This window comes from Hamadaea sp. (assembly GCF_013362815.1).
Taxonomy (GTDB): Bacteria; Actinomycetota; Actinomycetes; order Mycobacteriales; family Micromonosporaceae; genus Hamadaea.
Genome location: NZ_JABFVK010000038.1, coordinates 1 through 56,778, shown reverse-complemented (window position 1 = coordinate 56,778; position 56,778 = coordinate 1). Strand labels below are relative to the sequence as shown.

General features: G+C 69.2%; 51 protein-coding genes and 3 pseudogenes (1 of these 54 only partly in view). 27 read left to right on the top strand and 27 right to left on the bottom strand.

The window, feature by feature from the left end:
- Both HOV77_RS19255 and HOV77_RS19250 read right to left on the bottom strand, forming a co-directional pair.
- A protein-coding gene (locus tag HOV77_RS19255) for a hypothetical protein (protein ID WP_290863813.1) crosses the window boundary here: on the bottom strand, positions 1-582 show its 5' end (the start). It extends 741 nt beyond the left edge of the window; 582 of the gene's 1,323 nt are visible here — the first part of the coding sequence; the start codon lies at positions 580-582; the stop codon falls past the left edge of the window.
- 260 nt (positions 583-842) lie between these two features.
- The gene (locus HOV77_RS19250; protein WP_290863812.1) at positions 843-1,265 is read right to left on the bottom strand and encodes a hypothetical protein; all 423 of its coding nucleotides are present in this window, start codon (positions 1,263-1,265) and stop codon (positions 843-845) included.
- Positions 1,266-1,339: 74 nt separating this feature from the next.
- Here HOV77_RS19250 and HOV77_RS19245 point away from each other — a divergent pair, with 74 nt between their 5' ends.
- Positions 1,340-1,675, top strand: a complete 336-nt coding sequence (locus HOV77_RS19245) for a hypothetical protein (RefSeq protein ID WP_290863811.1) — start codon at positions 1,340-1,342, stop codon at positions 1,673-1,675.
- 203 nt (positions 1,676-1,878) lie between these two features.
- Here the strand turns inward: HOV77_RS19245 and HOV77_RS19240 are convergent, their stop codons facing one another.
- Positions 1,879-2,256, bottom strand: coding sequence for a hypothetical protein (locus tag HOV77_RS19240; protein WP_290863810.1), 378 nt, complete (start codon positions 2,254-2,256; stop codon positions 1,879-1,881).
- Positions 2,257-2,307: 51 nt separating this feature from the next.
- Here HOV77_RS19240 and HOV77_RS19235 point away from each other — a divergent pair, with 51 nt between their 5' ends.
- Positions 2,308-4,755: an FAD-dependent oxidoreductase gene (locus tag HOV77_RS19235; protein WP_290863809.1), complete on the top strand. Its 2,448-nt coding sequence runs from the start codon at positions 2,308-2,310 to the stop codon at positions 4,753-4,755.
- 84 nt (positions 4,756-4,839) lie between these two features.
- Here HOV77_RS19235 and HOV77_RS19230 read toward each other — a convergent pair whose 3' ends face one another.
- Entirely contained in the window at positions 4,840-6,087 is a 1,248-nt protein-coding gene (locus HOV77_RS19230; RefSeq protein ID WP_290863808.1) for a phospholipase D-like domain-containing protein, read from the bottom strand.
- Positions 6,088-6,201: 114 nt separating this feature from the next.
- On the opposite strand from HOV77_RS19230, the pseudogene HOV77_RS19225 reads away from it, so the two are divergent.
- Together HOV77_RS19225 and HOV77_RS34795 are read left to right on the top strand one after the other, a co-directional pair.
- Positions 6,202-7,035, top strand: a pseudogene (locus tag HOV77_RS19225) (NAD(P)H-binding protein); the annotation flags it as partial.
- 33 nt (positions 7,036-7,068) lie between these two features.
- A pseudogene (locus HOV77_RS34795) lies at positions 7,069-7,410 on the top strand (nuclear transport factor 2 family protein); the annotation flags it as partial.
- Between the two features lie 71 nt (positions 7,411-7,481).
- On the opposite strand, the gene HOV77_RS19220 reads toward HOV77_RS34795, so the two are convergent.
- On the bottom strand, positions 7,482-8,570 hold the full coding sequence (locus HOV77_RS19220) for a hypothetical protein (protein WP_290863806.1): 1,089 nt from the start codon (positions 8,568-8,570) through the stop codon (positions 7,482-7,484).
- Positions 8,571-8,718: 148 nt separating this feature from the next.
- Between HOV77_RS19220 and HOV77_RS19215 the strand changes: the two genes are divergently transcribed.
- Entirely contained in the window at positions 8,719-9,660 is a 942-nt protein-coding gene (locus HOV77_RS19215) for a helix-turn-helix domain-containing protein (RefSeq protein WP_290863805.1), read from the top strand.
- A gap of 279 nt (positions 9,661-9,939) precedes the next feature.
- On the opposite strand, the gene HOV77_RS19210 is transcribed toward HOV77_RS19215, so the two are convergent.
- Entirely contained in the window at positions 9,940-10,548 is a 609-nt protein-coding gene (locus HOV77_RS19210; protein ID WP_290863804.1) for a hypothetical protein, read from the bottom strand.
- Between the two features lie 39 nt (positions 10,549-10,587).
- Here HOV77_RS19210 and HOV77_RS19205 point away from each other — a divergent pair, with 39 nt between their 5' ends.
- The 6 genes from HOV77_RS19205 to HOV77_RS19180 all read left to right on the top strand — a co-directional run bounded on the left by HOV77_RS19205 (position 10,588) and on the right by HOV77_RS19180 (position 17,982).
- Positions 10,588-11,067, top strand: coding sequence for an emopamil-binding family protein (locus tag HOV77_RS19205; protein ID WP_290863803.1), 480 nt, complete (start codon positions 10,588-10,590; stop codon positions 11,065-11,067).
- Complete coding sequence (locus HOV77_RS19200) at positions 11,064-11,816, top strand: SDR family NAD(P)-dependent oxidoreductase (RefSeq protein WP_290863802.1); 753 nt, start codon at positions 11,064-11,066, stop codon at positions 11,814-11,816. Before HOV77_RS19205 ends, HOV77_RS19200 begins: the two co-directional genes overlap by 4 nt.
- A gap of 71 nt (positions 11,817-11,887) precedes the next feature.
- Complete coding sequence (locus HOV77_RS19195) at positions 11,888-13,456, top strand: beta-N-acetylhexosaminidase (RefSeq protein ID WP_290863801.1); 1,569 nt, start codon at positions 11,888-11,890, stop codon at positions 13,454-13,456.
- Between the two features lie 10 nt (positions 13,457-13,466).
- Complete coding sequence (locus HOV77_RS19190; protein ID WP_290863800.1) at positions 13,467-16,100, top strand: hypothetical protein; 2,634 nt, start codon at positions 13,467-13,469, stop codon at positions 16,098-16,100.
- A gap of 65 nt (positions 16,101-16,165) precedes the next feature.
- Positions 16,166-17,143 carry a hypothetical protein gene (locus HOV77_RS19185; protein ID WP_290863799.1) on the top strand — a complete coding sequence of 326 codons (978 nt, stop codon included), beginning with the start codon at positions 16,166-16,168 and terminating at the stop codon, positions 17,141-17,143.
- Positions 17,140-17,982: an alpha/beta fold hydrolase gene (locus HOV77_RS19180; RefSeq protein WP_290863798.1), complete on the top strand. Its 843-nt coding sequence runs from the start codon at positions 17,140-17,142 to the stop codon at positions 17,980-17,982. Before HOV77_RS19185 ends, HOV77_RS19180 begins: the two co-directional genes overlap by 4 nt.
- A gap of 87 nt (positions 17,983-18,069) precedes the next feature.
- Here HOV77_RS19180 and HOV77_RS19175 read toward each other — a convergent pair whose 3' ends face one another.
- The 4 genes from HOV77_RS19175 to HOV77_RS19160 all read right to left on the bottom strand — a co-directional run bounded on the left by HOV77_RS19175 (position 18,070) and on the right by HOV77_RS19160 (position 21,719).
- Entirely contained in the window at positions 18,070-18,921 is an 852-nt protein-coding gene (locus tag HOV77_RS19175) for a DMT family transporter (protein WP_290863797.1), read from the bottom strand.
- Entirely contained in the window at positions 18,921-19,715 is a 795-nt protein-coding gene (locus HOV77_RS19170) for an alkaline phosphatase family protein (RefSeq protein ID WP_290863796.1), read from the bottom strand. The genes HOV77_RS19175 and HOV77_RS19170 overlap by 1 nt, the downstream gene beginning before the upstream one ends.
- 140 nt (positions 19,716-19,855) lie before the next feature.
- Positions 19,856-20,635 carry an SDR family NAD(P)-dependent oxidoreductase gene (locus tag HOV77_RS19165; RefSeq protein WP_290863795.1) on the bottom strand — a complete coding sequence of 260 codons (780 nt, stop codon included), beginning with the start codon at positions 20,633-20,635 and terminating at the stop codon, positions 19,856-19,858.
- Positions 20,636-20,642: 7 nt separating this feature from the next.
- Positions 20,643-21,719 carry a hypothetical protein gene (locus HOV77_RS19160; protein ID WP_290863794.1) on the bottom strand — a complete coding sequence of 359 codons (1,077 nt, stop codon included), beginning with the start codon at positions 21,717-21,719 and terminating at the stop codon, positions 20,643-20,645.
- A gap of 212 nt (positions 21,720-21,931) precedes the next feature.
- Between HOV77_RS19160 and HOV77_RS19155 the strand changes: the two genes are divergently transcribed.
- A complete protein-coding gene (locus HOV77_RS19155; RefSeq protein WP_290863793.1) occupies positions 21,932-22,909 on the top strand; it encodes an aldo/keto reductase in 978 nt (325 codons plus the stop codon).
- 85 nt (positions 22,910-22,994) lie between these two features.
- Here the strand turns inward: HOV77_RS19155 and lpdA are convergent, their stop codons facing one another.
- The 5 genes from lpdA to HOV77_RS19130 form a co-directional block, all read right to left on the bottom strand.
- Entirely contained in the window at positions 22,995-24,380 is a 1,386-nt protein-coding gene (gene lpdA / locus HOV77_RS19150) for a dihydrolipoyl dehydrogenase (protein WP_290863792.1), read from the bottom strand.
- 40 nt (positions 24,381-24,420) lie between these two features.
- Positions 24,421-25,002, bottom strand: a complete 582-nt coding sequence (locus HOV77_RS19145) for an ATP/GTP-binding protein (RefSeq protein WP_290863791.1) — start codon at positions 25,000-25,002, stop codon at positions 24,421-24,423.
- Positions 25,003-25,258: 256 nt separating this feature from the next.
- Positions 25,259-25,960, bottom strand: coding sequence for a Type 1 glutamine amidotransferase-like domain-containing protein (locus HOV77_RS19140; protein ID WP_290863790.1), 702 nt, complete (start codon positions 25,958-25,960; stop codon positions 25,259-25,261).
- Positions 25,961-26,071: 111 nt separating this feature from the next.
- Positions 26,072-27,715 (bottom strand): HAMP domain-containing sensor histidine kinase, encoded by a 1,644-nt coding sequence (locus tag HOV77_RS19135; protein ID WP_290863789.1) that lies wholly within the window; start codon positions 27,713-27,715, stop codon positions 26,072-26,074.
- Complete coding sequence (locus HOV77_RS19130; RefSeq protein ID WP_290863788.1) at positions 27,712-28,464, bottom strand: response regulator transcription factor; 753 nt, start codon at positions 28,462-28,464, stop codon at positions 27,712-27,714. The genes HOV77_RS19135 and HOV77_RS19130 overlap by 4 nt, the downstream gene beginning before the upstream one ends.
- A gap of 137 nt (positions 28,465-28,601) precedes the next feature.
- Between HOV77_RS19130 and HOV77_RS19125 the strand changes: the two genes are divergently transcribed.
- The 9 genes and pseudogenes from HOV77_RS19125 (at position 28,602) to HOV77_RS19085 (ending at position 38,377) form a co-directional block, all read left to right on the top strand.
- The gene (locus HOV77_RS19125; protein ID WP_290863787.1) at positions 28,602-29,150 is read left to right on the top strand and encodes a hypothetical protein; all 549 of its coding nucleotides are present in this window, start codon (positions 28,602-28,604) and stop codon (positions 29,148-29,150) included.
- The gene (locus tag HOV77_RS19120) at positions 29,147-30,175 is read left to right on the top strand and encodes a peptidoglycan-binding domain-containing protein (protein WP_290863786.1); all 1,029 of its coding nucleotides are present in this window, start codon (positions 29,147-29,149) and stop codon (positions 30,173-30,175) included. Before HOV77_RS19125 ends, HOV77_RS19120 begins: the two co-directional genes overlap by 4 nt.
- On the top strand, positions 30,172-30,879 hold the full coding sequence (locus HOV77_RS19115) for an ABC transporter ATP-binding protein (RefSeq protein ID WP_290863785.1): 708 nt from the start codon (positions 30,172-30,174) through the stop codon (positions 30,877-30,879). Before HOV77_RS19120 ends, HOV77_RS19115 begins: the two co-directional genes overlap by 4 nt.
- Entirely contained in the window at positions 30,876-32,051 is a 1,176-nt protein-coding gene (locus HOV77_RS19110) for an ABC transporter permease (protein WP_290863784.1), read from the top strand. The genes HOV77_RS19115 and HOV77_RS19110 overlap by 4 nt, the downstream gene beginning before the upstream one ends.
- A 234-nt stretch (positions 32,052-32,285) precedes the next feature.
- Positions 32,286-32,486, top strand: a pseudogene (locus HOV77_RS19105) (DUF6158 family protein); the annotation flags it as partial.
- Positions 32,487-32,556: 70 nt separating this feature from the next.
- Entirely contained in the window at positions 32,557-33,942 is a 1,386-nt protein-coding gene (locus HOV77_RS19100; RefSeq protein WP_290863782.1) for an FAD-binding oxidoreductase, read from the top strand.
- A gap of 10 nt (positions 33,943-33,952) precedes the next feature.
- The gene (locus HOV77_RS19095; RefSeq protein WP_290863781.1) at positions 33,953-35,191 is read left to right on the top strand and encodes a cyclopropane-fatty-acyl-phospholipid synthase family protein; all 1,239 of its coding nucleotides are present in this window, start codon (positions 33,953-33,955) and stop codon (positions 35,189-35,191) included.
- 79 nt (positions 35,192-35,270) lie between these two features.
- Complete coding sequence (locus HOV77_RS19090; RefSeq protein WP_290863780.1) at positions 35,271-36,782, top strand: glycosyltransferase family 2 protein; 1,512 nt, start codon at positions 35,271-35,273, stop codon at positions 36,780-36,782.
- Entirely contained in the window at positions 36,770-38,377 is a 1,608-nt protein-coding gene (locus HOV77_RS19085; protein ID WP_290863779.1) for a hypothetical protein, read from the top strand. Before HOV77_RS19090 ends, HOV77_RS19085 begins: the two co-directional genes overlap by 13 nt.
- A 4-nt stretch (positions 38,378-38,381) precedes the next feature.
- On the opposite strand, the gene HOV77_RS19080 is transcribed toward HOV77_RS19085, so the two are convergent.
- From HOV77_RS19080 to HOV77_RS19070, 3 genes are read right to left on the bottom strand one after another with little or no spacing between them, the layout of a single operon-like run.
- Positions 38,382-38,687, bottom strand: coding sequence for a DivIVA domain-containing protein (locus HOV77_RS19080; RefSeq protein ID WP_290863778.1), 306 nt, complete (start codon positions 38,685-38,687; stop codon positions 38,382-38,384).
- Positions 38,688-38,717: 30 nt separating this feature from the next.
- The gene (locus HOV77_RS19075) at positions 38,718-39,116 is read right to left on the bottom strand and encodes a VOC family protein (protein WP_290863777.1); all 399 of its coding nucleotides are present in this window, start codon (positions 39,114-39,116) and stop codon (positions 38,718-38,720) included.
- A gap of 8 nt (positions 39,117-39,124) precedes the next feature.
- Positions 39,125-39,769: an endonuclease V gene (locus tag HOV77_RS19070; RefSeq protein WP_290863776.1), complete on the bottom strand. Its 645-nt coding sequence runs from the start codon at positions 39,767-39,769 to the stop codon at positions 39,125-39,127.
- Positions 39,770-39,912: 143 nt separating this feature from the next.
- On the opposite strand from HOV77_RS19070, the gene HOV77_RS19065 reads away from it, so the two are divergent.
- Entirely contained in the window at positions 39,913-40,464 is a 552-nt protein-coding gene (locus tag HOV77_RS19065) for an RNA 2'-phosphotransferase (RefSeq protein WP_290863775.1), read from the top strand.
- Between the two features lie 22 nt (positions 40,465-40,486).
- On the opposite strand, the gene HOV77_RS19060 is transcribed toward HOV77_RS19065, so the two are convergent.
- The 5 genes from HOV77_RS19060 to HOV77_RS19040 all read right to left on the bottom strand — a co-directional run bounded on the left by HOV77_RS19060 (position 40,487) and on the right by HOV77_RS19040 (position 43,359).
- Entirely contained in the window at positions 40,487-41,392 is a 906-nt protein-coding gene (locus tag HOV77_RS19060) for an ADP-ribosylglycohydrolase family protein (protein ID WP_290863774.1), read from the bottom strand.
- 46 nt (positions 41,393-41,438) lie between these two features.
- On the bottom strand, positions 41,439-41,636 hold the full coding sequence (locus HOV77_RS19055) for a DUF397 domain-containing protein (RefSeq protein WP_290863773.1): 198 nt from the start codon (positions 41,634-41,636) through the stop codon (positions 41,439-41,441).
- A gap of 151 nt (positions 41,637-41,787) precedes the next feature.
- Positions 41,788-41,982: a DUF397 domain-containing protein gene (locus tag HOV77_RS19050; protein ID WP_290863840.1), complete on the bottom strand. Its 195-nt coding sequence runs from the start codon at positions 41,980-41,982 to the stop codon at positions 41,788-41,790.
- 91 nt (positions 41,983-42,073) lie between these two features.
- Positions 42,074-42,976 carry a helix-turn-helix transcriptional regulator gene (locus tag HOV77_RS19045; RefSeq protein WP_290863772.1) on the bottom strand — a complete coding sequence of 301 codons (903 nt, stop codon included), beginning with the start codon at positions 42,974-42,976 and terminating at the stop codon, positions 42,074-42,076.
- Between the two features lie 125 nt (positions 42,977-43,101).
- A complete protein-coding gene (locus HOV77_RS19040; RefSeq protein WP_290863771.1) occupies positions 43,102-43,359 on the bottom strand; it encodes a DUF6232 family protein in 258 nt (85 codons plus the stop codon).
- 442 nt (positions 43,360-43,801) lie between these two features.
- On the opposite strand from HOV77_RS19040, the gene argS reads away from it, so the two are divergent.
- The 5 genes from argS to HOV77_RS19015 all read left to right on the top strand — a co-directional run bounded on the left by argS (position 43,802) and on the right by HOV77_RS19015 (position 51,733).
- Positions 43,802-45,493, top strand: coding sequence for an arginine--tRNA ligase (argS, locus tag HOV77_RS19035; RefSeq protein ID WP_290863770.1), 1,692 nt, complete (start codon positions 43,802-43,804; stop codon positions 45,491-45,493).
- A gap of 138 nt (positions 45,494-45,631) precedes the next feature.
- Positions 45,632-47,131, top strand: a complete 1,500-nt coding sequence (locus tag HOV77_RS19030) for an aldehyde dehydrogenase family protein (protein WP_290863769.1) — start codon at positions 45,632-45,634, stop codon at positions 47,129-47,131.
- Between the two features lie 65 nt (positions 47,132-47,196).
- On the top strand, positions 47,197-50,268 hold the full coding sequence (locus HOV77_RS19025) for an FtsX-like permease family protein (RefSeq protein WP_290863768.1): 3,072 nt from the start codon (positions 47,197-47,199) through the stop codon (positions 50,266-50,268).
- Positions 50,265-51,113 (top strand): ATP-binding cassette domain-containing protein, encoded by an 849-nt coding sequence (locus HOV77_RS19020; RefSeq protein ID WP_290863767.1) that lies wholly within the window; start codon positions 50,265-50,267, stop codon positions 51,111-51,113. The genes HOV77_RS19025 and HOV77_RS19020 overlap by 4 nt, the downstream gene beginning before the upstream one ends.
- Positions 51,110-51,733 carry an ATP-binding cassette domain-containing protein gene (locus HOV77_RS19015; protein ID WP_290863766.1) on the top strand — a complete coding sequence of 208 codons (624 nt, stop codon included), beginning with the start codon at positions 51,110-51,112 and terminating at the stop codon, positions 51,731-51,733. Before HOV77_RS19020 ends, HOV77_RS19015 begins: the two co-directional genes overlap by 4 nt.
- On the opposite strand, the gene HOV77_RS19010 is transcribed toward HOV77_RS19015, so the two are convergent.
- The 4 genes from HOV77_RS19010 to HOV77_RS18995 all read right to left on the bottom strand — a co-directional run bounded on the left by HOV77_RS19010 (position 51,730) and on the right by HOV77_RS18995 (position 56,584).
- Complete coding sequence (locus HOV77_RS19010) at positions 51,730-52,383, bottom strand: response regulator transcription factor (RefSeq protein ID WP_290863765.1); 654 nt, start codon at positions 52,381-52,383, stop codon at positions 51,730-51,732. The genes HOV77_RS19015 and HOV77_RS19010 overlap by 4 nt on opposite strands.
- On the bottom strand, positions 52,380-53,480 hold the full coding sequence (locus tag HOV77_RS19005; protein ID WP_290863764.1) for a DUF5931 domain-containing protein: 1,101 nt from the start codon (positions 53,478-53,480) through the stop codon (positions 52,380-52,382). Before HOV77_RS19005 ends, HOV77_RS19010 begins: the two co-directional genes overlap by 4 nt.
- 127 nt (positions 53,481-53,607) lie before the next feature.
- On the bottom strand, positions 53,608-56,037 hold the full coding sequence (locus HOV77_RS19000; protein ID WP_290863763.1) for a Tex family protein: 2,430 nt from the start codon (positions 56,035-56,037) through the stop codon (positions 53,608-53,610).
- Between the two features lie 70 nt (positions 56,038-56,107).
- The gene (locus tag HOV77_RS18995; protein ID WP_290863762.1) at positions 56,108-56,584 is read right to left on the bottom strand and encodes a hypothetical protein; all 477 of its coding nucleotides are present in this window, start codon (positions 56,582-56,584) and stop codon (positions 56,108-56,110) included.
- Positions 56,585-56,778 lie beyond the last annotated feature (194 nt).

Below are 56,778 nucleotides of genomic sequence, written 5' to 3'. Positions count from 1 at the left end.
CGGCAGCCTGGCCAGGGCTTCGTCCCAGGAGGGGCTGTTGTCCAGTCCGGACTCCCACGGGTGCACGATGCTGACCAGGCCGGCTCCGCCCGCGTCGCGCTGCTTGAGCAGGTACTCCTGCTGGGCCACCAGCCGTGGGTAGAGCCACCGGAGTTCCTCCACGTCCGGGGCGACCCGGTGGATCATGCGCGCGGCCAGCGCATGTACGGGCGGCTGCACGATTCCGGTGGTCCGGATGTGGCTCGGCCCGCCCGGCAGCGGCGGCACGTCCCAGAAGGCGGGGCCGGGAAAGTAGTCCTTCTCGCTCACGCCCGGGTCGAAGACGATGTGCGGCACGCGACCGTCGGGCCACTGGGCGGTGAAGAGACTGCGCAGGTCGCGCCAGGCACGGTCGGGGGCGACGTGGGCTAGTCCGATGCTGATGAAGGCGGCGTCCCAGCTCCATTGGTGGGGATAGAGGGTCCGGGAGGGGACCATGTGGTCGCCGGACCAGTTGCCGCGCAGAACCGATTCAGCAGTACGCCGAAGCCGGTCGAGGTCGATGGGTTGATGATCGTGATCTTCTGTGCTGGCTTGCTCCACCCCTCTCATCGTTGTGCAGCTCAGAGGGGTCCGCCAGTGGACTCGCCGTCGATCACGCTGCCGATGCGTACCCTTTTGTCCGCCGAACCGGTGAAGCACGGTCGGGTGCCCGTCGCCGGTCCATCGAGATATGGGCCATCACCTGCCGCTGCGCGGGCGTCGCGGCCGACCGCCCCGGCTCCCTGGAGATAGGCGTTCGTCTCATCGGGACAGTTAGCGTGATTCGCATCACGAGCTGCTCCGGCGCTCATCGGGCGCGCTCAGTCGGCGCGCTCGAAGAAGCAGATCTCGCCGTTGTCGGTGTCGCCGTAGAGGAAGACGATCTCGTCGTCCGCCGCCCGCCAGCTCTCTATCGCCTCGTCGTAGGGCGCGTACTTGAGGGTTAGGTCCTGATAGGGATCGAGTCGGTGCGGCCCGTCCAGCGTCCACGTCCCGGTCCCGCCGTCCGAATCCACGCCGAGGGAGTCCGGCCGTTCACACGCCTCGAGGTTCTCGGTCTTGAACGTCATGTCCGCGTTCAAGGTGAGCCGGGCCCCTTCGTCGCTCGCCCAGACCCCGACGATGTCGGCGGGCTCGATGTCGGGCGAAGGGCCGATCGGCGGCCAGTTCCCGCAGCAGCAGGCGCATCCACCGAGGAAGGTCAGCAGCGCCGCCCAGCGCGCGATCGAGGCCGTCATTCGCATGGTCGACACTGTAGGGCTCTGCCATATCCGCCGCTTGCCGTGCGCGTACCGCATCAAAGTGGGACAGTATTGGCATGTCGCTAGGTCAGGGCGTCCTGCGGATGACGTTCACCCGGCCCTCCTGGGCGGTCGCACGCTCCTACAAGGACACGGTTCCGATCCTCGCCGTCGACGGCGTACGCCACTCCGTCGCGAGCTGGGGACCCGAGGCGGTCGCCGTCCCGGCCGGTCCGCACCGGTTGCGGGTGGCCGTCGTCCCCCGGGTGGGCTCCGGCAAGGAGTACGCCCCCGCTGAAGCCGCCGTCACGGTCGGCGTCGGTACGCAGCTGTTCGTCGAGTACCGCGCGCCCCGGTTGCCCGGTCAGGACGGCAAGCTGCGCATCGTCTCCGCGAAGGCGTTCGGCGACTGACTCGCGCTGTGTTGATCACCCGCTGGGGGAGTCGATCACCTGGTTAGCCGGACGGCTTCCTGCGAAAACGCTGTCGATCACCCCGATTAGTTCATGATCGCGCGGAAACCCCGCGCGGGCGGGGCGGTCGCGCGGGCGGGGCGGGCGCGCGGAGAGGGCGGGGGCCGCGGGGAAAGGGGGCCGCGGGGAAGGGGTGCGGCGGGTCAGTTGCCGCGGAAGCCGTCGCGGAAGCGGCGGAAGAAGCCGCCCTCCATGGGCAGGGGCTTCGCCGGCGGCGGAGCCTCGGCCCGCTGCCGAGCGACCGGCTGGTCGTAGTCGGTGCGGGCGATGGCGTCGATGACCTGCTCTTCGGTGAAGTCCTCGGAGCCGGAGATATGCGGGACGAACCCGACCAGCATTCCGTCCCGGAGTACTTGCGCCTCCAGTCCGGCGGTGCCGTCGGTGTCCCAGAGCGCCTCGCGGCCGTCCGGCAGGGCGACGCGTACGCCGACCTTGCGGAAGCCGCCGCCGAGGGACAGGTGTGCGGGGACGCCTCGATCGCGGAGCGCGTCGACGACGCGCCGGGCCCGGTTCTCGTCCATGTCGATGAAGGTATCTCACCTGCCTGTGTGCGCGCTGTACACTCCTCCACCATGTCGCGCATTCCGGACAGAGCACAGGTCGTCGTCGTGGGTGGCGGCGTCGTCGGCACCAGTATCGCGTACCACTTGGCCAAACTCGGCTGGACCGACGTGGTGCTGGTGGAGCGCGACAAGCTGACGTCCGGGACGACCTGGCACGCCGCGGGCCTGATGGTGACGTTCGGGTCGATGTCGGAGACGTCGACCCGCTGGCGGCAGTACAGTCGCGACCTCTATCGCGATCTGGAGGCGGAGACCGGGCTGGCCACGGGCCTGAAGCAGGTCGGGTTCATCGAGGTTGCGGCCGATCCCGGGCGGCTCGAGGAGTACCGGCGCGTCTCCGCGTTCAACCGGCTGATGGGCGTCGACGTACAGGAGATCTCGCCGCGCGAGGTCAAGGAGCTCTTCCCGCTCGCGCAGACCGACGACCTGCTCGCGGGCTTCTATGTCGCCGACGACGGCCGGGTCAATCCGGTCGATGTCACCATGTCTCTCGCCAAAGGCGCGCGCCAACGCGGGGTCAAGATCATCGAGGGCCTTCCGGTCACGGGCTTTCTCACGGCTCGTGGTCGAGTCCAAGGGGTACGCACAGCGGAAGGTGACATCGAAGCCGAGTACGTGGTGAACGCGGCCGGCATGTGGGCCCGCCAACTGGGCGAACTGGCCGGGGTGAACATCCCGTTGCAGGCGGCCGAGCACTACTACCTCATCACCGAGCCGATCGCGGAGGTGCACGGCGACCTGCCGGTGCTGGAGGACCCGTCGTCCTACGGCTACTACCGCGAGGAAGGCGCCGGCCTGATGGTCGGGTTGTTCGAGACCGAATGCGCGCCGTGGAACGTCGGGCGGATCCCGGAAGGCTTCTCCTTCGGCGAACTGCCCCCGGACTGGGAGCGGATGGGGCCGTACCTGGAGAAGGCGATGCGGCGCATACCGATCACGCTCGACCGGGGCGTCAAGAAGTTCTTCTGCGGTCCCGAATCGTTCACGCCCGACCTCGCGCCCATCATCGGCGAGGCACCGGAGCTGCGGAACTACTTCGTGGCGGCCGGGCTCAACTCGATCGGCATCCTCACCGGCGGCGGCCTCGGCCGGGCGGTCGCGCAGTGGATCGTCGACGGCCGCCCCGACTGGGACGTCACCGGCGTCAACATCGACCGGCTGCACCCGTACCAGCGGAACCCGGAATACCGGGCGACGCGTACGGTCGAATCGCTGGGCATGGTGTATCAGACGCACTACCCGGGCCGGTCCATGCAGACCGCCCGGGGAGCGAAGCTGTCGCCGCTGCATTCGCGGCTGGTCGAGCGGGGTGCGTACTTCAAGGACGTGAGCGGCTGGGAGAGCCCCGACTGGTACGCCCCACCGGGGGTGGAGCCGCGGATCGAAGAGCTCTCGTGGGAACGCCAGAACTGGTTCCCCTATTGGGAAGCCGAGCACACCGCCGCCCGCGAGGGCGTGATCCTCATGGACATGAGCTTCATGGCCAAGTTCCTAGTGCAGGGCAACGATGCCGAAGCGGTGCTGGAGGAACTGTCGGCCAACCGGGTCTCCACATCGGATGGACTGCTTACCTATACGCAGTGGCTCAACGAAGGGGCGACTCTCGAAGCCGACCTCACGGTGACCCGGCTCGCCGAGGACTCGTTCTGGGTGGTGGCGAGCGACACCGCGCATCGGCACGTGCTCACGAGGTTGCAGCGGTTCTGCGCCGACCGGCATGCCTTCGTCACCGACGTGACCGGGGCGTACGCCCAGATCAACATCCAAGGTCCCCTGTCCCGGGCGCTGCTGGCCGACGTGACGACGGCCGACATGTCGAACGAGGCGTTCCCCTATCGGGCCGCCCGGGAGATCGACCTCGGCTTCGCGCGCGTGCTCTGCGTACGCATCACCTATCTCGGCGAACTCGGCTACGAGCTCTACATTCCGGCCGAGCAGGCGGTGCACGTCTACGACCGCCTGGTGGCGGCGGGGGAGCGGCACGGGCTGGTGCACGCCGGGCTGAAGGCGCTGTCCAGCCTGCGGATGGAGAAGGCGTACCGGGACTACGGGCACGACATCGACAACACCGACAACGTGTTCGAGGCCGGACTCGGTTTCGCCGTCGCCCTCGACAAGCCGTCGTTCGTCGGCCTCGCCGCGGCCCGCGCATTGAAAGAGGCCGGTACGCCGAAGCGCCGGCTGGTGCAGGTGCTCGTCGCCGACCCCAAACCGCTGCTGTTCCACGGCGAGGTGCTGCGGCGTGACGGCGTACCGGTCGGGTATGTGCGGGCGGCGTCCTACGGGTTCACCCTCGGCGGGGCGGTCGGCCTCGCGATGGTGGAGGCCGACCAGCCGGTCACGTCCGCGTACCTCGACAGTGCCGAGTGGACGATCGAGATCGCGGGCTCGGTGCACCCCGCCCGCGTCTCCCTCCGCCCCCTCTACGACCCGACCAACCTCCGCATCCGCGCCTGACCCCGACTTCGGGCCGTTGATCATGAACCCAGGGTCCCCCGTGACGGCGTGTCGCGACCCCAAACCTCATGATCAACGCGCGCGTCAGCAGCTCGCCGTGCCGCCGTTGGCGACGCTGCGAATGGTCGAGCTGTCCCGGATGGCGCGGAAGTTCGCCGTGTACGCGTCGAACACCGTGCTGTCCTCCAGCTGAAGGACGGCCTCGTCGGCCTGCCGCAGTGAGTTGGTGCTCCAGTTGTGGCTGCCGGTCCAGACGATCTTGCGGTCGGGCTTGGCGTAGTAGACCCCTTCGACCTCGAAGTACTTCGAGTGGATCCAGATCGAGTCGGTGTCGCAGTAGTACTTGACCGCCGGCCCGCGATAACTCCCGGCCGCCGCGAGCAGCTTCTTCATCGCGCTGACTTCCAGGTCGGAGCCGGGGTGGTAGGTCTCGACGACCTCCACGTAGCAACCGGCCGCGTCCAGGTCCCAGAGCTTCTTGGCGAGGTAGTCGCGGCTGAAGATCGACATCGCGACGCGGATGATCGTCCGGTGGGTGCCGTCTTGTGTACCCACGACGGAGTTCCCGAAGCAGTCCACGTTGGACAGGATCGTGTAGATCGTGTCCTCGGCCGGGTTCTGATAGGGGCTGGTCCCCGACTGCTCCTGGCGCGGGTAGAAGAAGATCTTCGAGTTGCCCGCCTGGAGCGGCGTACGCGTGTCGTAGTAGTTGTTGTTGACGACCCGCCCCTTCAGATCGTCGAAGTAGCCGCTGTAGTAGTCGTAGGCGGCGGTGTTGCCGACGAGGATCAGGGCGTTGTTCCAGCCGCCGAGGCCGTCGCGCCCGTTGTGCAGGTTGGCCGACGACTGCACGACGACGTTCGCCGCACCGCCGGTGCTGGAGAACAGGAAGAACTTGTTGTGGTTGATGGAGGCGACGCTGCCCAGGACGCGGCTGCCGATGCAGCCCCGGCCGCTCGGGCAGGCCAGCGCCCAGCTCGCCGCCGACAGCGAGGTGCCGAGTTCGGCGGTCAGCGACGGCCACAACGTCTCGGCGGTCTCCCGGCCGTCGAAGATGACCTGGACGTTCACGCCGCGCTGGTGTGCTGCGATCAGCGCATTCGGGATCGTCGCATCGTCGGCGTAGTACATCGCCATCCGGATTCGCGACCCGGCCGGTGCGGTGCCGATCAGTTCGACGATCTTGTTCTGGAGCAGCGCCTTGTCTGCGGCGGTACCGGTCGGATCGTTGAAGACGGCGCTCGTCACCGGGGCGGCCAGCGCCGCCTGCGGTCCGGCCAGCGTGGCCGCGGCGAGGCCCGCCACGACGATGAGACTTCTCCATTTATGCATGCCAGTCAGTAGACTGCGCCGTCCGCGTTAACGGCAATCACGTGAATATTCCCGCGTACGCCGACAGGCGAAAAAGTGGATCTGAACCTTGGTTGAGGTTTCAGGATGAAACGCATGACGACACTGATCATCGGCGCGACGGGCAACGTCGGCCGCCACGTGACCGCTTCCCTGGCCCGCACCGATCTGCCGGTCCGCGCCCTCACCCGCAACCCCGCCTCGGCCGGACTGCCGGACGGCGTCCAGGCGTACGCCGGAGACTTGACCGATGCGGAGTCGCTTCGGGACGCGCTCGACGGCGTCGACTCCGTGTTCCTGCTCTGGCCGTTCCGGTCGGCTGAAGGGGCCGCTCCGGTGATCGAGACGATCGCCAAAAACGCCCGCAAGGTGGTGTACCTGTCGGCGTTCTCCGTCCGCGACGACGTGAGCCCGGCGGAGAACGGCGTCTGGGGCGAGATCGAGGATCTGATCCGCCGGTCCGGGGTGGAATGGACGTTCCTGCGGGCCGGTGGGTTCGCCACGAACACTCTGAGCTGGGCGAGCCAGATCCGTACGGGCGACGTCGTCCGAGCCCCGTATGCCGGAGCGCAGCGGTCGCTGATCCACGAGGCCGATCTCGCGGCGGTCGCCGTCGTGGCGCTCACCGAAGCCGGCCACACCGGGCAGAGCTACATCCTGACCGGCCCCGCCACGGTGAGCCAGGCTGACCAGGTACGCATCATCGGCGAGACGATCGGCCGCCCGCTGCGCTTCGAGGAGCAGTCGGCGGAGGAGGCGCGGGCCCAGATGCTGGCGATGTGGGGCAACGCGGAGTTCGTCGACCGGGCGCTCGCCCACTGGGCGTCCATCGTCACCGAACCGGAGCCGGTGGTGGACACGGTCGAGCAGCTCACCGGCCATCCGGCGCGTACCTTCGCGGACTGGGCGGCCGACCACGCCGCCGACTTCCGCTCGACCGGCGACGTCGCGGAGGCGTACGTCGGCGCGCTGCGGCGGGGCGCGCTCGCCGAGACGATGCCGCTGCTCGCGCCGGACATGATCCGCGTCGCACCCCTGGAAGGTGTCGCCGAGGTCGCCGGCCTCGAGGAGATCATGAAGAACGCCCAGCGGCTCACCGCCGACTACGAGATCCACGAGGTGACCGCGGACGGGCCCTTCCTCGGTGACGGGGCGGGCGAGCAGTTCGCCGTCAAGTTCACCTTCGACCAGACGCACAAGCCCAGCGGCGTACGCCGAAGCGCCCGCAAGCTGACGCTCTACACCGTCCAGGGTGGCCGGATCGTCCGCGAGGAGGTCGCGTACGTCGATGCGCCGTCCGCCTGACGCGAACAGGGCCCGGCGCCTATCGGACAAGGCGCCGGGCCCCAAGGAGGCCGCCGGGTTCTGGCGGAAGCTCAGCGGACCTCGACTAGGCCCAGGTAGAGCACCTGGGGGAACGCGGGGTTGAAGGTGATGGCGTTGATGCCGTCCTGGCCGCTGTGCCCGGTCGACAGCCGCCCGGTGCCCGCGTCGTAGGCGTACAGGTCGGTGCCGTAGTTGGCGAACCAGGTGCCGTACTCGAAGTACACGACGTCGGGGTCGGTCGGATGCGGAGCCAGCGGTACGCCGTTGGTCAGCGTCACCGTGGCGGGGTCGTGGTCGACCGCGACCGTGAAGGTCCGGCCGCCGTCGGTCGACCGCCAGAGGTGGCGGCCCTGCGCGCGAGTGTTGCCCGCGTCCAGCTCGGTGGTGTCGAGCCCTTCGGCCCAGACCACGTTCTCGTCGGCGGGCGAGACCGCGACGCTGAAGACGTTGATCCGGTGCTTCGGCTCGGCCGACAGCCTGGACGAAGTCCAGGTGAACCCGCCGTCGAAGGTCGTGTACACACCGTCGCTGCTGGTGCCGAGCACGATGTGGTCGAGGTTCCGGCCGATCGAGCCCTCGTAACCCCAGATCCACCAGCCGAGCACCGGCTGCGGAGTCACACCCCGACGCTGGAACGACTGCCCGCCGTCCACCGAGTCGAGCACAACGCCGGTGGAGGTCACCGCCCGCAGGTGCTTGCCGTCGACGGCGAGGGCGAGCAGGTTGCCGACCTCGGCCGACGGAATCCGGGGCAGCTCGGTCACCTTGGTGCCGTCGACGCGGTAGAGCAGCTCGTCGTTCGCCCGCGACCACACGTACGCGCTCGCCCCGCCCGCGGCGGTGATGGCGTACGGGGGCTGACCGCCCAGCGTCGCGATCTGCGTCCAGCTGCAGCCCGCGTCCCGGCTCTGCGAGAGCTTGCCGAAGTCGTCCACGGCCAGCAGGGTGTTCGGCGCGGCGAGCGCCTCGATGTCGGAGACCACCGTGATCGGCCGCAGCTCGGTGGCGGTGCGGGTCAGATAATGCCCGTCGCTCCAGGTGAAGGTCAGGCCGCCGGCGCCGCCGGTCACCTGCCCGCACGCCGGGACGGACCAGGTGGGCGCGGCCTGCGCCGGAACACCGCCGACGACGGTGCTCATCAGGATGAGGGCGCTTGCCGCGCCCGCGAGGATTGCGTGCTTTCTGCGTACCACATGATCTTGATATCGGTTCTGGGCCTGGCCCGTAAAGGCGAACCGGTGGCAAGATCCTGCCGTGGCCTTAATAGGCCACAGTGGGAGGTACGCGATGCTCCAGGCCCTGGGGGTTGGCGAAGAGGACGAGGCGCTCTATCGGATGCTGCTTCGGGAACGAGGTCTCACTCCGGCCGAGCTGACCGAGCGGTCGGGACGCGGTGCGCGAGCGGTCCGGCAATCGCTGCACCGCCTCGCGGAATGCGGACTGGTGAGCCGGTTGGCCGGGCGGCCCACCCGCTATGTGGCGGCGCGGCCCGACACGGCTGTCGAGGCGCTGATCGCGCGGCGTCAGCAGGAGCTGGCCGCGACCCGTCAAGCCGCCCAGCTGCTCCTGGCCGACCTGCCCGCCGATCGCCGGCACCGGCCCGAAGAGGAGTTGGAGATCGTCTTCGGGCGGGAGGCGGTGGCCACCCGATTCCAGCAGCTGCAACAGTCGACCCGGCAAGAGTTGCTGGTGCTCGACCGGCCCCCGTACGCGCAGAACCCGAGTGAGCCGAACCCAGGCGAGAACGACCTGCTGAACCGGGGCGTACGCCTCCGCGGCATCTACGCGCCGGAGGCGTTGGAGCTGCCCGGCGCGCTCCGGCTGATCCGGGCGGCGGTCGACGCCGGCGAGGAAGCACGGGTCTGCGACGTCCCGCTCAAACTCGCGATCTCCGATCGCTCGGCGGCGATCCTGCCGTTCACCGCCGACCGGGACGCGATGGTGGACAGCGCCCTCGTCGTGTACGCGTCCACATTGCTCGACGCGCTCATCCGGCTCTTCGACCTGCTCTGGAACGTCGCCGTGCCCGTCTTCGCCACTCCGTCGGCGGCTCCCGACTCCGAATTGGTGACGCTCTTGGCCGCCGGGTTGAAGGACGAAGCCATCGCTCGGCAGCTCGGCATCAGTGTGCGTACCGTTCATCGGCGCACTAGCGAGTTGATGGAGCGGCTTGGCGCTCGTACGCGGTTTCAGGCTGGGCTCGCTGCCGCTCGCCAGGGGCTCCTCTAGCGCTGCGGCTCCGTTCGACGCCAAGTCGAAAATCGCACCGAAGAGGGTGGGGGTGCGGCTTCGCTGCTTGCCGCCATGATCAACGGAGTTTTGGTGGGGCTATGGCACCGCGAAACTTCCGCTGATCATGGCAACGCAAGATCAGGTCAATTCTGCGTCGCTATCACAGCCCAGAACTGGCCATGATCATGGAAGTCGGACAAATCGCCAACGTACGCAGCCCCCGCCCCACCCGCTTCGTCGCCGAAAACCCGGACAACGGCGAAGTCGCACCAAAGGTCAGGTACGAAGCGTAAGCGAAAAGAACTCGCCAACCCGAGAGAACCCCAGCCGGGTGAAGTACGCAGAAAGAGCAGGCCGAGCAGGAACAACGACAGTGTGGAACCCCCGGTCGGTGAACATGTGGCTCTGCCGGTACACGAACTCCCCGGGAGTGAAGTCGCGGTACTTGGGAGTCACGTAGTCGAGGTCCACCACTGCGACGCCGTTGCCGCCGTCATGCAAGGCCACCACGCCGACGGTCTCGTCTCCGCGTACCACTAGAAAGGCGGTGCCCCGAAGCTCGAAGCCTGGGTTGAAGCGGGCGATGTCCTGGCCGTGGACGGCCAGGACGTGCGCGAGGTAGTCGTCGTCGGCAGCGACCTGGACCACCGAGTAAGCGGCGGGGGAGTGCCGGGTACGCAGCAGCTTGACCAGGAAGTAGATGTTGATGACGGCGAGGGCGGTGTTGAGGCCGACCATGGGCCAGACGCCGAGCGCCCAGTTGAAGCCGATCAGGACTACGCAGCCGACCAGGTTGATGGCGCGCAACCGGAGGATGCGGGTTTGCAGCAGGGACCAGACCAGCAGCGCCGAGCCGATCCAGCCGACGGCGTCGAGCCAGTTCACAGGGCTGAGCGTAACCGTCCGGAGGCCTAGAGTGTCGGCATGCCCCTCCGACGGCGCCCGATAGACCTCATCTTCGTGGTCTTCTTCGGAATCAACCTGTGCTTCGTGACGTACATCGTGGACATCGAGCAGCTCATCATCGCCGATCCCGCGCACTTCGCGCAGCCGCTGTGGCCACCGGCTCCGCTGGTCGACCTCGTCCACTGGTACGGCAACACCTACGATCCGCTGCTGATGGCGCGTCCGCCCTGGTGGAAGGCGACGATCTGGATCGACGTGCTGCTGTTCGGGCCGTTCTACCTCGCCGCGATCTACGCCTTCGTCCGCCGCCGGAACTGGATTCGCGTACCGGCGCTGGTGTGGTCGGGGATGATGCTGTCGAACGTGCTGATCATCCTGTTCGAGGAGTTCTCCGGGCCGCATGCGACGCCCAACGTCGGGTTCGTGCTCATGGTGAACCTGCCCTGGTTGCTCATGCCGTTCGCGATGATGTTGCGGATGCGGAAGGAGCCGTGGTGACGTTCCTCGATCGCTATGGACCGTGGGCGCTGGTGGCGGGCGCGTCGCAGGGCATCGGGGCGGCGTTCGCCCGGGAACTGTCCGCGCGCGGGCTCGGCGTCGTGCTCGTCGCGCGGCATCCGGCGCTCGACCTGCCCGGGCCCAAGATCGAGGTCGCCGCCGACCTGGCCACTGTCGCGGGGGTCGAGACGGTGCTGGCCGCGACGGTCGGCCTCGAGATCGGGCTCCTCGTCGCCAACGCCGCGCTGTCGCCGATCGGCCCGTTCGCCACGAGCGACCCCGCCGAGCTCGGCCGCGCGATCGACCTCAACGTCCGCGCGCCCATGCTGCTCGCGCGCCACTTCCTGCCCGCGATGCAAGAGCGCGGCCACGGCGGGTTCGTCGTCATGTCCTCGCTCGCAGGGGCGCAGGGTTCGCCCAATCTCAGCTTGTACGCCGGAACCAAAGCGTTCGGCGCAGTATTCGCCGAGGGTCTGTGGGCCGAGTTGCGTCCGTCCGGAGTGGATGTCATTGCGTGCGTCGCCGGTGCGGTCAGCACTCCGGGACTGGCCGCCTCGACGGCGAAGCCTGCGCCGGGAACGGTGACGCCGCAGGCAGTGGTGGCGGCCGCCCTGGGTGCGTTGGGCCGCAAGCCTCGGGTGGTACCGGGCGGGCTGATGAAGGCGTCGGCTGCCTTCTTGAGCCGGCTGCCTCGGCGTACGGCGATCTCCATCATGGGTCGCGCTTCCAAGGATGTCCTCGGCTCGTGACAGCGGTTCCACCCTTCGGTGGGGCATCGACGTCTTGCGTTGAATCTATCTGTTAGATAGGTTACCTATCTATGACCAGGTTTGGCGCTGTGCTCGCAATCGTGCTGGCCGTACCCCTGTCGCCGGTTACCCCGACGGCTACCGCTGTCTCTTTCGCCAACGTGGTGCCCGCCCCGGTGAGTGCGACTCCCGCGGCCGGTGTCACCTACCAGATCACCTCGTCGACCACTGTGTACGCCGAAGCCGGATCTACCGCCGCGCAAGCGGTGGCCACCTTCCTGGCGACGCAGTTACGCCGGTCGACCGGGTACGCCCTCCCGGTCGCCGACGCGCCCGCGAGCCCCTCGGACGGCATCTCGTTGCTGCTGTCGGGTGCGCCGGCGAGCGTCGGCCCCGAGGGCTATCAGCTCACCGTCGCGGCGAACGCCGTCACGATCCGGGCTCTTCAACCGGCCGGGCTCTTCCGGGGCCTTCAAACTCTTCGGCAGCTGCTGCCGCCCGAGGCGGATGCCGCGACCGTCCAGGCCGGACCTTGGCCGATCCCGGGCGGCACGATCGTCGACTATCCGCGGTTCGCGTACCGGGGAATGATGCTCGACGTCGCACGGCACTTCTTCCCCGTGGCCACCGTCGAGCGGCTGATCGACCAGATCGCGCTCTACAAGATCAATACGCTGCATCTACACCTGTCCGACGATCAGGGCTGGCGGATCGTCATCGACTCCTGGCCGAACCTGGCGGCGTACGGCGGGAGCACGGCGGTCGGCGGTGATCCCGGTGGCTACTACACCAAGGCTGACTACCAGGCGATCGTCGCGTACGCCGCCGCCCGGTACATCACCGTGGTGCCCGAGATCGACATGCCCGGGCACACCAATGCCGCCCTCGCCTCGTATGCCCAGCTCAACTGCAACGGCGTCGCCCCGAACCTCTACACGGGCACCAACGTCGGGTTCAGCTCGTTGTGCGTACCGCTGGCGCTGACCTACACCTTCCTCGACGACGTGATCCGGGAACTCTCGGCGATCACTCCCGGCCCGTACGCCCACATCGGCGGGGACGAGGCGTCTTCGACGACCGCCGCCGACTACACGTACTTCATGAACCGGGCGCAGAACATCGTCGCCGCGCACGGCAAGACCGCGATCGGCTGGCACGACATCGTGAAGTCCGACGAGCTGCCCTCGACCGTGGCGCAGTTCTGGGGCACGACCAGCACCGACAGCAACGTCGCCGCCGCTGCGGCCAACGGGACCAAGGTGCTCATGTCACCGGCGAATTTGGCGTACTTGGACATGAAGTACGTCCGCAAGACCAAGCTCGGTCAGACCTGGGCCGGGCTGATCGAGGTCGACAAGGCGTACAGCTGGAATCCCGGGGCATATCTCACCGGAGTGGGCGAGGCGTCGGTGCTCGGCGTCGAAGGTCCCCTGTGGACCGAGACGATTCGCACGAGTGCCGACATCGACTACATGGTCTTCCCCCGCCTGCCGGCGCTGGCCGAGCTGGGCTGGTCACCCTGGAGTACGCACAACTGGACGGCGTTCGCCACCCGCCTCGGCGCGCAGGGACCGCGCTGGAAGGTCATGGGCGTGAACTACTACCACTCGCCGAAGATCACCTGGCCTACGGGATCGTGAGGGGAACCTTATGCGGAAGTTCCTGCGTGTCTTCGCGGTGGCGGTGTTGCTCGTCGCCCTGGTTCCGGTCGGCCCGATGGCGGCTGACGGAGCGACGGTCGGCTCGACGGAGCTGAAGTCCGGCTGGGCGCTGCGCTCGGCCACCGGCCTGGCCGACACCGGCTCGACGATCTCCCAGGTCGGCTACTCGACCTCGGGGTGGAACCCGGTCACGCTGCCCTCGACCGTGCTGGCCGGGCTCGTGGCGAACAACGTCTACCAGAACATCTACTTCGGCCAGAACCTGAAGAACGTGCCGGACCTGACCGGTCAGGACTGGTGGTTCCGGGGCGAGTTCACCGCCGCCGCGGCCGCTGCCGACCAGGCGTACTGGCTGCGCTTCGGGGGCATCACCTATCGGGCGCAGATCTGGCTCAACGGCGTGCAGCTCGACGCGAACGCGGTCGGTTCGCTCGCCGCGCACGAGTACAACGTGACCTCGGCGATCCGGCCCGGTCAGGCGAACGCGCTGGCCATCCGGGTCACCCCGGCCAAACCGGGCTGCGCCGACCTGTCGTTCTGCACGGTCGACTGGAATCCCGAGGTGCCCGACATGAACGCCGGGCTCTGGGGCAAGACGCGGCTGGAGACCACCGGACCGGTGGCGTTGCGGGATCCCTATGTGAAGACTGTGCTGCCGTTGCCCGCGACGAACGCGGCCGACCTGACCGTGTACGCCGACGCCGTCAACGCGACGGCGGCGCCGGTCACGACGACCGTCACGGGCACGATCACCAAGCCCGGGCAGCCGACCGTGACGGTCAGCCAGACGGTGACCCTGGCGGCCGGGGAGCGCCGGGAGATCGCGTTCGACCCGGCGGCGTACCCGCAATTGCACCTGGTCAACCCGGTGCTGTGGTGGCCGTACCAGTTCGGCTCACCTGAGCAGTATCAGCTCAGTCTGACTGCTGCAGTCGGCGGGGCCACCTCCGACACGAAGAGCACGGCCTTCGGCGTACGCCAGATCACGGACTATCGGACGACGGTCAACGGCACCTCCTTCGCCGGCTACCGGATCAACGGGCAGAACATCCTGTTCCGCGGCGGTGGCTACATGTGGGACATGCTCCAGCGCTGGGACACGAAGACCAACGCCGCCCATGTCCGCTACGTCAAGGAGATGGGGCTCAACACGATCCGGCTCGAAGGCACCCTCGGCAACGAGGAGCTCTACGACCTCGCCGACGCCGCCGGCGTACTGGTCATGCCGGGGTTCACCTGCTGCAGCGCCTGGGAGAACGACTCCGGCTGGACCGCCGAGCAGACCCAGGTCGCGCAGGCTTCCCTCGAGACGCAGTTGCGGTCGCTCCGCGCTCACCCCAGTGTTTTCGTCTGGGCGTACGGGAGCGATCAACCGCCGACCGCGGCGCATCTGACGGCGTACAAGTCGATCGCCACCCGCCTGCACTGGCAGAACCCGACCCTGGACAACGTCGCGACCTGGTCGAACTCGAACGCGGGCATGAAGATGGACGGCCCGTACAAGTGGGCCCCGCCGGTGCTCTGGTGGGACACGACCAAGGCGGGGAGTGCCTTCGGGACGACCGGCGAGGAGGGCACCGAATCGCCGCCGCCGCTGGAGAGCCTCCAGAAGTTCATCCCGGCCGGCGAGCTGTGGCCGATCGGGACCACCTGGAACTATCACGCGGGCAAGCCCGGCAGCGTGTTCGACAACATCGGCCTCTACACCAACGGCCTCAACCGCCGGTACGGCACGGCGACGAGCGCGGCCGACTACGCGCTCAAGGCCGAGCTGATGAACTACGAGAACACCCGGAGCTTCTTCGAGGCCTGGAACTCCCACGAATACAGCCAGTCCTTCGGCACCATCTTCTGGATGCTCAACAGCGCCTGGCCGTCGGTGCACTGGAACCTCTACGACTACTACTTCAAGCCGGGCGGCGGCTTCTTCGGCGCGAAGAAGGCCGACGAACCCGTGCACATCGCGTACGACTACGCCACGAAGAAGGTGTTCGTGGTCAACTCGACGCTCGCCGCCCGCAGCGGGCTCACCGCGACGGCGACCCTCCACACCATCCCGAACCTGACGACGGTGTCGACGACGACCGCACCGGTCACGGCGGCGGCGAACTCGTCGACACAGGCCCTGACGGTCCCCACCCCGAACGGGCTGAGCTCGACTTACTTCCTCCGCCTCCAGCTCAAGGACAGCGCCGGCGCGGTCGTCAGCAACAACCTCTACTGGTACTCCACCACGCCGGACGCGCTGGGGAACAAGAGCAACTGGTACTCGACGACGACGAAGACGTTCGCGAACCTGACCGGCCTGAGCAGCCTGCCGGCCAATCCGTCCGTCACGACCGCCGTGTCCCGGTCGGTCGCCGGCGGCCAGGAGAACGTCACCATCACGCTGACCAACACCAGCGCAACGAACCTCGCCTTCTTCCTACGTCCCGAAGTCACCGCGGGCAACGGCGGAACCGAGGTCCTACCGGTCACCTACACCGAGAACTACGTCTCGCTGTGGCCCGGTGAGTCGACCACCATCACCGCCGCGTACGCCACCGGCGACCTCGGTGGCCAAGCGCCCTACCTGCGGCTACGCGGATTCAATGTCCCGACGGCGACAACGCCGATCCCGTAGTCCTTTCGGGGAAAGGGGACACCGGGCGGGCTGCGGCGCGGCAGCCCGCCCGGTACCCTGCCGCGGTGGACGACAACTGGCTCGACGTGCTGCGGTACCTCGCGCTCATCGGCGTTTACATGTTCGGGGCGACGATCCTCGCCAACCTCGTGCTCCGCGTACGCCGTTGGGCGCCCACGCGGCGTCGGCTGGCTCGCATCCCCGAGTACGCCCCCGGCTGGAAAGCTCTCTCCCGAGGCGAGTACGCCACCGGCCTGGATCTTTCGTGGCGGGCGTACGAGCGGTGCCGGGAGGTGGCCCGGGGCCGTCGCAGCAACGCCCTGGCCTGCTGCGAAGCGCTGCTCGGCACCGCCCTGCACGAAGTCGGGCGGCACGAGGAGGCGCTCGTCTATCTGCGTCCCGCCGAAGCGACGCTGGCGAAGGCCCGTGAATTCGACGGCGGTCTGGTGCGTTCGGCGTACGGGACCACGCTGCTCGCTTCAGCCGAAGCGCTGTCCGATTTGGACGATCGAGCCGAGGCGCTGACCGCGACCGAGCAGGCGCTCCGCTGGCACGTACGCCACGGCCACCGCCGCCGTTCGATGGCGTCCTACCATGCCGCCCTCTACCTGCGGGGCCGGGCGCTGACGAAGGCCGACCGGTTGGGGGAGGCCGCGGGCGTCGTCCGGCAAGCGCTGGAGGCACGGCGGGCCACCACGTCCGACCCCGACGTCCTCGTCGCCGCGGGCCTCATCCTTACCGCCGAGATCGCCGTCGACAACGCCCGCCCCGAACTCGGCCTGCCCGTCGTCGAGGAAGCCGTGGCGCACAGCCGCATGCTGTCGGCCGCCCCACCTGCTCACCGGGCCGCGCTCGCGGAGGCGCTCGCGGTCCGGGCCGGCATCCTCGGTACGCTCGACCGCCGAGCCGAGGCGCTGACCGCGATCACCGAATCCGTCGAGCTCACCCGCAAGCTGGCCGAGGAACTCCCGGATCGCTACCGACACGCCCTCGCCGCCCGCGAAGCGACCCTGGTCGAACTGTCTGGCAGAGTGAGCTCATGAACGCGTACGACGACGTGGTGGCGCAGTGGCCCGTGGAAGTCGAGACGCTCGATCTGGAGTCGCGGTTCGGGACGACTCGGGTGCTCGCCGCCGGTCCGGCCGTCGGAGATCCGCTCATCTTGATCCATGGTGGTGGTGCGACTTCGGCGGTGTGGTTCGCCGACGTCGAGTCGCTGGCGCGGGAGCGCCGGGTGTACGCCGTCGACCTCATCTGCGACCGGGGACGTAGCCGTCCTCGTCCGGGCGCTGTGCGTACCAGATCAGACGTCGCGGCCTGGTTCGCCACGGTGCTGGACGCTTTGGGCGTGGAGCGAGCCGATGTGGCCGCGCATTCCTACGGAGCTTGGGTCGCGTTGGTTTCGGCGCTGGAGACGCGGCGCGTGCGGCGGCTCGCGTTGCTGGACCCGACGACATGCTTCGGGCCGATGGCGCGCGGCTATGTGCTGCGCAGCCTGCCCGCGGTGGTGCTGGGCGGGGAGAAGCGCTGGCGGCGGTTCTTCGAGTGGGAGACCGGCGGCCGACGGCTCGATCCTGCGTGGCTGCAGCTCGTCGCGAGCGGCGCGCAGGGCCGGAACGGCGCGAAAGTGGTGCTGCCGAAGCGACCGTCCGATGAGGCGCTTCGCGGACTGGAGGCACCGGTCCTGCTGGTGCTGGGCGGGCAGAGCCGGGTGCACGACGTGACGGCCGTACGCGAGCACGCGGAGCGGCTGTTGCGCGAGGTCAGCGTGCTGATGCTGCCGGACGCGACGCACCATACGCTGCCGCAGCAGCACGCCATCGAACTCGACCCGTTCCTGCTCGACTTCTTCGCCAAGCAGGATGCCGTCGGCGTCTCGTGACGGTCCGCCCACCGGATCACGGATATCGGCCGTAAAAAGGCCAAGATTCGACCCACATCCCTGATCTGGTGCCAAAAAGGCGGGCAGTCAGGAGCGGCTGAGCAGCGTCCCGGCCGCGCCGAGCACCACCCCGAAGGCGCAGACCAGCCGCCGCCACATGTCGCGTTCACCGAGCAGCCTCGCGCCGAGGAAGACCACGAGCACCACGCTGACCTCGCGCAACGGGGCGATGACGGTGACCGGCGCGAGCGTGAGCGCGGTCAGGATGAGCATGTACGAGGCGGGGGAGAAGATCGCCGTGCCGACGGCGCTCTTCCAGTGCTCGCGCCAGAGTTGCCGAATCTGGTCGCGGCGACGGATGAGCAGCGGGGTGAAGGCGACTGCGCGGAGGGTGTCGGTGCCCCAGTTCACGAGAACAGGCGGGATGGCCGCGGCGGTCACCGCCTGCTTGTCGAGCAGCGTGTAAGCCGCGATGAACACCCCGACGAGCAGCCCGTAGCCGATGCCGCTGCTCGATTTGCGGAGGCCGAGGAGCGCGACGCTCACTGACAACGCCAAGATGCCGGCCCAGCCGAGGAGCCCCGGCTGCTCCTGCCAGAGCAGAACGGCGGCGGTGCTCGCCAGCAGCGGTCCGGTGCCCCGGGCGACGGGGTAGACGACAGACAGGTCGCCGATGCGGTATCCGCGTTGCAAAGTGAGGTAGTAGCCGGTGTGGAGCACCAGCGCCGTTCCGACGAACAACGGCGTACGCCAGTCGAGGGTGTCCCATGCGGTCCACAGTGTCCAGACGCCCAACGGGGCCCAGAGGAGCGCGGCCACCGCCGACCACAGCCCGACGAAGATCGGCCCGCTCGCGCCGCCGGCCCGCTTGGCGAGCAGGTTCCAGGTGGCGTGACACAGTACTGAGGCGGCGACCAGCGCCAACGCGACGGGCGGCATCAGCGCCGGCCGAACGGCACGCCGGCCATCGTGCTCACGTCGAGGCCGAAAACCGCGAGCACGTGAGGCGCGACGTCCGCGTGGCACACCTCGGTCGCGGTGGTCGGGACGCCGGGCCCGCTCGCCGCGATCCACGCCTGCTTCTCCCAGGTGGTACGCCCACCGTGGCCGCCTTCGTCGCGATGCCCGTGATCGGTGACCACGATGACGGTCAGGTCTTCCAGCTGCGCGGCGGCGTCGAGGACCTGGCCGATCTGGATGTCCGCCCGTTCGATCGCCGCGAGATATTCGGGGCCGGTGCCGACGGCGTGCGCCACTTCGTCCGGTGCTCCGATGTAGACGAACGCGGCGTCGTACGCGCCTTCGGCCAGCGCGCGGGCGGCGTCGTCCACCACGAGCTGGTCGGCTTCGGCGTGGCCCAGCGCTTCACCGTCGGCATAGGACAGACGGGTCGGGTCGGTGAACAACGGCCCGCCGTAGGAGCCAGTGGCCAGCGGCGCCCAGGTGAGGGCGGCGTACGTGCGGAGTCCCCGGCGCTTGGCCAACGTCAGGAAGTCCGGAAAGACCGCCAGCCGATGGCCGGTGAACGTGTTCCCGAAGACCCCGTGCGCTTCCGGCCACATGCCGGTGGCGACCGTCGTCCAGCACGGCCCGGACAGCGTCGGGGCGGACGCGCTGACCTCGAAGGAGCTGAAGAAGCCCGTGTCGGTGATCTTGTCGATGTTCGGGGTGTGCGCTGCGGCGAGGGTGTCGAGGCGTACGCCGTCCACCCCGAAGACGATCACGTGCGGCACTTCGGCTCCCTCGGTCTTTCTTGTGCGCGCTGGATCAGGGATCCGTGTCGAATCTTGCGGAAAATACGACCCAGATCCCTGATCCAGCGCGGATCGGGAGCCGATAGTAACCGGTTACTGTGAGGCGATCAAGGGGTTCGTCAGGGATGCAGTCGCTGGTACAGCTTCCGCATCCCGCCGATCCACCGATCGGGGTCGCTGACTCGGTTGAGCGAGTACTGGGCGACCTCGGGATGCGGCAGGATCAGGAACCGCCCCTCGTCGATGGCTTCGACCACACAGTCGGCGACCTGCGAGGGTTCGAGCAGGGGAGCGGCGGCGAGCGTCGCGGAGTCCGCGGGCGCGCCGTCCAGCAACGGCGTACGCACGCCCTGCGGGCACAGGCAGGAGAAGGTGACCCCGGTGCCGCCGTAGCGAATGGCCAGCCATTCGGCGAGCGCCACCGCGCCGTGCTTGCTGACGGCGTACGGGGCGACGTCGAGTTCGGTGAGCAACCCGGCGGCGGAGGCGGTGACGAGGAAGTGCCCCCGGCCCCGCTCGACCATCCGCGGCAGGACCGTACGCGCGGCGTACAGGTGGGCGAGGACGTGCACGCCCCAGGCCAGCTCCCAGTCGGCGTCGGTGCCGAGGCCGGGTGGCGTCGCCACGCCCGCGTTCGAGCACCACATGCCGATCGGGCCGAGTTCGTTCTCGATGCGGTCCACCGCGCGGGCCACGGCTTCCTCGTCGGTGACGTCGAGCCCGATCCCGCCGTGCCCCTCACCCAGGGCGTACGCCGCCCGAGCGGCGCGCGCGCCGTCCAGGTCGGCCAGCACGACTCTGGCCCCGTCCGCGGCGAACCGCTGGGCCAGGGCCAGGCCGATGCCACTCGCTCCGCCAGTGACCACGATGATGCCGTCGGTGGGCTTGTATAGCGCCATCGGGACATCATTCCAGGTCCAGCACGACTCCTCCGGCGAAGGCTCCGTCGTGCAGCTCCAGCCGCTGCGGCTGCGCGCCGGTCGGGACGGTGAACCGCAGCGCCATCAGGCGTTCGGTGCCCGGCACTACGGCGGCCGCGAAGGGATCGCCACCGTTGGCGGCGACGAGGGCGGCCGGGTCCGGCTCCACCCAAGTAGTGTCCGATGTGTACACCCGCTGCATGCTCCGGAAGAGCTGGACGGTCTTGTCGCCCGCCGCGACTGACGCGGTCACGTCGCACGTCGTGGTCTTGCCGTTCGAGCAGGTCACGGAGTAGATGGTGAAGTGCGCGGTGCCGTCCGACGCCTGTTCGCCCAGCTCGGCGTCGGCTTGCGGCCCGTTCCAGGCGTGCGCGCGTACGCCTTGCGCGTTCTCGACCGCTTCCGCCATCTTCGGCGCGAAGATCACCAACGCCGCCGCGCTCACCGCGATCACTGCGGCCGCGGCCACGCTGACCGGCACCCACCAGGCCACTTCCCGCCGGGGCCGCCGGGGTTCCGGTTCGCGGGCGGGTCGCGCCTGCCGTCGTTGGCAGGCTCGCACACCCAACCAGATGAGTACGCCGAGAGCAGCAGCCAGGGCTGCGTACGGCAGCCAACGGCGCCACCAGGGCGCTTCCGGAGCCGCCACGGCTGCGACGTCGGTGGCGAAGCAGTCGAGCAGGCGTCCCGAGGCGGCGTCCGAGACGCAGGCGGTCACCGGCTCGGCGGCATGCGGCACCGGCAGCGCACCAGAGCTTTGGAGGGTCACGTCGGCCTTCGGTGCGACCTTCGCCGACCAGCTCACCCGGTCGCCGTCGATCGCCGCGCCGTCGGCGACGAGGCTGGTCGTGCCGTCCGGCATCCGCTGCACGACCGTCGTCGTGACCGGTAGCGCGGAAGTGTTGGTCAGCACCAGGTGGTAGACCGTGTTCGCGCCGGAGGACTGGGTCTGCACCGCGATCTGGACCGGGGAGTCCGGCAGGGCGGCAGCGGGCTGGGGAGCGGGGGCCGTCACCGGCAGGAACGCCTGAACAGCGGCCACCCCGAGAGTCAGGATCGTCATAACGTCGATGACGCTAGTCAAGATCCGTACGCGGAATCCCGCGTTTGTCCAATCCCGCCCCCTGTTTACCCAATCCCACCACCTACCGCCTAGTCACCACTAAGCTGTTCGCGTTGATCATGAACCTATGGTCCCACCTGTCGGTGTGTCGCCGCCCCTACGTTCATGATCGAACCCGGATTCCCCGGTACGCCGACCGCTAAGGTGACCGCATGGACACCGCGATCCTCGGCCGCACCGGCCGCACCGTGAGCAAGGTCGGACTCGGCGCGTGGCAGCTGGGCGCGGACTGGGGCGAGGTCGCCGCCGACGACGCCGAAGCCGTGCTCCAGGCCGCCGTGGACGCCGGCGTCACCTTCATCGACACCGCCGACGTCTATGGCGACGGCCGCAGCGAACAGTTCGTCGGCGAGTTCCGCAAGGACCGCCCCGGGCTGACGATCGCCACCAAGATGGGCCGGCGGGTGCCACAGGAAGTGTCTGCGTACACATTGGACAACTTCCGGCGCTGGAACGACCGATCCCGGCAGAACCTGCAGATGGACACGCTCGACCTCGTCCAGTTGCACTGCCCGCCCACCCCCGTGTACTCCTCCGACGCTGTCTACGACGCGCTGGACACGATGGTCGCCGAGAAGCGGATCGCGGCGTACGGGGTGAGCGTCGAGACGTGCGACGAGGCGTTGACGGCGATCGCCCGGCCGAACGTGGCGAGCGTGCAGATCATCCTCAACGCGCTGCGGCTCAAGCCGCTGGAGCGCGTACTGCCCGCCGCACAGGCGGCCGGGGTCGGCATCATCGCCCGGGTGCCGCTGGCCAGCGGCCTGCTGTCGGGCCGGTACGACGAGCACACGACGTTCGCCGCCGACGATCACCGGAACTACAACCGGCACGGGGAGGCCTTCGACGTGGGCGAGACCTTCTCCGGCGTGCCCTTCGACGTCGGCCTCGAAGCCGTACGCCGACTGCGTCCGCTGGTGCCGCCGGGCGCGACGATGGCGCAGTTCGCCCTGCGCTGGATCATCGACCAGCCCGGGGTCAGCGTCGTCATCCCCGGCGCGCGCTCACCTCAGCAGGCGGAGGCCAACGCCTCGGCGGCCGGTCTAGCGCCGCTGAGCGAGGAGGCTATGCGTCAGGTCACCGAGGTCTACGACGAGCTGATCCGGCCGCTGGTGCACGACCGCTGGTGAGACCGGCGGGCTGACTGACCGGCGTTGATCATGAACCGGAGGGCGCGACACGCCGGACAGGCGGAACCGTAGGTTCATGATCAACTCACATGTTAATCATGTGGCCGGCCAAGCCGTGGATCGCCTCCTTGACGGCTTCACCGAGAGTCGGGTGCGCATGGACGTTGCGGGCGACCTCGTGCACGGTCAGGTCCCAGAGCTGGGCCAGGGTCAGCTCGGGCAGCAGCTCGGTCACCTCCGGGCCGATCAGGTGCGCGCCGAGGATCTCGCCGTACTTGGCATCGCTGATGACCTTGACGAAGCCGACCGTGTCGCCGAGCCCGTTGGACTTGCCGTTGGCGGTGAACGGGAACTTCGCGACCTTGACGTCGAACCCGCGATCACGGGCCTGCGCCTCGGTCCACCCGAAGCTGGCGATCTGCGGCTGGCAGTAGGTCGCCCGGGGGATCATGACGTAGTCCAGCTCCATCGTCTCCGCGTCGCCGATCGTCTCGGCCGCGATGACGCCCATCGCCTCGGCGGCGTGCGCCAGCATCAGCTTGGCCGTCACGTCCCCGATGGCGTAGATGTGGGGGACGCTCGTTCGGCACCTGCCGTCGACATCGATCGCGCCGCGCTGCGTCAGGCGTACCCCTGTCTTGTCGAGACCGTAACCCTCGACTCGCGGCGCGAAACCGATGGCCTGGAGCACCTTGGCGGCCTCTAGCACCTGCTGTCGGCCGTCCTTCGTGACCGTTACGCGGACCGTTGCGCCGTCGTCCTCGACGGCGTCGACCCGTGTGCTGGTGTGGATCTCGACGCCCATGCGCTTGTAGCGCTTGGCGAGCTCGGCCGAGACCTCCTCGTCCTCGAGCGGGACCAGCCGGTCGAGAAACTCGACGATGGTGACCTTGACACCGTAGTTGTGCAGGACGTACGCGAACTCGACGCCGATCGCGCCGGCCCCGGCGATGATGATGCTCTCGGGCAGCTGGTCGGTGAGGATCTGCTCCTCGTACGTCACGACGCGCTCGGAGAGCTGGGTACCGGGGATCAGCCGGGTGACCGAACCGGTGGCGATGATGCAGTTGGCGAAGGTGATCGTCTCGTCGCCGACCTGCAGAGTGTGGTCGTCGAGGAAGGTCCCGCGCGCGTTGTACTGCGTGATCGAGTTCTTCTTCATCAGGAAGTTGACGCCCTTGACCCGGCCGTCGGCGACCTTGCGACTGCGCTCGAACGCGGCCGTGTAGTCGAACTTCACCGTGCCGTCGACCTGGATGCCGAAGAGCTTCTGCTCGTCCCGGAAGATGTGCGCCAGCTCGGCGTTGCGCAGCAGCGCCTTCGACGGGATGCAGCCGATGTTGAGACAGACGCCGCCCCAGAAGCGCTCCTCGACGACGGCGACCTTCTTGCCGAGCTGGGCGGCGCGCACCGCCGCGGTGTACCCGCCGGGGCCTGCGCCCAGCACGACGACGTCGAAGTGCTCACTCATGATCGTGAGCCTACCCCTGGTTCCGGGGGGTTTCGCCCGGTTAGACGGCGGCCTGGGCCAGCGTGTGGGTGCGTACGTGCTCGATCAGGGTCACGAGCAGCTCGCGTCCGGCGCGCGGGTCGCGGACGTCACACTGGACGACCGGTACGCCCGGCCGCAGCGCCAGCGCCGCCCGCACGGTCTGCAGGTCGAACAGCTGGCGGCCGAAGAACGGGTTCACCGCGATCAGGAACGGCGTACCCCGTTGCTCGAAGTAGTCGATGGCGGCGAAGCACTCATGCAACCGATCGGTGTCGGCGAGCACGATGGCCCCGAGCGCGCCCAGTGCCACCTCGTCCCACAGCGGCCACAGGCCCTCCTGGCCCGGTGCGCTGAACAGGTAGAGGACGAGATCCTCGTCGAAGGTGAGCCAGCCGAAGTCCATCGTCACCGTGCTGGAGCGGCGTACGCCGGAGCGCGGATCCTTGGTGGTGTAGACCTCTTCGGTGTGCAGCGGCGTGATCTCGCTGACCGATCCGACCAAGGTGGACTTTCCGGCGCCGAGGCCGCCCGCGACGACGACCTTGAGGGAGGTCGGCACGGCGTACGCGGGGCTGCCGTCTTCGCGAAGTCCGGAGACCATGGATCACCACCGGGTATGGGTACGTGAGGACGCGGTGATATTACTCCCGCGGGACAGTCCCGCCGCGCGAAGGCGGTAGGTGTGTCCGCGATTCTCACAACGATTCGAGATACGTGAGTCTGTTGTGGACCGACCCTACCAGGCCGTCTGGCCGACGGCGAGATAGGTTGTCCGGTTTCTGCGCGGCGGTGTGTTCGGCGGTTCGCGCCGGCCCGCGTCTCACCGCGCGCGTCTCACTGGCGCGCAGCGGATGCGGTCAGAGCGTGACAGCAGTCCCCGACGGAATGCCCTGGCGATGTCCGCCGTCCAGCAGCCAGACCTGCGACCGCCCCCAGACGGTCCAGTCATGGCCGTCACCGACGAGCGCGGTGTCCTCGTCGATGCCGACGATCCGCATGCCTTCACGGGGACGCAGCAACGGGCGCAGCATCAGATCCGGCATCCGGCCGAGGAACTTGTCGAAGTGCGGCAGCACTCGCAGTCCTGGCACGAGGCCCAGACCGGGCGCGCCGGCCTTGGTGGGATGCCGGATGTCCGGTACCCAGCCGCCGAACGCCATCGCCCCGGCGCTGCACCCGGCCAGCGCGGTGCCGCTCTCCCACAGCTGGACGATCGCCGCCCACAGCTTGGTGTCGCGGAACGTCTCGGTGACGTAGAGCGGATTGCCGCCGGAGAAGTAGATCAGGCCGGGTGTCTCGGCCGTCAGCTGCTCGACGAACGCCGGATCTTCCGCGTCTTCGCGCGTACGCACGACGAGCGGAACCGGTTCGGCGTCGAGTTTCTCGGCGTGCTTGCGGCCCAAGGCGATCCAGCGATTGAGGCTGCCGTCGCCCTCCGGCGCGGCCGCCGTCGGGATCTGGACATATCGCCGGGGACGGTCGTCGAGCAGGTGCTTGTCGACGTCGAACATGGCGTCGGTGTACTCGCCGGAGCCGACCAGGGCGATGGGTCCTGCCATGCGCACCAGCGTACTTCGTCTTTCATCCTTGGCGCTGGATCAGGGTTCTCGGTCGAATCCTGCGCCAAGATTCGACCGAGAACCCTGATCCAGCGGGGAAGAAGGCGCGAGCTAGCGGGGGAGCGAGACGGTGAAGGCAGTCCCCACGCCGACGGTGCTGACGACGTCGATGCGGCCGCCGTGGTCGCTCACGATCTGCCGGGCGATGGCCAGCCCGAGCCCGGTGCCACCCCGTCCCCGGGCGGGGTCGCCCCGCCACAGCCGGTCGAAGACGTGCGTCAGATCGGCCGGTGCGATGCCGCGCCCGGTGTCGCGTACCTCCAGGTAGGCGGTCGCAGAGTCGGCGGAGATCGTCAGCGTGATCCGGCCACCCGAAGCGGTGGCGGCGATCGCGTTGCGGATCAGGTTGCCGAGGACCTGCCGGAGCCGATCCGAGTCGGCGTCGATCGTGACCTCGGCATGGTGCCGGAGATCGAGGGCGAGACCGGCGGCCTCCGCGACGGCCGAATGCGCCGTACGCACAGTCTCCGCCAGTTCTGCGAGATCCACCCGGCTCCGGTGGTATGCGAGCACGCCGGCTTCGGCCAGCGCCAAGTCCTGCAGGTCGTCGACGATGCGCTGCTGAAGCAGAGCCTCCTCGTGTAACGAGGCGAACAGTTCGGGACTCGGTCGCAGAACGCCGTCCGAGAGCGCCTCCAGATAACCGCGGAGGTTCGCCAACGGCGTACGCAGCTCGTGGGCGACGTCGGCGATCAGCCGTCGCTGCTGTTCCTCACTGGCCGCCAGGGATCCGGCCATCCGGTTGAACGCCCGGGCCAGCTCCGCCAGCTCGTCGTGGCCGGTGACCGGGACGGGGTCGGGCCGGCCTGCCGCGGCCAACTCGCGAAACGCACCCGCTGCGGCCAGCTCTCGGGAGGCCGCAGTGAGCGCGCCGATCGGTCGCAGGACCCGGCGGCTCAGCAGGACGGCGCATACCGCGGTGACCAGCACCACTGCGGTCGCCGCGAGCGCGATGGCGCGAGCGGGCACTCCCTCGGCGGGCACCTCGTCTAGAGCGCCCAGGTAAACCTGGACCGGATGCGGCAACAGCGTCACGAGGTCCTGGTTGAGCAGCTCGCTGAGGCAGGTGGTTGCGTCCTCGGTGTTCAGACACGACTTGCCGCGCTGGTCGACCAGGCCGGGCGGCCGGTGGGCCTCCTTCGACCGGCGGCTGCACGCGGTGCGGATCGTCTCGGTGCCGCCGACGATCTCGAAGATCTGCGGCTTGTACCTGGTCTCGACGACGCGTACGCCGAGCCCGGATTCGGCCGCGCAAGCCGCCAGGATTCTGCCCCGCCAGAAGGAATCCGCCACGGCGGCGGTGAACTGGAATCGGGAGTACGCAGTGCTGCCGGGCGGAAAGTTCAGCGTCGGCCGAGCGTCCACCAGCGACGGCGCACCGACGGTCGGACGGGCGGCCCGGCCGGCGAGCACGTCGGAGTCGGCGAGCACCGCACCAGTGTCGTCCACGACCCGAATCCGCTGGTTGAGCCGCCCGGCGAGGTCCCGAACCGGTTCGGCGACACCGGTCCAGGCTTGGTGCGTACGCCCATAGGCGGACAACGCCGCCACGGCGTCCTCGACGTCGCGATGGCTCGCCGCGACGTAGCTGGTCAAGGCGCGGTTGGCCTGCTGCAGGGTGAGCCAGGCGGTGGCTGCCGACGAGGTGGCCACCAGCACCAGCGTCAGCAGCAGGACCCGAAGCCGGAAACTCACGCCGTGGCCCCCGGCGAGCCCGCGTCCGAAGGCGAGCCCGCGTCCGAAGGCGAGCCCGCGCCCGACGATGAAGAGAGCCGGTAGCCCCGGCCGTAGACCGTCTGGACGTACCGAGGTGCGGCCGGGTCATCCTCGATCTTGCGGCGCAGGTTCATCACGTGCGCGTCGACCGTCCGCTCCTCGACGAAGTGGTCGAAGCCAAACGCCCGGTCGATGATCTGCGCCCGGGTGAAGACCCGGCCCGGCTCGGCCGCCAGCACCTGCAAGATTCCGAACTCCTTGGCGGTCAGCACTACCGGGCGGTCGCCGACGCGTACCTCGAACCGGCCGGGGTCGACGGTCAGCTCACCGACCGTCAGCACCTCCACCTCCGGCGAGGAGATCCGGCCCGACCGGCGCAGCAGCGCGCGTACGCGGGCGGTCAGCTCCCGGGGGCTGAACGGTTTGGTCATGTAGTCGTCGGCCCCGATGTCGAGGCCGAGCAGCAGGTCGTCTTCGGCGCTGCGGGCAGTGAGCAGCAGGATCGCGACGTCGGACTCGGCTCGCAGGATGCGGCAGACGTCGAGCCCGTCGACGACGGGCATCATCACGTCGAGCACCACCAGATCCGGCCGGTACGCACGGCTGCGGTCGAGCGCCGACCGCCCGTCGCCGACCACGAGCACGCTGTGCCCCTCCCGTTCGAGGTAGACCCGTAGCAGGTCGGCCTGCTTGCGGTCGTCCTCCGCCACCAGTACGCGCGCACCCATGGCGGCCACCTTATGCGCGCCCGGCGTGCGGCCGCCAGAGCCCGGAGTAGGCCCGCCAGCTGCGCTAACAGCGCTCCACGCCGCCCGCACAGGTTCTTCATCAGTTCTTCACGACCGCCGCCCTAGCGTCCGTCGCCGTGAAGATCACACGAATCGTCGCGGTGGCTCTGCTGGCTGCCGCACTGGCCGGGTGCGGCGCGAAGGAAGATCCGAAGGTGGCGAGTGCGGGCGGTACGCCGACCATCGCCCCCACCTCCGATGTCATCGGGGCATATGTGGAAGCCGTGCGCACCTACGTGACCTGCCTGCGGGGCGAGGGCCTCAAGGTCACCGATCCGGACGCCAAGGGTCATTTCACCTTCGAAGGCGACGCCCGGAAGCTCAAGGCGGATCCGAAGTTCCGGGCGGCGCAGCAGAAATGCGGCGGACTGCTCCCGCCGGTGCCGACCGAGCTGATCGAGAAGCCGGCCCTGACCGCCGAGGAGATCGAGAACGCGCGCAAGTACGCCAAGTGCATGCGGGACAACGGAGTGCCGGAGTTCCCCGACCCGGGTCCCGACGGGTACTACCCCGACAACAGTGGCTATCAGGCAACCGGATCCGAGGCCGACCTCCGCGCTCAGGTGATCTGCTCGCCGATCATCAACGGGGGAGTGCGGATCGACCCCAGCAAGGCCCAAGGATGAGGCGGCGCTCCATCGCCGTGGCCGTCGCCGTCGCCCTCGTGGCGGGGGCGGCCGCCTGGGCCTCGGTCGGCTTCGGCGGCGGTGCGCCCGACCCGGCGGCGAGCGTACCGGAGCGGGCCGAGACGGCGCAGATCAAGCGGGAGACCCTGGTCAACTGGGTGACGATGGACGGCGAACTGGGCTTCGGCGCGGCCGAACCGCTCGCCGCGACGGCAGCGGGGACGGTGACCTGGCTGGCCGCGCCGGGAACGAGGGTCGCCCGGGGCCAGACGTTGCTCCGGGTGGACGACAAGCCAGTCGTGCTGCTCTACGGCCAGCTGCCGATGTATCGGGACCTCCAAGCCGGTCTCAAGGGCGCCGACGTCGCCCAGTTCGAGGCCAACCTGAAAGCGCTCGGTTATTCCGGGTTCGCTGCCGACCCGGAGTTCTCGGCGTCCACCACGGTTGCGGTCAAGCGCTGGCAGGCCGAGCTGGGCCTGCCGGAGACCGGGGTCGTCGCGGCCGGTCAGATCGTCTACGCCCGGTCCGCCGTACGCGTGGCGCAGCAACTGGTGCGGTTGGGTGCGGCGAGTCCGGCCGACGTGTTGTCGGTGACCGGAACGACGAAGATGGTCTCGATCACCGCCCCGACCGCCGGCGCCGGTTGGGCCGTACGCGCGGCCAAGGTCACCATCGCCCTTCCCGATGGCACCACAGTGGACGGACAGGTCGACTCGGTGGGGGAGGCGACAACCGCCGAAGGCCAAGCCGGGCCCCAAGTACGCATTCTCATCAGCCTGGCGGCGCAGAAGGCGGCCGATCGGGGGACGGTGACCGTCCGGCACGCCGTGCAGGAGCGCGCCGACGTACTGACAGTCCCGATCGCAGCGCTGCTGGCCCTGGCGGAAGGCGGCTACGGTCTCGAAGTCGTGGACGGCGGAAAGTCCACTGTGGTCGCCGTGCAGGTGGGGCTGTTCGCGGGCGGCCGGGTCGAGGTGTCCGGCAGCGGCATAGCCGAAGGCCTGACCGTGCGGGTGCCCGCGTGACCGTCCCCAGGCCGGTCACCGGCAAGGTGAAAGCTGTGGAACTGCACAACGTGTCGAAGGTCTATCCGGGCGGGGTCACCGCGCTCGACGGCGTCGACCTGACCATCGGCCGAGGCGAGCTGGTGGGCATCGTCGGGCGTAGCGGCTCCGGCAAGTCCACCATGCTCAACCTGCTCGGCACTCTGGACCGGCCGTCCAGCGGCAGCGTCCGCATCGACGGGCGGGAGGTCGGCGTACTGCCCGACAAGGCGCTGTCCCGGCTCCGGGCCGACACCATCGGCTTCGTGTTCCAGCAGTTCCACTTGGCTTCCGGCGTACCAGTGCGGGACAACGTGGCCGACGGTCTGCTTTATGCCGGGGTCGGGCAGCGAGCTCGGCGGACCCGGGCCGAGGCGGCGCTGCACAGCGTGGGTCTGGGGCATCGGCTGGACCACCTGCCGCACCAACTCTCGGGCGGTGAGCGGCAGCGGGTCGCGATCGCGCGGGCCATCGTGGGCGAGCCGGTGCTGCTGCTGGCCGACGAGCCGACCGGCAACCTCGACAGCACGTCCGGCACGACCGTGCTCGGGCTGCTCACCGATCTGCACGCCGCGGGCACGACCGTCATCGTCATCACGCACGACCAGCAGATCGCCGAGCAGCTGCCCCGCCGGGTCGAGCTGCGCGACGGCCGGATCGTGCACGACTCAGGGAGCGCCTCATGAGCCGGCTGAGCCCCGCCGACGTCGCCCGGCTCGGTGCGAGCGGGCTGCGTTCGCGGCCGCTGCGCGTGTTCCTGTCCGCCTTGGGCATCGCGATCGGGATCGGCGCGATGCTCGCCGTCGTCGGCATCTCCTCGTCGAGCCGGGCCGACCTCGATCGCACGCTGAGCAGCCTCGGCACCAACCTGCTCACCGTCGCGCCGGGCAGCACGCTCGGCGGCGACAAGGCGAAACTCCCGGTCACGGCGACCTCTATGGTCGGCCGGATCGCGCCGGTCGAGGCGATCGCGGCCACCGGCCTCGTGGACGCTTCGGTTTACCGCAACGACCACATCCCGCCCGGGGAGACCGGCAGCATCGAGGTCCTCGCGGTCGATCGGGATCTGCCCGGCACGGTCCGCGCCACGCTGCGTACCGGCTCGTGGCTCACCGACGTCACCGCGCGCGTCCCGGCCGTCGTCCTCGGGGCGCGAGCGGCCGCGCGACTCGATCTGCGGTCGCCCGGCGCGCTGGTCTGGCTTTCCCATCAGTGGTACGCCGTAGTGGGCGTGCTGAATCCGGTACCTCTGGCGCCCGAACTGGACAGCGCCGCGTTGATCGGCTGGGCCTCGGCGCAGCAGTTCGCGGGGTTCGACGGCCACCCCACGAAGATCTACGTACGCGCGGTGGAGAGCCAGGTCGCGCAGGTCCGCTCGGTCCTCGCCCCGACGGCGAACCCGCAGGCCCCGAACGAGGTGTCGATCTCCCGCCCGTCCGACGCGCTCGCCGCCAAGCAGGCGACCGACTCGGCGCTGACCGGGCTGCTGCTCGGCTTGGGCGGCGTCGCCCTGCTCGTGGGCGGGGTCGGGGTGGCCAACACGATGGTCATCTCCGTCCTCGAACGGCGGTCCGAGATCGGCCTGCGCCGGGCACTCGGCGCGACCCGAGGCCAGGTACGCCTCCAGTTCCTCGCCGAGTCCTTGCTGCTCAGCCTGCTGGGCGGAGGCGGCGGGGTGGCGCTCGGCATCCTCGTCACCGGGGTGTACGCCGCCACCCGGGACTGGCCGTCGGTCATGCCGCTCTACGCCACCCTGGGCGGGCTCGGGGCCACCCTGCTCATCGGCGGCATCGCCGGCCTCTACCCGGCGGTACGCGCCGCCCGGGTCGCCCCCGCGACCGCCCTCGCCTCCGCCTGACCGCTCTATTTCCGCGCGATCATGAACTATCGGGCGTGATCACCCGGCGTGTCGTGTCCACGACGCCCTGATCAACTCCGCAACTGCGTGATCAACCCCCGGCGCCGGCGCAGGGTCCGACGATCGGGCCCGACCGAGCGTCGAGCGCCGGGGTTAGCGGAGGTCCCGGGCGGGTACAGCCGCAGGATGGACGAGGTCACGACCACGGATCTGCCCGAGGCGATCGCCGCCCAGGAACTCGGCGACGGCGACCTGCTCCGGGAGTTGGAGAGTCTGCACCGGACCCGGCACGAGACGTTCCTCCACGGCTCGTCGCAGGCGCTGGCGCACCACACCGAGCGGATGGTCGAGCTGGAGAACGAGTACCTTCGGCGCTTCCCGGAGCGGGCGGTCGATCCCGACCGGCTGCGTCCCGAGAGCTCCGCCCGTGCGTGATGATCATCACTCGACATTGACGGGCTCGGATCACCTGACAAGTGTCGGTGGACGCGGTTAGGGTTCGTTCGTGGGTGGACTTACCGACCGGTACGCCGAACATGACCGCGCGAAACGCGCGCTGCTCTCGGCGTACGAGGCGTTGCCGCCGGGTGCTCCGGTGAAGCTCGCCAAGAAGACGTCGAACCTGTTCCGTTTCTCCGACAGCAAACCCACCGCCCCTGGACTGGACGTCAACGCGTTCAGCGAAGTGCTCAGCGTCGATCCGGAGTCCCGCACGGCCGACGTCCAGGGCATGGTGACTTACGAGAAGCTCGTCGACGCGACGCTGGCGCACGGGCTGATGCCGTTCGTCGTGCCGCAGCTGAAGACGATCACCCTCGGCGGCGCGGTCGCCGGGCTGGGCATCGAGTCGACGTCGTTCCGCAACGGGCTGCCGCACGAGTCGGTGCTCGAAATGGAGATCATGACCGGCGACGGCCGGATCGTGACGGCGACCGCCGACAACGAGCACGCGGACCTGTTCCGCGCCTTCCCCAACTCCTACGGCACGCTCGGCTACTCGCTGCGGCTGAAGATCGAGCTGGAGCCGGTGCAGCCTTACGTCGAGCTCCAGCACCTCAAGTTCGACGACGCCGAGGCGTGCTGGTCCGCGATGGCCGAGATCTGCGCGGCCGGCGAACGCGACGGCCGCCGCGTCGACTTCATCGACGGCACGGTTTTCGGGCCGGATGAGATGTATCTGACGCTGGCCCGCTTCACCGACACCGTGCCGGCCGGTGGCACCAGCGACTACACCGGGATGACGGTGTACTACAAGTCGCTGCGGGACCGTTCGGTCGACTACCTCACGGTGCATGACTACATCTGGCGGTGGGACACCGACTGGTTCTGGTGCTCGCGGGCGTTCGGCGTACAGAATCCGAAGATCCGGCGATTGTGGCCGCGCCGTTACCGCCGGTCGGACGTCTACCGGAAGATCGTCGCCTTCGACCGGCGGCATCAGCTGACGGCCCGGTGGGCCCGCTTCCGCAAGCAACCGGCGCAGGAAGCGGTGATTCAGGACGTCGAGGTCCCGGTGGCGGCCGGGCCGAAGTTCATGGACTTCTTCCACCGGGAGATCGGCATCGAACCGGTCTGGCTGTGCCCGTTGCGCCTGCGCTCCGGTCGGGCCTGGCCGCTGTACCCGCTCGAACCCGGCGAGCTCTACGTCAACATCGGCTTCTGGTCGGCAGTGGACCTTCGGCCGGGGCAGCCTGACGGCTTTCACAACCGGCTGATCGAGGACGAGGTGACCGCGGCCGGCGGGCATAAGTCGCTCTACTCGACGGTTCACTACGACCAGGAGGAGTTCTGGCGGCTCTACAACGGCGAGCAGTACGCGGCCGTCAAAGCGGCATACGACGGCGACAGTCGCCTGCCGGATCTCTATGAGAAGTGCGTGCGGATGGGGTGAAGGGGGAAACATGGGTGTAGCGAACGCGGTCGGCTCCTTCCTGGGCCGGGCCCCGGGCGTCCGGATCACGGCGTTCGACGGCAGCACCGGCGGAAGCGCCGACGCGCCGGTCACCGTCGACATCAGATCGCCGCGGGCGCTCAACTACATCGCGACGGCGGCCGGAAGTCTCGGGCTCGCCCGGGCCTACATCAGCGGTGACCTCGAGGTTGAGGGTGACCTCTACACCGCCATGACGAGCCTGACCGACCTGGACTTCGACATGTCGTGGCCGGCCCGGTTCCGGGCGCTGCGCGAGCTGGGCGGGCTGAAGCTGCTCAAACCGCCGCCGATTCCGCCGATGGAGGTCAAGCTGCGGGGGCGGCGCCACTCCAAGGCGCGGGACCAGGCGGCCATCGCCCACCACTACGACGTCTCCAACAAGTTCTACGAGTGGATCCTCGGCCCGTCGATGGCGTACACGTGCGCCGTCTATCCGACCGCGACGTCCACTCTGGAGGAAGCCCAGTGGGCCAAGCACGACCTCGTCGCCCGCAAACTGGGACTGGAACCCGGCATGCGGCTGCTCGACGTCGGCTGCGGCTGGGGCGGGATGGTCATGCACGCGGCCAAGCACTACGGCGTACGCGCCATCGGGGTGACGCTGTCGCGCCGGCAGGCCGAGTGGGGGCAGAAGGCGATCGCCGAGGCCGGGTTGTCGGAGCTGGCCGAGATCCGGCACCTGGACTACCGCGACGTGCCGGAGGAGCAGTTCGACGCGATCAGTTCGATCGGCCTGACCGAGCACATCGGGCGCGCTCAGCTGCCGGGCTACTTCGGCCACCTCTACAAGCGGCTGCGGCCGGGCGGCCGGCTGCTCAACCACTGCATCACCCGGCCCGACAACCTGGAGCCGGCGATCCGGGAGCGGCAGTTCATCAACCGCTACATCTTCCCGGACGGCGAACTGCACGGCGTCGGTCATCTCGTGTCGCAGATGCACGACGTCGGCTTCGAGGTACGCCATGAGGAGAACCTCCGCGAGCACTACGCGATGACGCTGAACGCGTGGTCGAAGAACCTCGACGAGCACTGGGACGAGGCGGTGGCCGAGGTCGGCACGGCCCGGGCCCGCACCTGGCGGCTCTACCTGGTCGGGTGCCAGATCGGATTCGAGCGCAACAACATCCAGCTCCACCAGGTGCTGGGCGTGAAGCTGCACGCCGACCAGTCCAGCGGGATGCCGCTGCGGCCGACTTGGGGCAGCTGACGCAGGTGAGCCGGGCTGTGACTGGGCTCACAGCCAGCTGAACGCAGGACGATCCCGGGGCCGGGTACTCGCCGTCATCATGAGCGGACGCGAGAACCGGCCCCGGCGGTTGCTACGCAGCATGTTCGTCCTCATCGGATTGGCAGCGGTCACAGCGGCCGCCGTCCGGTGGCTGGACGGCTTCCTCGTGGCGATCTCCGTCTTCATGCTGACCGTGGCGGTCACGACGCTGGCCTTCCAGCTCTACAAGTGGTGGCGGCCGGAGTACAACGACCCGTTGCGCTACGGGCATCCGGACGAGCCGCAGTTGCCCGGCGTCGTCCTCGTGCCCATGCGGCATGAGGAGGCGGTGGTCGAGGAGACATTGCGCCGGCTCGCCGGGCTGAACCATCCGGAGTACTGGGTGGTGCCGATCGTCGACCATCGAGACGATCCGGTTACGGCCGACATCGCGCACGCCATCGCCCGCGAGTTCCCGAGTCGCGTACTGGTGTGCTCGTATCCCGAGTCCACCGACGTGCACAACAAGCCGATCGGGCTCAACGCGGCGGTGCAGCTGCTGCAAGAGATGGGCATCGTCTACGAGTGGATCGGCATCGCCGACGCCGAAGACCTCTTCCATCCGGATCTGCTGCGCTGGGTGGATTACCGTTTCCGGCTGACCGGCGCCGGGATCGTGCAATGCGGCGTACAACTGATGAATTTCGCGGCCGATTCCACCCACGTGCCGCCGCGGACCGGGCATTTCCGCCGCGTGCGCCGTTGGTTCGCCGCGCAGACCAGCGCGTGGTGGCGGGCCGCGAACGTGCTGGAGTACTACAAGTGGTTCCAGTCGCGGCTGAAGTTGCAGGCGGCGGCGCAGGTCATGCCGCTGGGCGGGAACACGGTGTTCTTCCGCCGGGAGTTCCTGGACGCGTTGCGCCAGCGCTACGGCATGTGGTGGGACGAGGAGTGCCTGACCGAGGACTGCAAGATCGGCATCCTCGCCTCCGTCCTGAAGTTCAAGGTCGACGTCGTCTACGTCGACCAGATGGTCACGCGGGAGGAGACGCCGGCGTCGCTGCGCGCCTTCCTCAAGCAGCGGGTCCGCTGGATGCAGGGCTTCATCCACGTGTTCTTCGAGTTCGACTGGCTGCGTCTGCCCACCGGCGCGCAGCGAGTACTCGCCGTCTACGTGCTCGGCTTCCAGTTCTTCCAGGCGTTCACCGGCGTCTTCGCCCCGATCGCACTGATCCTGGCGCTCACCCACAAGTCGCCGATCGCGATCGCGCTGCTGGCCACACTGCCGTTGGCGTTGAGCGTGCTCAGCGTGGTGCTCGACGTGGTGCTGCTGCGCCAGTTCGGCCAGGTCTTCGGCCAGCGGCCCAAGCTGCGCGACTATCTCGGGCTCGTGCTCGGGGCGTACCCGTATCAGCTGGTCCTGTCACTGGCCGCGGTCTGGGCGGTGACCCGCTACGCGCTCGGCCGCAACACCTGGGTCAAGACCCACCACGCGGGCTCGCATCTCACCTCACCTGCCGCAGTGCCGCGTCAGGCGCGTGAGACGTCGCCCTTCATCGGCAAGGCGAGGGTACGCACATGGCCACGTTGACGACTCCGACCGAGGAGATCAAGGCGATCCTGTCGCCCGCCCGGCGGGCCGCGACGGGCAGTGCCGGTTGGCTGCGCGACCACTGGGTGAGCCTGGCGTTGATGGTGCCCGTGCTGGCGTTGACCGCGTTCGTGCATCTCAAGGGCAGCGCCAACTTCCCGCGCTACACCGACGATCCGGGGACCTATCTGTCCCAGGCGTGGTCGGTCGTCTACGAGCACCGGCTGTCGCCTTATTCCTACTTCTACGACCATGCGCCCGGCGGCTGGCTGCAGATCGCGGCGTGGGCCGCGCCGACCCGGGGCTTCGACCGCTACGACTCGGCGCTCGCCTTCGGCACCGAATGCATGCTGCTGGCGAAGCTCGCCTCGACCGGGCTGCTCTACCTGCTCGCCCGGCGGATCGGGCTGTCCCGGGCCGGTGGCGTGGCGGCGGCCGCCCTGTTCGGGCTCACTCCGCTCGGCGTCGTCTACGGGCGCTGGGTCTTCCTCGACAACCTCGTCACCCCTTGGCTGATCGGCGCGTTCGCGTTGGCGTACGCCCCGAAGCGCAGCATCGGCGCGGCCACGGGAGCGTCGGCCGCGTTCGCGATGGCGGTCGTGACGAAGGAGACCACCCTGATTCTGCTGCCCGCGTTCGTCTGGGCGATGGCGCAGAACCTCGACCGGCGCAACCGTACGCAGGTCGTCACGGTGTCGGCGTTCACCGGGATGATCCTGCTCCTGCTCTATCCCCTGTACGCCTTGTACAAGGGTGAGCTGTTCGCCGGCCAGGGGCATACCAGCCTGCTCGGGACGGCGGCGTGGCAGCTGTCGGGTCGCGAGGGCAGCGGCACCATCGCCGACGCCGGCAGCGCAGCTCGCCATCTGCTGGAGTCCTGGCTGGTGCTGGACCGGCTCGTCCTCCTCGGCGGGCTGGTCGCACTGCCCTTCGCATTGTGCGTACGCCGTCTCCGGCCGGTCGCCCTCGCGTTGCTGCTCGGCTGGTTCGTGCTGCTCCGGGGCGGTTACGTGCCTGCGATGCACGTGATCGTGCTGCTGCCGTTCAGCGCGCTGCTCATCCCGGCTGCGCTGGAGGCGATCGCCGGGACCCCGGCGCTGGTCGAGCGCGGTGTCTTCCGCGTACGCCCACTCGGCATCTGGGGCATCGACGGCCGCCGCCGAGTCGCCGCGGTGCTAGGAGCGGCCCTGCTGGCGTTCGCCGCCGTGACGTGGACGCCGTCCATCCGGGACATGATCGGGCCGAATCCGACGCCACCGTTGCGGTCGGCGCTGAACTGGACCGTCGAGCACGTGCCGCCGGGGAAGGTGCTGGTAGTGCACGACTCACTCTGGGTCGACCTGGTGCAGAAGCACCACTACGAGCCGCGCCCGATCATCGCGCACAAGCTCGACAGCGACCCGTCGGTCAAGACCGCGGTGGATCGCATCGACTACCTCATCGTGCCGAACTGGTACTACCGCTCCGAACTGGGCGACATCCCGACGCTGGGCGCCGCCCGGCAGCACGCGACCGTGGTCGCCAGCTTCGGCTCCGGCGACGACGGCGTACGCGTCTATCGGGTCGACCCCAAGTGGCGACCCGCCGGTCTCTAGCGCACTAGAACAGCGGGCTGCCGCCGGGTTGTGACGTACGCCCGACGGCAGCCTCGATCCGGGCGAGCGCCGCGCGTATCTGGCTCAGTTCGCCCAGCACCGCTCCGTCGCTTGTGGACGGGCTGGGTCCGGCGACTGCGCTCGTGGATGAAGCGCGCAGCCGGGCGATCTCCTCGTAGAGCGCGCTGACGGTCTGCTCGATCGCGTCGAGGAAGGCGTCCACGCCCTCCTCGTCATAGCCGCGCCGGCCGAGCCCCGGCTTGCTGAAGGCGACCTGGCGGATGTCGTCCGGCGTCAAGAGCTGTCCCATGAGCGCGAGGCTAACGCCGGTACGCAACCATCAGCCTTCGCCGAGCTCCTGGAAGATCGTCAGCTGGAGGCCGGCCGGGCCGTCGAGGCGGGCGTTGAGCGAGTTCCACGGGGTCACGGTCGGCTCGGCGATCACTTCGGCCCCCGCCTCGCGCAGCTCGGCGGTGACGGTCGAGGAGTCGGCGACCTCGAACGCCACCCGGATGTGCCCGGCGACCCGCCGCCCGACCTCCACCTCGTCGATGTACTCCGCGTGCCGTCGGTCGGTGATCTCCAGCGTCGCCCGGCCCGCGTCGAGGATGGTCACGTGGCCGCCGTCGCTGACGAACGCCGCCTCCTGCTCAAGCCCGAGCACGTCCCGATAGAACCGCAGCGCCTCGTCGTAATCGTCGGCCGTCACGACCAGCCGCAACTGCTTCACCTTTGCCATGTTCTCGATCATGACACGGCGGTGTCTCCGGCGACGGCGGCCCGCAGGGCTTCCCGGGAGAGCCGGTCGGCCTGGCGTGTCGTCTCGGGCAGCCGGTAGCCGGAGGTGAGGCTCAGCGTCACCGAACAAGCCCCGTCGAGATCGATCAGATGTCCGGGCGACACGTAGACCGGCTTGACCCCCGCCCGCGTACGCAGAGCCCGGCCGACGACGTCCCCCTCGAACACGAGATCGGCGGAGTCGCCGCGAGCGTCGCCGACGGGAGCGTGCGACCCGACGAAGGCGGTCTTGCCGACACCGAACGTCGGTATGCCCATGACCAGCCCGAAATGGCAGGCCAACCCGAACCGGCGGGGGTGGGCGATGCCGTAGCCGTCGCAGACCACTACGTCCGGGCGATGCCGCAGCCCGTCCCAGAGCCGGATCAGAGTCGGCAGTTCCCGGAAGGCGAGCAGTCCCGGGACGTACGGGAACTCCGCCCGGCCGACTTGCGCGGCGGACTCCACGACTTCCAGGGTGGTCGCGTCGAGGACCACGATCGCACCCGCCAGCACACCCCCGGCTTCGCCGGAGTCCGCGTACGCCACGTCCACCCCGCCGACGAGCCGGGGCGGCGCGGCCAACGGGCGGTCGACGCGGATGAGGTTGCGCATGCGGCCCTGAAGCGCGATTGCCTCATCAACCAAGTCAGATGACGCGGGAAAGGTCACCGTCAGATCCCTCTCAGATTGCTTTACAGTCAACATCCAGGAAAATGCCGCGACAGTCGTGACATTCCGCTCTTACCGTCGGAGTCATGGATCTGGTCAGAACCAGCAAGCGCCTGTCGTACGTCCTGCGTCACCGGCCCGACAGCATCGGCCTGACGCTCGGCGCGGGCGGCTGGGTCGGCGTCGACGAGCTGCTGCGCGCCTTGGCGCGGCACGGCACCCGGATCACCCGGGAGGACCTCGAATACGTCGTCGAGCACAACGACAAGCGCCGGTTCATCCTGGACGGCGACCGGATCCGGGCCAACCAGGGGCACTCCGTCGACGTCGACCTCGGCCTGCTGCCGGTGACCCCGCCGGCCCGGCTGTTCCACGGCACCGCGCGGCAGAGCCTCGACCCGATCTTCCTGGACGGCCTCGTCCGGGGTAGGCGTCACCACGTGCACCTGTCGGCCGACGAGGAGACCGCGATGAAGGTCGGCGCCCGGCACGGTTCGCCGGTGGTCCTCGCCGTCGACACCGCCGCCATGATGGCCGAGGGCTTGCAGTTCTACCGCAGCGAGAACGGCGTCTGGCTCACCGATCACGTTCCGGCCCGCCACCTGACCGTCGTGCGCAGCACCGCGCGCGTCAGCTGACCGTCGCCCCGTCCGGCGGCCGTCACCCTACGCGGCCCGCCCACTCCGGCAGCGGCTCCCGAGCCGCGAGCATTTCAGCTGGTACGCGAGAAAGCCCGGTGCGAGCGCCGACCACGCCGCCGACGATCGCACACGTGGTATCGACGTCCCCGCCGGCCGAGACGGTCGCCCAGAGCGCGTCGGTCAGGTCGTCGAGATGCCGGGCCGCACACCAGATGGCGAACGGAACCGTGTCGGGAGCCGAGACCTGCCAGCCCGAGCCGACCGTCGACGCGATCCACTGAGGATGGAGGGAGAACGGCGCGTCTTCGATTCTCCGCAGCCGGGCCGCCACTTCGCCGTCCGGCGTACGCGCGAGGACGCTCTTGAGCAACGACGGCCCGGACACGCCCCGGACCGCCAACGCGGCGGCCACCGCGACGGCGACCGCCCCCGCGACCGCCTCCGGATGAGCGTGCGTGACCTGAGCCGACAACGTGGCCTGCTCGACGACGAGGGTCATATCTTCGGCGAACCACGCGCCGAGCGGAGCGACCCGCATCGCCGCGCCGTTGCCCCACGATCCCATCCCGTCGAACTGGCGAGCGGTGACCTCGGCCCACGAGTCGCCCTCGAAAACCTCCCGCAGTACGCCGTGCATGGACGGACCGTAGCCGCGATAGGGGTCGGCCTGATAGGAACTGGCGAACCGGCGAGCCAGCTCGTCCTGCGCGACCTCGCCCTTGTCCAGCAGCATGCGCAGCAACACGATCGCCATCGCGGTGTCGTCCGTCCACGGCCAGGGCGCCCGTTGCGGCTGCCGCCGGGCCAGCATCGCCTCGACGTCGCCCTCCGGCCGGAACCACGTCTGCCCGAAGGCGTCGCCCAGGGCGAGCCCGTGCAGAGAGTCGAGCGCGGCGGTCTCGAACGCCGAGCGGTACGCGGTCACGCACGAATAATGCCGAACGCCCCCGACACCGCGCGAACCGGTTCGTTCATCGGTCGAATTCGCCCTCCCGTACGCCGGCCAGGAACGCCTGCCATTCCGCACGTGAGTAGCGCAGGACGGGACCGTGCGGATCCTTCGAGTCGCGGACCAGCACCTCGTCGTCGAGGACGGCCACCTCTACGCAGGTCCCGGAGTCGCAGCGCCGGGATCGCCGCCACGGCAGGGAGTCGGGGATGTCGGACATCAGGCTTCACCTCCGCGAAGGCTGGACTTCAGCGTACGAAGGCGGAGCGCTGCTCCGGAAGTGGCTGACTGCGGATTGGCATTGCCGGGCATGACAAAAGCCCCGGGTCTCGCGTGTCACCGCTAAGACTCCGGGGCCCGGATGACCTCACTCAGTTGAACGTGAAGTCGCCGTCCCGTACGCCGTCCACAAAGGCCGTCCACTCGTCGCGAGTGAAGTGCAGGACGGGCCCATCCGGGTCCTTCGAGTCGCGGATGACGATCTCGTCTTTTAGCGACGCGACCTCCACACAGGTACCGGCATCACAACGGCGGCTCTTCCGCCAGTCCAGCGACGACAGGGAGATGGACACTGATTGGATTCCTTTCGCGTAGTTATGTCCATATTACGCCCTGCCGCCGTGACATCGTGTGACTTGGCAATCAGGGGTCACACGATCAAGACCGGTTGGGGGGCTGTGCTCCGTCGGGTCTCGTTCGCAGGCGGTCGATACGCGTCGCGATCAGGCGTTGCGTCTCCTGCCGGTCGTGGCTCTTCTGCCACAGTTGATCGAAGATCGATAGGTGACGGTTCACCTTCTCGAGTTCGTGGACGAATTCGTCGACCAGATAGCTCTCTCGATAGAGGAAAGAGCCCGAGACGTCGTCCAGGGTGAGCACCGTGAACGGCATTCCGATGATGAACAGCGCAGTCGTCTCGAAAGAGGCGATGCGCAGGTCGATCAGGCCCGCTGCCGAATCGGACAGCAGCTGTTCGAGCTGGCCGGCGAAGACCTCGGGGCCGCCGATCGGGCGATGGAGCACCGACTCGTCCAGGAGCAGGCGGTAGTCCGGACGGTTGGGCCGGTCGAACAGCCGCCGCCGGCGCTCGGCGCGTACCTCGATGCGCAGGTCGAGCTCGGCTTGGCTGAATTCGTGGTTCCAGAAGCTGAGTACGTGCTCGGCGAACGCCCGGGTCTGCAGCGAGCCGGGTGGAAGGATCGTCTGGAAGGCTCGGATGACGGTCGCCTCCGCCTCGAACTGGACGAGGCTGCGCGTCGCGTCGGAGAGGGTCTCCCGGTATCGGGCTTCGTCCCAGCTGCTGCGCTTGCGGGCGAGCCGGGATTCGTTGACTAAGCCGTCGACCGTGGCCGGATCGGTCACACCGAGGACCTGAAGAAGCGCACGAGTGTCGGTGGGGGAGACGGAGTTCTCGCCGCCCTCGATTCGTTGAAGTTTGCTGAGCGACCAGTCCAAAGAGGCGGCGACCTCACCCTGCGTCAGCTCTTTCGCCTCGCGCGCCTTCCGGAGTGCGAGGCGAAGCCGGTGCCGGGCTACCGCCGGAGATCCCTGAACAGCCATCGGCCCTGGTCAGGCCCCTTCAATTCGAGGTGCGGTATGGCACTTCGCCATATCGCCATTCGGGATAACGCAGCCACATTAGATAAGTGACTGCGTCACCCGCTAGACGTCGCAGGACCGTGTTGTCAAACTGTGTCTCGATGTTCGAGTGCGCGCACAAGCGCGCGCTTGACCTGACCGAAGAGCCGCTCGTTCGTGGTGCGGAACAGGCAGGCGGATCGGCCGTGGTACACGGCTCGCAACTCGTAGACCCGGCGGCGACTCCGGTAGACCTCCACGTGCACGTCGCGTAGTTCGCTGATCGCGAAGGCGGCTCCGGGGTCGCGTACGAGGAAGACCTCGTGGGTCACGTGGGCGCTGGGCCCGCGATAGTACGTTGGCATCTCTCCCTCCTCAGGTCGGGCGGCGTCACCCGGCGCGAGGGAGGGCATTGCATGCTGGTTGCGGATGCGGGAAGATGGCATCGGATGGGTCCTCCCTTCCTCGCGATGGTGAGGTCCTCAGCGACGCCCGGTGACCGCCGGGCGTTCGCTGTTTGTGGTGCTGCACCGAGTATGAAAGCTCCTCATGCTTGATCGCCATACCGCGATCTGCGATATAGCAGATTTCTCTCGTTCATTCACGGTAGGGAAGTAGCCCCCTGAGTAGGTAGGGTGGCGGCATGTTCGCGTACTCGGCCGCCCGCAGCCTGTTCCGTGCTGCCCTGCGCCCGGCGCGACGACGATTCACGGCTCGCTGACCTTCGTCAGTTTCGAGACCGTTTCCGCATCTTTCGCACGCTGCCCGTGACGGGCAGTCCGTTGTGCGTATCTTCAAGGGGTTTGCATGTCTGTCGAAGAGCTTCTCGCCGCCCGGCTGAGGTCGGCGTTCGCGCAGGTCGCGGGTAGTCCCGTGGACCCGGCGGTGCGCCGGTCCCAGCACGCCGACTATCAGGCCGACGGTGCGTTGGCCCTGGCCCGCGAGCTGGGCCGAGCGCCGCGCGAGGTGGCCGCGGAGGTCGTGGCGCGCGCGGATCTCGACGGGCTCGCGGAGCTCGAGGTGGTCGGGCCGGGATTCATCAACATCACCGTCCAGACGTCCGCGCTTCACTCACTCCTTCTCCAGGTGTACGCCGACAGCCGGCTCGGAGTTCCGCAAGTCGCGTCGCCGCAAGCGGTGCTGGTCGACTATTCGGGGCCGAACGTGGCGAAGGAGATGCACGTCGGGCATCTACGGTCCACAGTGATCGGTGACGCCATCGTGCGGCTGCTCGAATTCGAGGGGCATCGGGTGACCCGGGTCAATCATCTCGGCGACTGGGGCACCCCGTTCGGCATGCTCATCGAGCACCTGCTGGACATCGGCGAGCAGGAGGCCGCGCACGAGTTGTCGGTCGGTGACCTGACCGGGTTCTATCAGGCGGCGCGGCGGAAGTTCGACGGCGATCCGGACTTCAAGCGGCGGGCGCAATTGCGGGTGGTGGCGCTGCAATCCGGCGACGAGACCACTGGGCGGCTGTGGCGGTTGCTCGTCGACGAGTCGGAGAAATACTTCCTCTCGGTGTACTCCACGTTGGACGTGACCCTCGGTGCGGCAGATTTCTTGGGGGAGAGCGCATACAACGACGAGCTGGCCGACGTGGTGGGTGAATTGTCGGCGCTCGGACTGCTGACCGAGAGCGACGGCGCGTTGTGTGCGTTTCCCGCCGGATTCACCGGACGCGACGGTGCGCCGATGCCGGTGATCGTGCGGAAGGAGGACGGCGGCTACAACTACAGCGCCACTGATCTCGCCGCCTTGCGGCGGCGCTGCCGGGCGTACGACCGGGCGGTCTATGTCGTGGGTACGCCGCAGAAACAGCACTTCGCAATGGTCTTCGCGGTCGGGGCCGACGCCGGCTGGGTTCGGCCCGGGCAGGTCGAACACGTGGCGTTCGGGTCGATTCTCGGCGCGGACGGCAAGATGCTGAAGACGCGGGCCGGTGACTCGATCAAGCTCTCGACGCTGCTGGACGAAGCGGTCGCGCGCGCTGCCGCGTTGGCCCCGACCGAAGACGTCGCCCACTTCGTGGGCATCGGGGCGGTGAAGTACGCCGATCTGTCGTCCGATCGGGTGAAGGATTACGTGTTCGACTGGGACCGGGCGCTGTCGCTGACCGGGGACTCCGGCGCCTACCTGCAATACGCGTACGCGCGGATTCAGTCGTTGCTGACCAAGGGCGGTTCCTTCGCACCCGGCTTCTCGCTGAAGTCGCCGGGCTTCTCGCTGGAGTCGCCGGTCGAACGGGCGCTGGCGCTGCACCTGCTGGGCTTCCCGGCCGCCGTCTCCTCGGCGGCTTCGACGTTGCAGCCGCATCGGCTGGCCGGCTACCTGCACGGGCTGGCCACGGCGTACTCGGTGTTCTACGAGAAGTGCCCGGTGTTGCGGGCTCCCACTGCCGAGATCCGGGACGGCCGGCTGGGGCTGGCCGACCTCACCGGTCGGGTGCTGACGCTCGGGCTGTCATTGCTGGGCATCCGTACGCCCACCCCGTTGTAGCCCCCTTTCGGGCGCCTTGATGCGTGCAGATCAGGGTTATGCATGCTTCCGATGCCCCCGGAAGCATGCATAACCCTGATCCGGCGGTCTCCGGCGATGGCGTAGCGCGGTGGGAGCGCGGGGCGGCATGATGAGCAGGTGATCAACGACGCTTACACCTCCACCAACCCCGCCCGGCTCGACGACGTCGTCACGACGGTGACTGCGGCGGGGGAGGCCGAGATCGTGGCGGCCGCCCGGCGGGCGAAGGCGGCTCAGCCGGCCTGGGCCGACGTGCCCGCCCCCGTACGCGGCCAGGTGATCGCCAACATCTCGCGGCTCGTCGAGGCGAACGCGGAGGCGCTGGCCCGCCTGGTGACCCGGGAGATCGGCAAGCCGATCGCCGAGGCTCGGGGCGAGGTGCAGGAGATCGTCGACACTTGTCAGTTCTTCCTGGGCGAGGGACGGCGGCTCTACGGGCAGACGGTGCCATCGGAGATGCCGGACAAGCAGCTGTTCACCTTCCGTACTCCGGTCGGCGCGGCGATGATCATCACGGCGGGCAACTTCCCCGTGGCCGTGCCGAGCTGGTATCTCGTCCCGGCGCTGCTCTGCGGGAACACCGTCGTGTGGAAACCCGCCCTGTACGCGGCCGCCTGCGCGGACGCGCTCGCCGAGCTGTTCGTGCGAGGCGGATTGCCGGCGGGCGTACTGAGCGTCGTGCACGCCGACGGTCCCGAGACCTTCGCCGGGCTGGGTTCCGCCCTGGAGGACGGGCTGATCGACAAGGTGGGCTTCACCGGTTCGACCGAGGTCGGCCGGGCGATCGGCGAGTTGTGCGGGCGTTACCTGCAGACGCCCTGCCTCGAACTCGGCGGCAAGAACCCGATGGTGGTGACGGAGGACGCCGATCTGACGCTGGCGGTCGAGGGCGCGCTGTTCTCCGGGTTCGGCACCGCCGGTCAGCGCTGCACCTCGCTCGGCACAGTCATCGCCCACGAGTCGGTGCACGACGAGTTCCTGGCGCGGCTCACCGAGGCGGTCGCGGGCGCTCGGATCGGCGACCCGACCGAAGACGTGCTCTACGGTCCGCTGCTGGACGAGAAGTTCGCGGCGGCGTACGAGAAGCACTTGGGGTGGATCGCCCCGCATCATCGGGTGGCCGGGCCGACCGGCCGGATCACGGCGCAGAACCCGCGCGCCGGCTTCGTCGGCGACCCCGCGACCGGGCTGTTCTACCACCCGGTGATCGTGGGGGGCGTACGCCCCGGGGACGAGCTGTTCCAGCAGGAGACGTTCGGGCCGATTGTCGGCGTGACGGCGTACCGGACGCTGGACGAGGCGATCGAGCTGGCCAACGCTCCCGGTTACGGCCTGTCCAGTTCGATCTACACGACCGATCCGACGAAGGCGTTCACCTTCCGCCGCAAGATCTCGGCCGGGATGGTCAGCGTCAACAACTCCACCTCCGGCGCGGAGGCGCATCTTCCGTTCGGCGGCAACGGCCGGTCCGGCAACGGCAGCCGGCAGTCCGGCATGTGGGTGCTCGACCAGTTCACCCGCTGGCAGGCGATGAACTGGGACTACTCCGGCCGCCTCCAGAAAGCCCAGATGGAGGTGGCGGCGCTGCCAGCCGATCTTGAATTCAGACTGGAGTGACAACCTGATCGGGCGGCCCGCGCGTTCCACATCCCGTGACGAGGTGGACTCTTCTCTGGCGAGGGATGCGATATCGGGCGGGCCGATCCCTGCTCGTGCTGCTCATGGCGGCGGTGGCGACGACGGCGGCGGCCGCGGTTCCGGCCTACCTGCGGGCCGCTCAGGAGTCGGTGGTACGCGACCTGCTCGGCTCGGGGGTGGCGGGCAATTCATCGATCGCCGTGCAGCTGCAGACGACGAACCCGTCGACGCCGCCAGCCGGTCGAGCCAGCCTTGAGCAGGACATTTCGCTGATCGACAACGGTTTCCTGATGTCGTCCTACCTGAATTCGCTGCGCGCCGGGCAGTCCGCGTACGCCGAGACGAACCTGAAGCTCGCGGAGGTGGGCGTCGGCGACGTCGTGACCGGTCACCTCGTCTTCCAGCCGGGCGTCTGCGAGCACGTGACGCTGACCGGACGCTGTCCGGCTGCCGCGGGCGAGGTCATGGTGAGCGCGCGGACCGCCGAGCACTACAAGGTCACCGTCGGCCAGCGGCTGCCGGTCACCCTCGGCCCGTCGGCCGACGTCGGGCGCTCGGCGAAGGGCGGCGGCGGGTCGGCTCCGCTGCCGCAGACGACCGACCGGCCGCTTGTGGTCGGCCTGTTCACCCCCAAGGACGGACTCGACCCGGCCTGGGGTTCGTTGCTTCAATACTCGCCGGTCTCCGACCCGCACCTCGGCGCGCGGTACTGGAGCATCGACGCGATCTTCACCGGGGTGGCCGCCGACGTCGAGGGGCGCGCCGACGCGGTCGTCCGGCGTACGGCCTTGTACGAGTTCGACTTCGGCAAGGTGGACGATGCCGGCGTGGCCCGGCTCGACGGCGACCTGGCAAATCTGACCAGCTATCTGAGCTCCCAGCAGATGTCGGTGCGCTCGGGCCTTCCGACGGTGATCACCGAGATCCGCCGGGACCAGGAGGCGATCTCCCAGACCGTTCCGGTCGGCGCGGTGCCGCTGCTGATCCTCGCCCTCGTCGTCCTGATGGTGCTCGTGGCGGCCCTGACCGAGGAACGCGGTCCGGAGATCGCCCTCGCCCGACTCCACGGGTACGCCCGGGGCCGGGTCGCCGAGTTCGGGCTGGCCGAAGTGCTTACGTTGATCACCGTCGCGGCACCCGCCGGGCTGTTGCTGAGCCGAGTCGTCCTGGCGGTGCTCTCCGGGCTCTGGCTCGCCCCCGGTACGCCGCTCGGCTGGGACTGGGGGCCGGTCGTGGCGGTGGCGGCCGCTCTGCTGACCGCGTACGCAGCGGCGGCGGTCGCTTCTCGTAAGGTGTTCCGCACCCGGGTCATCAACCTGCTGCGCCGGGTTCCGCAGCGCACGACGTGGCGGGCGGGCGCCTTGGAAGGAGCCGCGGTCGCCCTGGCCGTCGCGGCGTTGGTGACCACGGTGCAGGACCGGGAGTCGGGGCTGGCCGTGCTCGCCGCTCCGCTGCTCGCCATCGTCGTGGGCGTCGCGGGCGGCCGTCTGCTCAGCCTGATCGCGGCGGCCCGAGTCCGGTCGACGCGCCGCCGGGCGGACCCGATCGGCATGCTGACCAGCGCCTCCCTGTCCCGTCGCCCCGGGCGGCAACGCATCGTCGTGGTGGTCGCCGTGGCCGCCTCGCTCATGGGGTTCTCCGCCGTGGCGTGGGACGTGGCCGCCCAGGCCCGAGCCGAGGCGGCCAACGGCGCGGTCGGCGCGCCCTCCGTCTATCGAGTCTCCGCAGCCGGGCCGCAGCAGCTGGTCGACGGAGTCGACGCGGCGGCCCCGGACGGCTCGGCGATGGCGGTCGTACGCCGGGCGGAGTTCTTCGACGGTGAAATCGTGAACGTCATCGGCGTACAGAGCGACCGGCTCGCGAAGACCGCCAGCTGGTACGGACACTCCGATGTGGACCTCAAGGGGATCGCCGAGCAGCTGCGCCCGGCCGAGCCCCCGGCGTCTCCGGTCGGCGGGCGGCTGACGGTCGTCCTCGACGCCGACGGACTGGGCCAGGTGCCGCTCGACGTGGCGGTCGAGGTGCGTACCGGAGACCATCAGGAGACCGTCGTGCTCGGCAAGCTGCAAAGCGGCACCCACGAGTACACCGGTCAGGTTCCGGTGGGCGAACTGGCGGTGCTCAAACTGCTCCGGCCACCGGCGCGGGCGGTCATGGTGACGGGCACCCTGACGATCAAGCGGATCTCGTCCGACTCCGGCGAGGTGCCGATCGGCGGGACCGCCGTCTGGCAGCCGGCCGAGCTGATCGGCGTGAACGCCGACCTCAGCGGCGACGCCGAGGTCAAGGCCCGGATCCAGGCCGACGGCAACGGCGACGTCCGGCTTCTCCGGCTGCATGCCCCGAAGGCGTTGCCGGGACTGCTCGCCGGCCCGATTCCGGCGGTCGACGTCACCGGCGACAACTGGCCGTTCATGGCGTTCGCCACGCAGCCGCAGACTTTCACCGCCGTGGCTACGAACCGTCTCGTGCCCGGGACGTCGGGCCATGGAATCATCGTCGACCTCGACTACGGCCTCGCTCAGGCGCAGGACCTGACCGGTTCGGTCGACAACGGCAGTTCGATCCAGTACGAGGTCTGGGCAGGTGCGGGCGCGCCCAAGGATCTGGTCGAACGCCTCGCGGCGCACGGCCTCCAGGTGCGGTCGAGCCAGACGCTGTCGGCGTACGAGGATCGGCTGGGGCGGCGCGCGCCCGCGTTGGCGCTGCGGCTCTACGGCGTCGGCGCGCTGGTGGCGATCCTGCTCGCGTTGGGCATCGTCCTGCTGGCCGTACGCGTCGGGGCCGACCAGCGCCGGTACGGTTCGGCGGCGCTGCTCGTCGCGGGCGTGCCCGAACCGGTGCTGCGCAAAGCCGTACGCCGGGAGTTCGTCACGCTGCTCGGCTGGCCGGCCGGGCTCGGCTTCCTCTCCGGCGTGGCGGTCGCGTTACTGCTGTTGCCCGGCATACCGCTGGTGACCACCGGGGTTACCGGCGAGGCCCGCTGGCAACCCGCGCCCGGCGCGCTGGCGGCCGTCGCGCTCGCCTGCCTGGGCTGTCTGCTGATCGCCCTGCCGGTGGCGGTACGCCTCATCCGTCAGGCTCGGCCGGAGCTGCTGCGAGGAGAGTCCCGATGAGTAACGCGGTGGGTGTTAGCTGCCGGGGATTGGTCACGATCTACCGGCTGGAGGGCTACGAGGTGGTCGCCCTCGCCGGTGTCGACCTGGACATCCGAGCCGGCGAATCAGTGGCGCTGCTGGGCCCGTCCGGCTCCGGCAAGTCCACTTTGCTCGCCGTACTGGCCGGGCTGTTGCGGCCGTCGGCGGGCCGGGTCCACGTCGGCCCGGTCGATCTGGCCAAGGCGACCGACCGGGATCTGGCCCGGATGCGCGCCGGCGAAGTCGGCGTATGCCTCCAGAACGCCGATCGCGGCCTCCTGCCTTACCTGACGGCCCGGCAGAACGTCGCGTTCGCTCAGCGTCCCGCAGTGGGCCGGGAACTACTGTCACCGGACGAGGTGCTCTCGCTCGTCGGGCTGACCGATCGCAAGCGGCTCAACGCGGAGCCGCCGAAGTTGCGTCCAGGTGAGCGGCAGCGCCTGGCGATCGGGGTGGCCCTGGCCCGGCGGCCCGGATTGTTGCTGGTCGACGAGCCGACGAGCCAGCTCGACGCCGATGCCCGGGACGAAGTCGTGGACGCCCTGCGTTCGGTGCACCACGCCGGGACGACCGTCGTCGTGGTCACCCACGATCCGGCGGTCGGCGAGCGGATGGGGCGGACCGTCACCATCCGCGACGGCCGAGTGGGGGCGCAAGGCGTACGCGGGGAGGAGTTCGCGGTGGTCGGCCGGGACGGCTCGATCCACCTGCCGCAGGATCTCCTCGACCGCATGCCGCCCGGCACCCATCTGCGCATCGTGGACCAGCCGGACGGCAGCGCGCTGCTCGTCCCGGCGCCCGAGATCGAGGGAGACGACCGATGACGTTCCTCAAACTCGACGGTGTCACCGTCGCGTACGACCAGGATCGGCCGGTGCTGCGCGAGCTCACGCTTCCGGCGTACCCGGGGAGAATCGTCGCGGTGACGGGGCCCTCGGGAGCCGGCAAGACGACGCTGCTGTGGACCCTCGCGGGCCTGATCCGGCCGCAGGCCGGCCAGGTGACCGCGGACGGTGAGCCGCTGGGCGGGCAGCGCGACGCGATCGAGCGTGGCGTGGCGCTGATCCCGCAAGGCAACGGGCTGGAAGCGACGCTGACGGCGGCCGAGAACGTGCTGTTGCCGCTGATCGCGCGCGGGATGCCGGGCCATGAGGCGGAGGAGCGCACGACGGCGGCGCTCGACCGGCTCGGCCTGAGCGGGCAGGCCGACCAGCTCGTGGAGGAGCTTTCCGGCGGGCAGCAGCAGCGCACCGCGATCGCCCGCGGGCTCGCCGCGCACGCGGAGGTGCTGCTCGCCGACGAGGTCACCAGCGAACTGGACGCGGTCAACCGCAAGCTCGTCCTCGAACTGCTGCAGGAGGAGTGCCGGCGCGGCGTCGCCGTCGTGTTCGCGACGCACGACCCGCAGGCGGCCGAGGCGTGCGACGAGGTGCTCGCCCTCTAGCCGTCGGTGTCGAGGCCGCGTTCCAGGGCGTAGCGGACCAGCTCCACTCTATTGTGGAGCTGGAGTTTGCCCAGCGTGTGCTGCACGTGGTTCTGCACTGTCCGCGGCGACAAGACCAGCCGCTCCGCGATCTGCTTGTAGGACAAGCCCTTCGCGACGAACCGCAGGATCTCGGTCTCGCGCTCGGTCAGCCGCGGCGCGTCGTCGTCGTCACCCGAGGGCGACGACGCCAGCCTGCGGTACTCGCCCAGCACGAGTCCGGCGAGGCCAGGCGTGAACACGGCGTCTCCCTCGGCGGTACGCGCAACGGCGGCGACGAATTCGTCACGTCCGGCCGACTTCACGAGATATCCGGTCGCGCCCGCCTTGACGGCGTCGAGGACGTCCTGGTGCTCGCCGCTGGCCGAGAGCACCAGGATGCGGACGGGGGTGTCGCCCTTGCACAACGCGGTGATGACTTCGACGCCGGACAGGTCGGGCAGCTGGAGGTCGAGGACGACGACGTCCGGCCGCAGGGAGGTGCCGACGCGTACGGCCTGCGCGCCGTCGCCGACCGCGGCGATCACGTCGTAACCGGCCTCGGCGAGGTCCCGCGCCACCGACTCTCTCCACATCGGATGGTCGTCGACCACCATGACTCGCGTCGTCATCTCGGAATCCGCATCTCTACTTCGGTACCTTCCCCCGGTGTACTGGTGATGACCGTGGCACCGCCGAGATCGCGTACACGCCCCTCGATGGACTGTGCCACGCCGAGCCGCCCGGCGGCCGCCGCCTCGGCCAGGCGGCCGGGCACGATGCCGGGACCGTCGTCGCGTACGGTCACGATCACCTCGGACTCCTCTTCCTCCAGCAGCACCCAGGCGCGCGCTTGGGGGCCGCCGTGTCGTTGGACGTTGTCGAGGGCGCTGGCGGTTGCCGCCGCGAGCTCCTCGGCTGTCCGCTCCGGCAACCAGACCGGCGTCGCGGGGCTGCTCACCGTCACCTTCGCGGAGGCCTTCGGCGTCAGCAGCGTCTTGAGGTCGACCGTGCCGCTCTTGGCGACCGCCGGATCGCTGCCGACGAGAGATCGCAGCACTTCCTCCTGCTCACCGGCGAGCCGGCCCAGCTCGGCCGCCTCCCCGCCGATCTCGGCCCCTCGACGCTGGACCAAAGCGAGCACCTGCAGGACGGAGTCGTGGATACCTCGGGCCAGCCGTTCCCGTTCCCGGGTCGCCGCTTCCATCTCGGCCGCGCGCTGAAGCCGTTGTTCGGCCTCTCCGGCGAGGCGGACGAGATAGCCGATGCTGAACCCGGCCAGCAGCAACAAGACGGTGCCGTTGAGCGTCGTCGGGGTGATCTGGCCGCGGAGCGTCAGATCGACCGCGCCGACCACCAGCGCCGCGGACAGACCCCAACGGCGGCCGCCTGCGATCGCCCAGGCGAGCACGGCCCCGGCCACCCAGGCCATTGGCAGCGTCGCCGCGCCCCGGCTCAGCCGATCCGGATTCATCACCCAGGAACTGGCGAACAGGCAGCCCAGCGTGACGAGCATGTCGGCACCGAGCAGCGGCCAGCGGCGTCGCTGCGGATCGGCGTACGCGATCGCAGCGACGATCGACCAGATCAGCATCACGACGACGACGGCCAGCCCGAGCCACGGGCGAACGTACTCGTCATAGCTGGTCGCGAGCAGGACGACGGCGTACGCGAGCGCGGCGAACCGGAAGACCGCGACCGCCCGCCAGAGCGACACCTCCAACCCCACGGGGTCAGTCTCGCACTTCCTCTTTTCGCCCGGCGGGCCCCGTTCGCTGCAGATCACGGATACGCAGGCCAACTCGGCCGATTTGGCCTGCGTATCCGTGATCCGGCTGGGTCGTCAGGCTGGGTCGTCAGGCTAGCCCAGCCCGGCGTAGCGCGTCCGCCAGCGCGGTGTCGGTGCTGCCACCCTGCTGGCGGCCACCGCCCCGCTGCCCACCCTGTTGGCGTCCGCCCTGCTGCCGCTGGCCTTGTTGCTGCTGACCGCCGCCCTGACCGCCGCCTTGGCGCTGGCCCGGCTGCCGCGGACCCCGGTCTCGGGACTGGCCGCCGCCCGCGCTGCCACCGTCGCCGGGTACGTCGTCGAGGCGAAGGGTCAGCGAGATCCGCTTGCGGGGCACGTCGACGTCGAGCACCTTGACGCGTACGACGTCGCCGGGCTTGACCACCTCGCGCGGGTCCTTCACGAACGTCTTGGACAGCGCGGAGACGTGCACGAGCCCGTCCTGGTGAACGCCGACGTCGACGAAGGCACCGAAGGCGGCGACGTTGGTGACCACACCTTCCAGCAGCATGCCGGGGACCAGATCGGAGATCTTCTCCACGCCGTCGGCGAAGGTGGCCGTCTTGAAGGCCGGACGCGGGTCACGGCCCGGCTTCTCCAGCTCCTTCAGGATGTCGGTGATGGTCGGCAGACCGAACGTGTCGTCCACGTACGCCGTGGGCTTGATCTTGCGCAGCGAGGTCGAGTTGCCGATGAGAGTCTCGATCGTGGTGCCCTCGCCGTCGAGGATGCGCCGCACGACCGGGTACGCCTCGGGGTGCACGCTGGAGGCGTCGAGCGGGTCGTCGCCGCCACGAATCCGCAGGAAGCCGGCGCACTGCTCGAACGCCTTCGGCCCGAGCCGGGGCACCTGCTGCAGGATTCGGCGACTGCGGAAGGGCCCGTTCTCCTCCCGGTACGCGACGATGTTCTTCGCGAGGCTCTCGGTGATCCCGGAGACCCGGGTCAGCAGGGGAGCGGACGCCGTGTTTACGTCCACGCCGACGCCGTTGACGCAGTCCTCGACGACGGCGTCCAGCGACCGGGACAGCTTGCCTTCGGCGAGATCGTGCTGGTACTGGCCGACGCCGATGGACTTCGGGTCGATCTTGACGAGCTCGGCGAGCGGGTCCTGCAGCCGCCGCGCGATCGACACCGCACCCCGCAGGGACACGTCGAGCTCGGGCAGCTCGGAGGAGGCGTACGCCGAGGCCGAGTAGACCGACGCGCCCGCCTCGGAGACGACGATCTTCGTCAGGTTGAGCTGCGGATACAGCTTGATGAGGTCGGCCGCCAGCTTGTCGGTCTCCCGGGAGGCGGTGCCGTTGCCGATGGCGACCAGCTCGACCTTGTGCACCTGGCAGAGGCGGGCCAGCACCGCGATCGACTCGTCCCACTTGTTGTGCGGAACGTGCGGGTAGATCGTGTGCGTCGCGACGACCTTGCCGGTGGCGTCCACGACGGCCACCTTCACGCCGGTGCGGAAACCGGGGTCGAGACCCAGCGTCGCCCGGGTCCCCGCCGGGGCGGCAAGCAGCAGGTCGCGCAGGTTCGCCGCGAACACCCGCACCGCCTCGTCCTCGGCCTGCTGCCAGAGGCGCATCCGCGCGTCGATCCCCAGGTGCGTCAGAATCCGCGTACGCCAGGCGTACCGGACGGTGTCGGAGAGCCACTTGTCGCCCGGGCGGCCCTGGTCGGAGACGCCGACGCGGCGGGCGATGAGCTGCTCGAACCGGGTCGGACCAAACTCCGGCGCGTCCTCGGGTGCTTCGGGCTGGACCGCGATGTCGAGGACTTCTTCCTTCTCTCCCCGGAACATCGCCAGTACGCGGTGCGACGGCATCTTCGTGAAGGGCTCGGAGAAGTCGAAGTAGTCGGCGAACTTGGCGCCGGCCTCCTGCTTGCCGTCGCGTACCTTGCTCGCGAGCAGACCCCGGTTCCAGACCTGCTCCCGCAGCTCACCGATGAGGTCGGCGTCCTCGGAGAACCGTTCGATGAGGATGGCCCGAGCCCCGTCGAGGGCGGCAGCCGCGTCAACGACCGCTTCGTTCACAAATCCAGCCGCCGTCGCCGCCGGGTCGAGCGTCGGATCGGCGAGCAACTGGTCGGCCAGCGGCTCCAGCCCGGCTTCCCGCGCGATCTGCGCCTTCGTCCGCCGCTTCGGCTTGAACGGCAGGTAGATGTCCTCCAGCCGAGCCTTGGTGTCGGCGGCGAGGATCTGCGCCTGCAACGCGTCGTCGAGCTTGCCCTGCGAACGGATCGACTCCAGGATGGCCGCCCGCCGCTCCTCCAGCTCCCGCAGGTAGCGCAGGCGCTCCTCGAGCGTACGCAGTTGGGCGTCGTCGAGCGCTCCGGTGACCTCCTTCCGGTACCGGGCGATGAACGGCACGGTGGCCCCACCGTCGAGCAGGTCGACGGCTGCGGTCACCTGCCCTTCGCGTACGCCGAGCTCGGAAGCGATCTGAGCGGCGATCCGGGGCTGCGGGACGGCTGGCGCGGTGGTCTGGGCGTCGGTTGTCACCGGAGCATTCTGCCCGGTCGGCCCGCCCGCCGCCGCGCCGGGACACGCTGAACCGTCGCGGCGACCGGCGTCAGGCGGGCGTTCTCGGCGTCAAGTTGCCCACCACCTCGGCGTAGTAAGCCGACTCGGCGACGTGGAAGGCCAGCTCGCGGGGCGACCAGCCGCCGGTGCTCTTGTCGAGTTCCTCGTCGGTCAGCGAGTCGAGCCGCAGCCGCCAGATCTGGGCCAGCCGGGTGAGCCGGCTACGCGCCTCGGCGAGATCCTCGGCGGTGAACTCGGCGAGATCCGCCCTGGTCGTCGCGCTGGAGCCATGCCAGTGATCCGGCAGCGGCTCGGCCCCGGCCAGCGTCGCCTCGAGCTCGGCCAGGTGATCGACGAGGTGGTCGACGACCCGCCGGATCGCCTTGTGCGGCGTGTAGACGCGGTCGCCGGAGACTCGGGGGCTGCCGTCCCAGGTGGGCCAGGTTTCGGCGAGCGCGAGCACGTCGTCGACCATGCCGGAGACGACGGACGACGGGGTGCGATCGTCGGTGAGCGGTGAGTACACCTCACGAACGTAAAGCCGGGGTACGACACTCCCGTTGTCGATCAGGCTCGCGTGGGAACGATCAGGCTGCCGGGGACACGACACGCCGGTTGATCACGCCCGATAGTGGCTCTTGTGACGGATGTGTGGGTGGCGTCGTGTCGAACGGGAGCGCACGCCGTGCCCTGTCTTACCTTTCGAGTGTCTAGTCCGAA

Bases quoted from the DNA above. Each gene is read 5' to 3' on its own strand.
- argS (WP_290863770.1), top strand. From the start codon at position 43,802: ATGTCTGTCGAAGAGCTTCTCGCCGCCCGGCTGAGGTCGGCGTTCGCG.
- HOV77_RS19045 (WP_290863772.1), bottom strand. From the start codon at position 42,976: ATGGCTGTTCAGGGATCTCCGGCGGTAGCCCGGCACCGGCTTCGCCTC.
- HOV77_RS19245 (WP_290863811.1), top strand. From the start codon at position 1,340: ATGTCGCTAGGTCAGGGCGTCCTGCGGATGACGTTCACCCGGCCCTCC.
- HOV77_RS19110 (WP_290863784.1), top strand. From the start codon at position 30,876: ATGAGCCGGCTGAGCCCCGCCGACGTCGCCCGGCTCGGTGCGAGCGGG.
- HOV77_RS19070 (WP_290863776.1), bottom strand. From the start codon at position 39,769: ATGCGCAACCTCATCCGCGTCGACCGCCCGTTGGCCGCGCCGCCCCGG.
- HOV77_RS19250 (WP_290863812.1), bottom strand. From the start codon at position 1,265: ATGCGAATGACGGCCTCGATCGCGCGCTGGGCGGCGCTGCTGACCTTC.
- HOV77_RS19015 (WP_290863766.1), top strand. From the start codon at position 51,110: ATGACGTTCCTCAAACTCGACGGTGTCACCGTCGCGTACGACCAGGAT.
- HOV77_RS19085 (WP_290863779.1), top strand. From the start codon at position 36,770: ATGGCCACGTTGACGACTCCGACCGAGGAGATCAAGGCGATCCTGTCG.
- HOV77_RS19080 (WP_290863778.1), bottom strand. From the start codon at position 38,687: ATGGGACAGCTCTTGACGCCGGACGACATCCGCCAGGTCGCCTTCAGC.
- HOV77_RS19205 (WP_290863803.1), top strand. From the start codon at position 10,588: ATGCCCCTCCGACGGCGCCCGATAGACCTCATCTTCGTGGTCTTCTTC.
- HOV77_RS19220 (WP_290863806.1), bottom strand. From the start codon at position 8,570: ATGAGCACCGTCGTCGGCGGTGTTCCGGCGCAGGCCGCGCCCACCTGG.
- HOV77_RS19240 (WP_290863810.1), bottom strand. From the start codon at position 2,256: ATGGACGAGAACCGGGCCCGGCGCGTCGTCGACGCGCTCCGCGATCGA.
- HOV77_RS19075 (WP_290863777.1), bottom strand. From the start codon at position 39,116: ATGGCAAAGGTGAAGCAGTTGCGGCTGGTCGTGACGGCCGACGATTAC.
- HOV77_RS19040 (WP_290863771.1), bottom strand. From the start codon at position 43,359: ATGCCAACGTACTATCGCGGGCCCAGCGCCCACGTGACCCACGAGGTC.
- HOV77_RS19130 (WP_290863788.1), bottom strand. From the start codon at position 28,464: ATGGGTGCGCGCGTACTGGTGGCGGAGGACGACCGCAAGCAGGCCGAC.
- HOV77_RS19175 (WP_290863797.1), bottom strand. From the start codon at position 18,921: ATGCCGCCCGTCGCGTTGGCGCTGGTCGCCGCCTCAGTACTGTGTCAC.
- HOV77_RS19180 (WP_290863798.1), top strand. From the start codon at position 17,140: ATGAACGCGTACGACGACGTGGTGGCGCAGTGGCCCGTGGAAGTCGAG.
- HOV77_RS19140 (WP_290863790.1), bottom strand. From the start codon at position 25,960: ATGGCAGGACCCATCGCCCTGGTCGGCTCCGGCGAGTACACCGACGCC.
- HOV77_RS19165 (WP_290863795.1), bottom strand. From the start codon at position 20,635: ATGGCGCTATACAAGCCCACCGACGGCATCATCGTGGTCACTGGCGGA.
- HOV77_RS19055 (WP_290863773.1), bottom strand. From the start codon at position 41,636: ATGTCCGACATCCCCGACTCCCTGCCGTGGCGGCGATCCCGGCGCTGC.
- HOV77_RS19025 (WP_290863768.1), top strand. From the start codon at position 47,197: ATGCGATATCGGGCGGGCCGATCCCTGCTCGTGCTGCTCATGGCGGCG.
- HOV77_RS19190 (WP_290863800.1), top strand. From the start codon at position 13,467: ATGCGGAAGTTCCTGCGTGTCTTCGCGGTGGCGGTGTTGCTCGTCGCC.
- HOV77_RS19010 (WP_290863765.1), bottom strand. From the start codon at position 52,383: ATGACGACGCGAGTCATGGTGGTCGACGACCATCCGATGTGGAGAGAG.
- HOV77_RS19065 (WP_290863775.1), top strand. From the start codon at position 39,913: ATGGATCTGGTCAGAACCAGCAAGCGCCTGTCGTACGTCCTGCGTCAC.
- HOV77_RS19145 (WP_290863791.1), bottom strand. From the start codon at position 25,002: ATGGTCTCCGGACTTCGCGAAGACGGCAGCCCCGCGTACGCCGTGCCG.
- HOV77_RS19095 (WP_290863781.1), top strand. From the start codon at position 33,953: ATGGGTGTAGCGAACGCGGTCGGCTCCTTCCTGGGCCGGGCCCCGGGC.
- HOV77_RS19215 (WP_290863805.1), top strand. From the start codon at position 8,719: ATGCTCCAGGCCCTGGGGGTTGGCGAAGAGGACGAGGCGCTCTATCGG.
- lpdA (WP_290863792.1), bottom strand. From the start codon at position 24,380: ATGAGTGAGCACTTCGACGTCGTCGTGCTGGGCGCAGGCCCCGGCGGG.
- HOV77_RS19235 (WP_290863809.1), top strand. From the start codon at position 2,308: ATGTCGCGCATTCCGGACAGAGCACAGGTCGTCGTCGTGGGTGGCGGC.
- HOV77_RS19120 (WP_290863786.1), top strand. From the start codon at position 29,147: ATGAGGCGGCGCTCCATCGCCGTGGCCGTCGCCGTCGCCCTCGTGGCG.
- HOV77_RS19160 (WP_290863794.1), bottom strand. From the start codon at position 21,719: ATGACGATCCTGACTCTCGGGGTGGCCGCTGTTCAGGCGTTCCTGCCG.
- HOV77_RS19155 (WP_290863793.1), top strand. From the start codon at position 21,932: ATGGACACCGCGATCCTCGGCCGCACCGGCCGCACCGTGAGCAAGGTC.
- HOV77_RS19230 (WP_290863808.1), bottom strand. From the start codon at position 6,087: ATGCATAAATGGAGAAGTCTCATCGTCGTGGCGGGCCTCGCCGCGGCC.
- HOV77_RS19090 (WP_290863780.1), top strand. From the start codon at position 35,271: ATGAGCGGACGCGAGAACCGGCCCCGGCGGTTGCTACGCAGCATGTTC.
- HOV77_RS19195 (WP_290863801.1), top strand. From the start codon at position 11,888: ATGACCAGGTTTGGCGCTGTGCTCGCAATCGTGCTGGCCGTACCCCTG.
- HOV77_RS19020 (WP_290863767.1), top strand. From the start codon at position 50,265: ATGAGTAACGCGGTGGGTGTTAGCTGCCGGGGATTGGTCACGATCTAC.